This is a genomic window from Nostoc sp. UHCC 0252, from assembly GCF_034931145.1.
Lineage (GTDB): Bacteria > Cyanobacteriota > Cyanobacteriia > Cyanobacteriales > Nostocaceae > Nostoc.
This window is the reverse complement of sequence record NZ_JAYGHE010000026.1, coordinates 1-57671: the sequence shown is the minus strand read 5'-3', so window position 1 is coordinate 57671 and position 57671 is coordinate 1. Positions and strand designations below refer to the sequence as shown.

42 protein-coding genes and 1 tRNA gene are annotated in these 57671 nt (G+C 41.6%); 26 read left to right on the top strand and 17 right to left on the bottom strand.

Going from position 1 to position 57671, the window contains the following annotated elements; all coding sequences use genetic code 11:
• Positions 1–33 precede the first annotated feature (33 nt).
• Entirely contained in the window at positions 34–1104 is a 1071-nt protein-coding gene (locus tag VB732_RS16425) for an LOG family protein (protein ID WP_323231933.1), read from the top strand.
• A gap of 248 nt (positions 1105–1352) precedes the next feature.
• Here VB732_RS16425 and VB732_RS16420 read toward each other — a convergent pair whose 3' ends face one another.
• Together VB732_RS16420 and VB732_RS16415 are read right to left on the bottom strand one after the other, a co-directional pair.
• Positions 1353–2441, bottom strand: coding sequence for a DNA polymerase beta superfamily protein (locus tag VB732_RS16420; protein ID WP_323231932.1), 1089 nt, complete (start codon positions 2439–2441; stop codon positions 1353–1355).
• Positions 2442–2596: 155 nt separating this feature from the next.
• On the bottom strand, positions 2597–2830 hold the full coding sequence (locus tag VB732_RS16415) for a Nif11-like leader peptide family natural product precursor (protein WP_323231931.1): 234 nt from the start codon (positions 2828–2830) through the stop codon (positions 2597–2599).
• A gap of 429 nt (positions 2831–3259) precedes the next feature.
• Here VB732_RS16415 and rplU point away from each other — a divergent pair, with 429 nt between their 5' ends.
• The 4 genes from rplU to VB732_RS16395 all read left to right on the top strand — a co-directional run bounded on the left by rplU (position 3260) and on the right by VB732_RS16395 (position 6405).
• Entirely contained in the window at positions 3260–3667 is a 408-nt protein-coding gene (gene rplU / locus VB732_RS16410) for a 50S ribosomal protein L21 (protein ID WP_323231930.1), read from the top strand.
• Positions 3668–3692: 25 nt separating this feature from the next.
• Positions 3693–3989 carry a 50S ribosomal protein L27 gene (rpmA, locus tag VB732_RS16405; RefSeq protein WP_323231929.1) on the top strand — a complete coding sequence of 99 codons (297 nt, stop codon included), beginning with the start codon at positions 3693–3695 and terminating at the stop codon, positions 3987–3989.
• Positions 3990–4201: 212 nt separating this feature from the next.
• Positions 4202–4918, top strand: a complete 717-nt coding sequence (locus VB732_RS16400; RefSeq protein ID WP_323231928.1) for a molybdopterin-dependent oxidoreductase — start codon at positions 4202–4204, stop codon at positions 4916–4918.
• Positions 4919–5211: 293 nt separating this feature from the next.
• Positions 5212–6405 (top strand): NADH:flavin oxidoreductase/NADH oxidase, encoded by a 1194-nt coding sequence (locus tag VB732_RS16395; protein WP_323231927.1) that lies wholly within the window; start codon positions 5212–5214, stop codon positions 6403–6405.
• Between the two features lie 15 nt (positions 6406–6420).
• Here the strand turns inward: VB732_RS16395 and VB732_RS16390 are convergent, their stop codons facing one another.
• The gene (locus VB732_RS16390; protein WP_323231926.1) at positions 6421–6552 is read right to left on the bottom strand and encodes a hypothetical protein; all 132 of its coding nucleotides are present in this window, start codon (positions 6550–6552) and stop codon (positions 6421–6423) included.
• 296 nt (positions 6553–6848) lie between these two features.
• Positions 6849–7958, bottom strand: a complete 1110-nt coding sequence (locus tag VB732_RS16385; protein ID WP_323231925.1) for an S-(hydroxymethyl)glutathione dehydrogenase/class III alcohol dehydrogenase — start codon at positions 7956–7958, stop codon at positions 6849–6851.
• 325 nt (positions 7959–8283) lie between these two features.
• Here VB732_RS16385 and VB732_RS16380 point away from each other — a divergent pair, with 325 nt between their 5' ends.
• The 3 genes from VB732_RS16380 (at position 8284) to VB732_RS16370 (ending at position 10863) form a co-directional block, all read left to right on the top strand.
• Complete coding sequence (locus VB732_RS16380) at positions 8284–9567, top strand: valine--pyruvate transaminase (RefSeq protein WP_323231924.1); 1284 nt, start codon at positions 8284–8286, stop codon at positions 9565–9567.
• Positions 9568–9580: 13 nt separating this feature from the next.
• Positions 9581–10306, top strand: a complete 726-nt coding sequence (gene rimM, locus VB732_RS16375) for a ribosome maturation factor RimM (RefSeq protein WP_323231923.1) — start codon at positions 9581–9583, stop codon at positions 10304–10306.
• A gap of 314 nt (positions 10307–10620) precedes the next feature.
• Complete coding sequence (locus VB732_RS16370; RefSeq protein ID WP_323231922.1) at positions 10621–10863, top strand: hypothetical protein; 243 nt, start codon at positions 10621–10623, stop codon at positions 10861–10863.
• A 365-nt stretch (positions 10864–11228) separates the two neighbouring features.
• On the opposite strand, the gene VB732_RS16365 is transcribed toward VB732_RS16370, so the two are convergent.
• Complete coding sequence (locus tag VB732_RS16365; RefSeq protein ID WP_323231921.1) at positions 11229–11906, bottom strand: class I SAM-dependent methyltransferase; 678 nt, start codon at positions 11904–11906, stop codon at positions 11229–11231.
• Between the two features lie 420 nt (positions 11907–12326).
• Between VB732_RS16365 and VB732_RS16360 the strand changes: the two genes are divergently transcribed.
• On the top strand, positions 12327–14708 hold the full coding sequence (locus tag VB732_RS16360) for a phosphoketolase family protein (RefSeq protein ID WP_323231920.1): 2382 nt from the start codon (positions 12327–12329) through the stop codon (positions 14706–14708).
• 469 nt (positions 14709–15177) lie between these two features.
• Positions 15178–15711, top strand: coding sequence for a translation initiation factor IF-3 (gene infC, locus VB732_RS16355; RefSeq protein ID WP_323231919.1), 534 nt, complete (start codon positions 15178–15180; stop codon positions 15709–15711).
• Between the two features lie 381 nt (positions 15712–16092).
• Here the strand turns inward: infC and VB732_RS16350 are convergent, their stop codons facing one another.
• On the bottom strand, positions 16093–16569 hold the full coding sequence (locus VB732_RS16350) for a hypothetical protein (protein WP_323231918.1): 477 nt from the start codon (positions 16567–16569) through the stop codon (positions 16093–16095).
• A gap of 191 nt (positions 16570–16760) precedes the next feature.
• Between VB732_RS16350 and rpiA the strand changes: the two genes are divergently transcribed.
• Positions 16761–17468, top strand: coding sequence for a ribose-5-phosphate isomerase RpiA (rpiA, locus tag VB732_RS16345; RefSeq protein ID WP_323231917.1), 708 nt, complete (start codon positions 16761–16763; stop codon positions 17466–17468).
• Between the two features lie 140 nt (positions 17469–17608).
• Here the strand turns inward: rpiA and VB732_RS16340 are convergent, their stop codons facing one another.
• Entirely contained in the window at positions 17609–21826 is a 4218-nt protein-coding gene (locus VB732_RS16340) for a DUF4347 domain-containing protein (RefSeq protein WP_323231916.1), read from the bottom strand.
• A gap of 467 nt (positions 21827–22293) precedes the next feature.
• On the opposite strand from VB732_RS16340, the gene VB732_RS16335 reads away from it, so the two are divergent.
• The 4 genes from VB732_RS16335 (at position 22294) to rtcA (ending at position 29556) form a co-directional block, all read left to right on the top strand.
• Positions 22294–24522, top strand: coding sequence for a hypothetical protein (locus VB732_RS16335; RefSeq protein ID WP_323231915.1), 2229 nt, complete (start codon positions 22294–22296; stop codon positions 24520–24522).
• 13 nt (positions 24523–24535) lie between these two features.
• Positions 24536–26812, top strand: a complete 2277-nt coding sequence (locus VB732_RS16330; RefSeq protein ID WP_323231914.1) for a hypothetical protein — start codon at positions 24536–24538, stop codon at positions 26810–26812.
• Positions 26813–26830: 18 nt separating this feature from the next.
• On the top strand, positions 26831–28177 hold the full coding sequence (locus VB732_RS16325; protein ID WP_323231913.1) for an FAD-binding oxidoreductase: 1347 nt from the start codon (positions 26831–26833) through the stop codon (positions 28175–28177).
• Positions 28178–28506: 329 nt separating this feature from the next.
• Positions 28507–29556 carry an RNA 3'-terminal phosphate cyclase gene (gene rtcA / locus VB732_RS16320; protein ID WP_323231912.1) on the top strand — a complete coding sequence of 350 codons (1050 nt, stop codon included), beginning with the start codon at positions 28507–28509 and terminating at the stop codon, positions 29554–29556.
• A 367-nt stretch (positions 29557–29923) separates the two neighbouring features.
• On the opposite strand, the gene VB732_RS16315 is transcribed toward rtcA, so the two are convergent.
• The 3 genes from VB732_RS16315 to VB732_RS16305 form a co-directional block, all read right to left on the bottom strand.
• Entirely contained in the window at positions 29924–30808 is an 885-nt protein-coding gene (locus VB732_RS16315) for a hypothetical protein (protein ID WP_323231911.1), read from the bottom strand.
• Positions 30809–30881: 73 nt separating this feature from the next.
• A complete protein-coding gene (locus VB732_RS16310) occupies positions 30882–31475 on the bottom strand; it encodes a DUF1517 domain-containing protein (RefSeq protein ID WP_323231910.1) in 594 nt (197 codons plus the stop codon).
• Between the two features lie 70 nt (positions 31476–31545).
• Positions 31546–33123 (bottom strand): pentapeptide repeat-containing protein, encoded by a 1578-nt coding sequence (locus VB732_RS16305; protein WP_323231963.1) that lies wholly within the window; start codon positions 33121–33123, stop codon positions 31546–31548.
• Between the two features lie 67 nt (positions 33124–33190).
• Between VB732_RS16305 and VB732_RS16300 the strand changes: the two genes are divergently transcribed.
• Together VB732_RS16300 and VB732_RS16295 are read left to right on the top strand one after the other, a co-directional pair.
• Positions 33191–34030 carry a prephenate/arogenate dehydrogenase gene (locus tag VB732_RS16300; protein WP_323231962.1) on the top strand — a complete coding sequence of 280 codons (840 nt, stop codon included), beginning with the start codon at positions 33191–33193 and terminating at the stop codon, positions 34028–34030.
• A gap of 280 nt (positions 34031–34310) precedes the next feature.
• Complete coding sequence (locus VB732_RS16295) at positions 34311–34607, top strand: hypothetical protein (RefSeq protein ID WP_323231909.1); 297 nt, start codon at positions 34311–34313, stop codon at positions 34605–34607.
• A 282-nt stretch (positions 34608–34889) separates the two neighbouring features.
• Here the strand turns inward: VB732_RS16295 and VB732_RS16290 are convergent, their stop codons facing one another.
• From VB732_RS16290 to VB732_RS16280, 3 genes are all read right to left on the bottom strand, one after another.
• The gene (locus tag VB732_RS16290; RefSeq protein WP_323231908.1) at positions 34890–35402 is read right to left on the bottom strand and encodes a DUF3122 domain-containing protein; all 513 of its coding nucleotides are present in this window, start codon (positions 35400–35402) and stop codon (positions 34890–34892) included.
• Between the two features lie 215 nt (positions 35403–35617).
• Positions 35618–35800 (bottom strand): hypothetical protein, encoded by a 183-nt coding sequence (locus VB732_RS16285; protein WP_323231907.1) that lies wholly within the window; start codon positions 35798–35800, stop codon positions 35618–35620.
• A gap of 9 nt (positions 35801–35809) precedes the next feature.
• Complete coding sequence (locus VB732_RS16280) at positions 35810–41173, bottom strand: translocation/assembly module TamB domain-containing protein (RefSeq protein ID WP_323231906.1); 5364 nt, start codon at positions 41171–41173, stop codon at positions 35810–35812.
• A 746-nt stretch (positions 41174–41919) separates the two neighbouring features.
• On the opposite strand from VB732_RS16280, the gene VB732_RS16275 reads away from it, so the two are divergent.
• Positions 41920–43698 carry an asparagine synthetase B family protein gene (locus tag VB732_RS16275; RefSeq protein ID WP_323231905.1) on the top strand — a complete coding sequence of 593 codons (1779 nt, stop codon included), beginning with the start codon at positions 41920–41922 and terminating at the stop codon, positions 43696–43698.
• 682 nt (positions 43699–44380) lie between these two features.
• Entirely contained in the window at positions 44381–46168 is a 1788-nt protein-coding gene (locus tag VB732_RS16270; RefSeq protein ID WP_323231904.1) for a DVUA0089 family protein, read from the top strand.
• A 464-nt stretch (positions 46169–46632) separates the two neighbouring features.
• Here the strand turns inward: VB732_RS16270 and VB732_RS16265 are convergent, their stop codons facing one another.
• A complete protein-coding gene (locus VB732_RS16265) occupies positions 46633–48231 on the bottom strand; it encodes an iron uptake porin (RefSeq protein WP_323231903.1) in 1599 nt (532 codons plus the stop codon).
• A gap of 312 nt (positions 48232–48543) precedes the next feature.
• Between VB732_RS16265 and VB732_RS16260 the strand changes: the two genes are divergently transcribed.
• The 4 genes from VB732_RS16260 to VB732_RS16245 all read left to right on the top strand — a co-directional run bounded on the left by VB732_RS16260 (position 48544) and on the right by VB732_RS16245 (position 51435).
• The gene (locus VB732_RS16260) at positions 48544–49551 is read left to right on the top strand and encodes a metal ABC transporter substrate-binding protein (protein ID WP_323231961.1); all 1008 of its coding nucleotides are present in this window, start codon (positions 48544–48546) and stop codon (positions 49549–49551) included.
• Between the two features lie 78 nt (positions 49552–49629).
• Positions 49630–50406: a metal ABC transporter ATP-binding protein gene (locus VB732_RS16255; protein WP_323231902.1), complete on the top strand. Its 777-nt coding sequence runs from the start codon at positions 49630–49632 to the stop codon at positions 50404–50406.
• Between the two features lie 11 nt (positions 50407–50417).
• Positions 50418–51287: a metal ABC transporter permease gene (locus VB732_RS16250; protein ID WP_323231960.1), complete on the top strand. Its 870-nt coding sequence runs from the start codon at positions 50418–50420 to the stop codon at positions 51285–51287.
• Positions 51288–51362: 75 nt separating this feature from the next.
• Positions 51363–51435, top strand: a tRNA-Phe gene (locus tag VB732_RS16245).
• Positions 51436–51702: 267 nt separating this feature from the next.
• On the opposite strand, the gene VB732_RS16240 is transcribed toward VB732_RS16245, so the two are convergent.
• Entirely contained in the window at positions 51703–52164 is a 462-nt protein-coding gene (locus VB732_RS16240; RefSeq protein ID WP_323231901.1) for a GNAT family N-acetyltransferase, read from the bottom strand.
• 262 nt (positions 52165–52426) lie between these two features.
• Between VB732_RS16240 and VB732_RS16235 the strand changes: the two genes are divergently transcribed.
• Together VB732_RS16235 and VB732_RS16230 are read left to right on the top strand one after the other, a co-directional pair.
• Positions 52427–52933 (top strand): hypothetical protein, encoded by a 507-nt coding sequence (locus VB732_RS16235; protein WP_323231900.1) that lies wholly within the window; start codon positions 52427–52429, stop codon positions 52931–52933.
• Between the two features lie 223 nt (positions 52934–53156).
• On the top strand, positions 53157–53483 hold the full coding sequence (locus VB732_RS16230) for a DUF6464 family protein (RefSeq protein WP_323231899.1): 327 nt from the start codon (positions 53157–53159) through the stop codon (positions 53481–53483).
• Positions 53484–53727: 244 nt separating this feature from the next.
• Here the strand turns inward: VB732_RS16230 and VB732_RS16225 are convergent, their stop codons facing one another.
• Positions 53728–55401 (bottom strand): mechanosensitive ion channel family protein, encoded by a 1674-nt coding sequence (locus VB732_RS16225; RefSeq protein ID WP_323231898.1) that lies wholly within the window; start codon positions 55399–55401, stop codon positions 53728–53730.
• Positions 55402–56104: 703 nt separating this feature from the next.
• Here VB732_RS16225 and VB732_RS16220 point away from each other — a divergent pair.
• On the top strand, positions 56105–56692 hold the full coding sequence (locus VB732_RS16220) for a PEP-CTERM sorting domain-containing protein (RefSeq protein WP_323231897.1): 588 nt from the start codon (positions 56105–56107) through the stop codon (positions 56690–56692).
• Positions 56693–56920: 228 nt separating this feature from the next.
• Here the strand turns inward: VB732_RS16220 and VB732_RS16215 are convergent, their stop codons facing one another.
• On the bottom strand, positions 56921–57250 hold the full coding sequence (locus tag VB732_RS16215) for a hypothetical protein (protein ID WP_323231896.1): 330 nt from the start codon (positions 57248–57250) through the stop codon (positions 56921–56923).
• Positions 57251–57671: the final 421 nt, after the last annotated feature.

Sequence of the window (57671 nt, the reverse complement as noted above, 5' to 3'; positions counted from 1 at the left end):
GTAGAATATAATGCCATTGTTGCAGCAGTTCTCATGACTTCATCTGCGTCATTTGACACATTAGAGTCTTTACAGGCGGATATCGCTGAATTAATCGCTCGTTTACCGACATTAAAAAATCGGCAATTTATTCAGCAAGCACTTGCCACCATTGTTCGTCTATCTGATTCCGAGATTGAGCGTCTTGACTGGAAAATCTTGTCGGCTGCATTAGCAGATATGGAACGAGGTTTCCAGTTATTTTATGATTACCGACACGTTCGCAAAGTCACCATCTTCGGTTCTGCCCGTCTAGCACCAGATAGACCAGAGTACCAAATGGCCCTTGATTTTGCTCGTAATATTTCTCAATTAGGATTTATGGTGATGACCGGCGGCGGCGGTGGAATCATGCAGGCGGGTAACGAAGGCGCTGGGCGAGAAAATTCCTTTGGATTAAACATTCAGTTACCCTTTGAGCAGGAAGCAAACCCTTTTATAGAGGGCGATCCTAAGCTAATACATTTTAAATATTTCTTTACCCGCAAGCTATTTCTCCTCAAAGAGAGTGACGCTATAGCCTTATTTCCGGGAGGCTTTGGTACTCAAGATGAAGCTTTTGAATGTATGACATTAAGCCAGACTGGTAAATTTGGCCCAGTACCTCTAGTTTTAATTGATCACCCTGGTGGTACTTACTGGCGTTCTTGGAGCGAATATATTGATAAGGAATTAGTGCAAAATGGTCTTGTCAATCCTGAAGATCCTAGTCTTTACACAGTGACAGACAACCTGGATGTCGCTTGTGATGCAATCACCCGTTTTTACCAGGTTTATCATTCCTGTCGATATGTAAGTGGTCAATTAGTCATTCGCCTGAAGACAGATATATCAGACGCTCTTGTAAAGCAACTCAATGCTAATTTTAGTGACATTCTTGTTAAAGGACAGATTGAAAAAAGTCAGGCGTTACCTCAAGAAGCACAAGATGAAACTGCTGAACTACCTCGCCTCATTTTGTACTTCAATCAACGTGACTTGGGGCGCTTGTATCAGATGATTGCCACAATTAATCAGATGGGTAATCCTTCACCAGAAGATGTAGCGCATCCAGAAAGGAAGTAGCTCAAGACTTAGACAAAACTTTAGTCGAAACCTTAATTTTCAGGTAGGGGCAATTCATGAATTGCCCCTACCTGAACCAAGCGTATCTTCATACTTAAATTTAGAGTACTCCAAGTAAAAAAAGGCTCAATTGTCATTGCGAGCAAAGCGAAGCAATCGCAAGGGCTAGGATTGCTTCGCTTCTCTACGAGACGCTCCGCGAACACTCGCAATGACGGGTTTTGGATCATTTATTTTTTGGAACACTCTTACCAATTTTGCATTTCTACTAATTCCATACATAACTCATTAATTTGCTCCAAATCAGGTTTGTGAGGTAGTGCAGAATGATCATAAACAGTTTCCATCTCAGAAACCAAATCTTCTGCCATTTTCATCACCTGCTCATAAGAATATTCACCCTTTAAAATAGCTTTTAAATCCTCAACATCACCAGCTATTCTTCTATCTACAATGACTTCACCTTGCTGCAATATTTCTACTCCACTGCGTAACAATCTAATGCAGTGCATCCCATGTTTGAGGTCAAAACCCGACTTTTTTTCCATTTCTGCCCTAGCCGGATTTCTATTTTCCTGCCAAGATAAGTAAGCCTTCCATTCTCTTAAAGCTATTTGGTAACTTTGGCTTTTTTGAAGCAAACGGATAAAATCTTTACGGCTATTAGTTAAGTTTTGGGTATATTCTAAAGTTTCATCGGGTAAAGTATATTGTTTTAACACTCCTTTAAAATCAATATCTGCTGTTAGTAATTGGTATAATTGCTCCGCTTCTTCCAAAAACTCAATCCGTCCTCTGATTAAGTTATAAAGATACTCCAGAAAAGCATTTAGCTCATCTTTGCCCAGGGGCGCTTCGTTTTCTATGGCGAAGTCAGATGGTACTGGTTTTTTTTGCGGTGGTTTTAATAACCATTTACGATGAGTTTCCATTTTTTTGATTTGAGCAAAGGCATAACCAGTGTAAGTATGTTTTACCTTCTTGCTCAAAAATAGCTGCTTATAATTAATTAAATGTTGTCCAACTGTGCTGAGAAAAGGATAATTATTTAACCAGAGCAATTCTAAAACATTGGGATTCGCACCTGCTAATAACTGGAGGATTTTTCTTAATTCATATATAACTGTGTCTTTATTGCCATCAATGAATGGAAATATTCCTGGTTCATCCCAACCAGTATCTTTTTGTTCTATGCGATCAAATCCCAAGTAGTATCTTTTAGGTGCAATAAATACTCCCCGATAATCAAAGTCTGAATCAGGACGATTTAAACCATAGCCGTGGCTACCAGCCAAACCAATTAAAATAGTTCTTTGCTCAACTTCTATTCTTTCCATATCACCTGATTAAAATATAGTCATCCTAACTCATGAGTTAAGCAGGTGAGAAGATAGGAAGCAGAGTTATTTAGTTTAATAAAAATTGCTCCTCAAGGAGATGATGCAACGGTATCCCCTTAAAGAGCAAAACTTTCAGTTTCTTAGAAGAGGAATTATCTAGGATTAAGGTGTCGTCTAGTTCCCCATCCTGGATTGACGATCGCAGCTAAATCTTCTTCAGATAAGTTGTTGATTTCATTTTCTAGTTCATCAACTGTGAAATCATAGCCACGCTCTTTAGCAATCTTAATAAAGGCTTCTGGATCAGCTGTTGCTTTGAGTCTTTGCTGTAATGCTTGATCTTGTTTTACGGCTTGAAAAAGTCGGGTAGCATTTTGCTGTGTCATGACAATCCATCTCCTGTTTTAAATATCAGGTTTGAATGTAGAAATTTGATTGCGGATTTCCTAAATTCTGTAAAGAACTATTAGATTAAACGTGTGAATTTAATTTTAAAACAAAGCAGAAAAATATGTAGATATTGACAAGAAACTATAAGTTTGAGTCTAAATTATTTCTAATAAGTTATAAAATTCATCCCTACGATAGAAGCAGTACTTAATTAATAAGCATCGATTCTGAGTTTTGGGTAAGCGATCGCCATCACGAACTTTGGTAAAATAAAAGCTTGACTTCCCCCTTATGAATAAAATACAATATTAGATTGTCTGTCTAATTCCTGCTCGGATCAGGTAGACATATTACAAAAGCTGGCAAAAGCCTCTCTACAGGAGATAAAAACCAGCTACCTGTACGGCAACCTCAAGGACAATTTAATGACCTACGCAATTATCGAAACTGGCGGCAAACAAATACGAGTAGAGCCAGGGCGGTTTTATGATATTGAACTGCTTCCCACCGAACCCGATGAAAAAGTTACAATAGACTCCGTATTACTCGTGCAGCACGATGGCGAAGTCAGCATTGGACAGCCACTAGTGACAGGTGCGACTGTAGAAGGGACTGTAATGCGACATTACAGAGGTCGTAAAGTCTTGGTATACAAGATGAAGCCGAAAAAGAAAACCCGCAAAAAGCGGGGGCATCGTCAAGAAATTACCAGACTTATGATTGACTCCATCACCCTCAACGGTGAAGTGTTTGTTGCCCAAGGAGAAGCGGAGAAGGAAACCCCCGTTTTAGATGAGACTCCTGCTGAAGAAGTTGAAGTTGCTGCTGAATAATAAAAGAAGTAGATAAAGAGGAAATATGGCTCACAAGAAAGGAACAGGTAGTACACGTAACGGTCGTGATTCTAACGCCCAACGTCTGGGTGTCAAGCGTTATGGCGGTCAAGTTGTGCGTGCAGGAAACATTCTCGTGCGTCAGCGCGGTACTAAATTTCACCCTGGTAACAACGTCGGTATTGGTAGCGATGACACTCTGTTTGCCTTAATCGACGGTGTTGTAATGTTTGAAAGAAAGGGCAAAACCCGTAAAAAGGTTAGCGTTTATTTACCCCTAACTGCTGCTCAGGCAGCTCCTGCTGAAGCAGTAGCAAGTTAGAGTCTTAGGGTGGGTAACAGTGCCCACCCTAATTGCTAGTTAGCGCTGGTATGGTTTTCAGATTGCCTAAATAAAAGTCGCTTTGCTCCTCTGTTGCCCATAGATTAGTATCAAAAGCATCAAAGCGCAGATATTCTTCACTAACAAAATATTACTTACCCTGAAGATAGGAAGTATCCGTCTAGTTAAATCTATGTTCCTGTAGAGGTAATATGAGTCTGATTCTTCCCAAACGCACACTATCCCGTCGTCGGTTATTGCAAGTATCTGGACTTTCAGGGGTAGGCTTTCTTTTAGGTGGCTGTGGGACAAATTTGTTCTCAGATAATCTGCGGCAAATATCTGAGCCGCTAAACCAAAGTCTGGAAACACTGCTGTTAAGTCAGAAACCAGTTCCAGAATTTCCTGTCAGTGCCATAGAACCAGATAAGTTGCTGGTTAATACTTTTGATTTCACCCCACAAATTGATCCGGCGCAGTTTCGCCTGAATATTGATGGTGAAGTTAGTAACCCGATGCAATTGAGCATGGCAGATATTGAAAAACTTCCCTTGACTTCAATGATAATTCGCCATGTCTGTGTTGAAGGCTGGGCTGCGATCGCTCAATGGGGAGGTGTGCGATTGCGAGACTTGGTAGCGCTAGTACAGCCTAAGTCTAATGTCCGCTATGTCTACTTTAAATCTGCTGATGGTTACTATGAAAGCTGGGATATTGCTTCTGCTGTACATCCCCAAACCCTGATGGCTTATGAAAAGAATGGACAACCATTATCAGTTGATCATGGTGCGCCCATACGCCTAGCATCCCCAATTAAACTGGGCTACAAGCAAAGTAAGTGGGTAACTCAAATTACATTTGTCAGCAATTTGTTACCTCGTAAAGGCTATTGGGAGGATCAGGGCTATGAATGGTTTGCAGGGTTATAAGAGTATTCCAAAAAATAAATGATCCAAAACCCGTCATTGCGAGCGAAGCGAAGCAATCCCAGCCCTTGCGATTGCTTCGCTTCGCTCGCAATGACAACTTGAGCATTTTTTTACTTGGAGTACTCTAAGGGAGCAGGGGAGGCAGGGGGAGAAAATCTTACATTGTGCCTTCTGCGATAGTATGTTTTTTAGTTGGAAGTTCCTTATATCTCCACTCTATGGAGGGATGGGGAATTATGGGGATTAGTTAAAATTCGTTTGTGTTAGTCCACAAAGCACGGAAAAGTAACAGCATGACTACAGAGAAGCTAACAACTTCGCCATCATCCCCAGCCAAGACTGAATTAGAATCCATAGATTCGCCCGGTTGTCAATCAACGAGTCTGCACGATTCAGATGTACCGGAAGTAGACTTGTTTAGTCCACTGAAAATTCGAGATATCACTCTGCCCGATCGCATAGCAATGTCACCAATGTGTCAATACTCGGCAGAGGATGGATTCGCAAATGATTGGCACTTTGTCCATTTGGGGAGTCGGGCTGCTGGAGGTACTGGGCTGGTTATAGTAGAAGCTACAGCCGTGACAGCCCAAGGGCGAATTACCCCCGGCGATCTTGGTCTTTGGGACGATATGCACATTGAGCCACTAGCTCGGATTGTCCGCTTTCTTCGTCAACAGGGAGCGATCGCAGGGATTCAATTAGCCCATGCTGGCCGGAAGGCAAGTTGCAATCTTCCCTGGCTGGGTGGCGCACCGCTAACACCTGAAGAAGGCGGTTGGCCGGTAATCGGATCAAGCCCAATTCCGTTTCAAGAGGGCGGCCCCGTTCCTATAGCCCTGGATGAGGCTGGTATTGAAGAGGTGATTGAAGCCTTCGTTGCCACAACCCAGCGTGCCCTACAAGCGGGTTTTGAGATTATCGAAATCCACGCGGCTCATGGATATCTACTGCATTCTTTTCTTTCGCCGCTAAGTAATCAACGAACAGATCGTTACGGGGGTTCTTTGGAGAACCGAATGCGTTTGTTACTTGAGGTGACAAGACGAGTACGTGAGGTTTTGCCAAGCGGGATGCCGCTTTTTGTGCGCCTCTCTGCTACCGATTGGGTAGAGGGAGGTTGGGATATTAAGCAGTCAGTGATATTATCCCGTGAACTAAAGGAATTAGGCGTTGATTTAATCGATGTTTCCACAGGAGGCTTAGTCCCTCATGCCAGGATTCCTGTACAGACAGGTTATCAAGTGCCTTTTGCTGCCAAAATCCGAGAAGAAGCTGGGATTAGGACAGGGGCTGTGGGGATGATCAAGGAGGCTGACTATGCCAACCAAGTAATTACTCGTGGATGTGCGGATTTGGTTCTCGTCGGTCGAGAAATGCTCCGCGATCCATATTGGTCGATTCGGGCCCGTGGCCACTTGGATGAGGAACCGAACTGGCCTTTACCTTACGGCTATGCAGTTAAACCGCGAAGACAGGGGAAATAAATCTAAACGAGTTTGCTAGGGTGCGATCGCAATTGATTTGGGTTTAATGGCAAATGATATGATTGCGATCGCTCTTTTTTCACCAAAAAAGGCTACATACAGCTTTTGTCTTAGAGTACTCCAAGTAAAAAAATGCTCAATTGTCATTGCGAGTGAAGCGAAGCAATCGCAAAGGTTTGGGATTGCCGCGCAACGCTTGCAATGACATAAGTATTAAGTCGAACATGATATTATTGGGGTACAAGGTAGGAGATCATAACTATGATCCCCTACAAATTTTTGTACCTCATCTGATTGTGAACCGCTATCAAGATTTAAACCTTATTTAAAACAAGACTATCTGCATAGCATTAAGTAGAAGGTCTTTTTAATTACGAATTACGTACAGCCCTTTGGGCATGAAAACCGCGTAGCGTGCCGGAGGCTCTATTACGAATTACGAATTAAAAAGTCACTACACTCCGAATAGATTCACCTTTATGCATCAATTCAAAAGCATCATTAATTTGCTCAATGGGCATCACATGAGTAATTAAATCATCAATATTTATCTTACCTTCCATATACCAATCAACAATTTTCGGCACATCTGTACGTCCTCTAGCACCACCGAAAGCTGAACCTTTCCAAACGCGCCCAGTTACTAGTTGAAAAGGACGAGTGCTGATTTCTTGTCCAGCGCCGGCAACACCAATAATCACGCTGACACCCCAACCTTTGTGGCAGCATTCTAATGCTTGACGCATAACTTTGACATTACCAATACATTCAAAACTGTAATCAGCACCGCCTTTTGTTAAATCAACCAGATAGGGAACTAAATCACCCTCTACTTCTTGAGGATTAACAAAGTGCGTCATCCCAAACTTTTCCGCCAAGGCGCGTTTGTTGGGATTAAGATCAACCCCGACAATCATATTTGCCCCTACCATCCGCGCTCCTTGGATGACATTTAAACCAATACCACCCAAGCCGAAAACCACGACATTTGCACCAGGTTCCACCTTGGCAGTATTAATGACTGCACCAACACCAGTAGTCACACCACAGCCAATGTAACAAACCTTATCAAATGGCGCGTCTTCCCGAATTTTTGCCAGGGCGATTTCCGGCAGCACCGTATAGTTGGCAAAAGTGGATGTACCCATATAATGATGAATCATTTGCCCATCGATACTAAAGCGGCTAGTGCCATTGGGCATGACACCGCGTCCTTGAGTTAAGCGAATGGCTTGACAAAGATTAGTTTTGAAGCTCAAACAATATTCGCACTGGCGGCATTCGGGAGTGTATAGGGGAATTACATGATCCCCTGGTTTAAGACTGGTGACACCAGCGCCTACTTCCACTACCACACCAGCGCCTTCATGTCCCAAAATTGCCGGAAACAAACCTTCAGGATCGTCACCAGATAGGGTAAAGGCATCGGTATGACAAATCCCGCTTGCTTTCACCTCAACTAACACTTCGCCGGCTTGTGGCCCCGACAGTTGAACGGTTTCAATCGTCAACGGCTTACCTGCGCTGTAAGCTACTGCTGCTTTAACTTGCAATGTCAGCGCTCCTGTATAGTTTTGTCATTTGTCATTTGTCATTGGGATTAGGTGAGAGGTGATAGGGAATAATCTGTACCCTATTCTTTACTCCCCAGTTTCCTCACAGGCATTGAACGCATGATACACTTTTGTATCACTTCATCGTATTTACTAAGCGCGATCGCCTTTATAACGATAAATATTACTTTGTCAAAAAATATCGTTCTCTAGCTAGATTGGTTGAAGGCGGCAACAGCTGTTTTGACAACGATGTAAACTGGATATCAGCAGCAATCCCCAAATAATTTGTCCACTTCTCGATTAATAAATTTTGTCACAGCTTATGAACCCTGCCCTAACTCAAATTGGCGCTCAAATGTCCAACCTGACTGGCGTAAGAGCAATTATGAAGGATATTATCGAGACTTTGCGAGGGGGTACAGGGCAGCAGTTTATTAATTTGAGTGCTGGTAATCCGTTGATTTTGCCAGAAGTAGAACAATTATGGCGAGATTGTACTGCACAGCTTTTAGCTAGCCCCGAATATGGTGAGGTAGTTTGTCGATATGGCTCAAGTCAGGGCTATGCACCATTAGTTGAAGCGATCGCCAACGACTTTAACAAACGTTACGGGTTAAACTTAAGCGATCGCAATATCCTGATCACTCCCGGCAGTCAAACCCTCTACTTCTACGCTGTGAATAGCTTCGGTGGCTACACCCCTAGCGGCGAATTAAAACAAGTCGTTTTGCCCCTTAGCCCTGACTACACAGGTTACGGCGGACTCTCCTTAGTTCCAAAAGCCTTAACTGCCTACAAACCCACTCTCGATATTGATGAAGCCGCCCACCGATTTAAATATCGCCCCGACTTCAGCCAACTGTCGATTACAGAAAATACGGGTTGTATCCTCTTTTCTCGCCCCTGTAATCCCACTGGTAATGTCCTCACTGAAGATGAGGTGAAAAAGATCGCTGCTTTAGCTGCGCCTTACAATCTACCCGTGTTAATTGACTCAGCTTATGCGCCTCCCTTCCCGGCATTGAACTTTACCGAAATGACACCAGTGTTTGGTGATAACATCTTACACTGCATGAGTTTATCGAAAGCGGGATTACCAGGAGAAAGGGTTGGTATTGCCATTGGGGATGAAAAGTGGATTGAAGTGCTGGAGTGTTTCCAAGCAAATATTAGTCTTCACTCTTCACGTTACGGCCAAGCGATCGCAGCTTTTGCAATTAATTCTGGCGCATTAGTAGAAATTTCTCACACCGTCATCCGTCCCTTTTACCAGAATAAGTTTGCCGTTTTAGAAACTAGCTTAGAAGAAGCTATGCCCAAGGATTTACCTTGGTTCCTCCATCGTGGTGAAGGAGCAATTTTTGCTTGGTTATGGTTACAGGATTTACCCATCAGTGACTGGGAATTTTACCAGCAATTAAAGCAAGTAGGTGTGATTATTGTCCCTGGAAGTAGCTTCTTTCCGGGTTTAGAGGAAGAATGGGCGCACAAGCACCAATGTTTCCGCATCAGCCTTACAGGTACAGATGAAGAGATAGCCATTGCTATGCAACGTTTAGCAAAAGCTGCTCAAGAAGTTTATAAAAGTGCGGCGGTGACTGCGTAGTAGGGAAAATAGAATGAAACACGAAGAAGCTAATAAAGAGATAGGGAGTAAAGGAGTAGAGGCGCACAGGAGTAGAGGAGGAAGAAAATCAAAAAAATCTAATCCCCAATCCCCAATCCCCAATCCCCAACCCCCAATCCCCAATCCCCAATCCCCAGCCCCTAATCTCGACAATTGGCTAGAAATTGGTAAGGTTGTTTCCCCTCAAGGATTGTCTGGAGAATTAAAAGTTTATCCAGTATCAGACTTCCCCGAAAGATTTGAGGTGGCGGGAAAACGTTGGTTGTTGCGTTCAGATGACACAGAACCGCAACCAATAGAATTATTGACAGGACGTTATATCAGTAACAAAAACTTGTATGTGATTAAATTAGCTGGTGTGGAAAATTGCGATCAGGCCGAGGCGTTGCGCGGTTGTAAGTTAATGGTTCCAGCAAGCGATCGCCCCCAATTAGGCGAAGATGAATATCATGTCCTCGATTTGATTGGCTTGGAAGTCTTCATGCAAGCATCTGGCGAACTCGTTGGTACGGTGGTAGACATCATCCCGGCTGGCAATGATTTGTTAGAAGTAAAATTACACCCATCTTTTACCACTGACAAAGGACAAACGACAAGTGACAAAAAGCAAAAGACTGTTTTGATTCCATTTGTGGAAGCGATCGCACCAGTCGTAGACTTGAAATCTAATCGTATTGAAATTACGCCACCGCCTGGATTATTAGAAATTAATAATTAGGCTATTACTCGCTCTACCTTGAGTTAGTCATGAACATATTTAATTTTGAATTATTAACCAAAATTTGAGAAACTCGAAAATGACTTAAGAGGATGTTTGAAAAGTTTTTCGCTGTGATTTTAGGCACTTTTAGATCCCCCCTACCTGAAAAATGGGGAAGAATCAAAGTCTCCCTTTTTAAGGGAGATTTAGAGGGATCTAAAACTTTTGATACCGAAAACAGGACTTTTCAAACATCCTCTAAACTTTACCAAAAATCGTAACTCTCGAATAATTTCTCAAGTGCAACCTAGAGAATGAAGGCTCTTATACTTATGTCAGAAATTGAAGATTTAGAAGTGACTGTAGAAGAATATTTGGATGGATTGGCAGTAGGTATCGACGTTTTGGAATTGAAACGTTTAGAAGCAAAAGGAATTCCAACAAACCTAGCTCTGGAAGTTATGGCGATCGCACCAAAAATAATCAATGGCACAGCTACCCCTGAAGAAATTGTTAGAGGGGTAATGATTCTAACACCATCGCTTAGGGAACAAATTAAATCAGTGGACAGTTAAGATTGACATCCTCACCGCAGTGAACGCACTCTTAAGAAGGGGTAATGAGTAACAAGTAATGAGTAATGAGTAATGAGTAATGAGTAATGAGTAATGAGTAAATACCCATTTTTCATCCACTCATTAATAAGTAATGAGTAAGAAGTAAAAAGTAATGAGTAAGAAGCAAGAAGGAAGAAGTAAATATTCATAACTCATAACTCATTACTCATAACTCATTACTTACTCCTAACTCATTACTTTAAAGCCGTGCTGGAAACACGGGGTTTTAAACCCATTTTTCTGATAAAAGGTCAGAAACTGGCTTATGATTTTAATGGGGATTTTACCCTGACATAAAATGTGGTGTCTACAGAGTCGAGTAATTATTGTCTTTGGTATTCAATCCGTAGCTGCTTAACGTCAATTTGTTCAGACTCGGAAAACACAAATTTCTCTACTTGGTATAATCCTAAATTTTCAAACTGCTCAAGTTCTGAGTTTGATAATGGCCAAGGTGGGCCACTGGGTTCAACTTCTGTGTCCCGAACACGAGTAATCAGTAACAGTGTTCCACCTAAAGCGATAACAGAGGTAACTGAAGAAATAACTGAAGAACGCACATTCAAGGGCAAAGCTTGAATGTTACGACATTCAAAAACAAAGTCGAAGGCTTGATGCCATTGTGAGGGAATTGCCAACAAATCTGCAACTACATAGTTGACAGTCGAATCGGGAAATCGCTGCTGACACCAGGAAATCGCTGTCGGAGAAATATCAAAAGCGGTTACTTCAAATCCCACATTTGCTAAAGCTTCGGCATCATCTCCTAAGCCACAACCAATTACTAATGCCTTTTGCTGTAAGGCGAATGGTTCATGATTCGTTAACCAATTTTGCAGATAAGGATGAGGAGCTAACTTGGCCCAAGGAATTTGTGCTGCGTCCCCTTTAGCTTTCGCGTATAAAACTTCAAACCATGCAGATGGTTCTGATTTGTGTAAAGCTTCTGCGGCTAACTGTTTAACATAAGACTGTAAACTTTCTGGTTGTTGTTCTAACATAAAGGATGATTTATTTTTTGGAAGTCCCTTAAGCGATCGCTAAAGCTTTTTTAGATATTTTAAAATAGCGGTTACTGATTTGTAAAAAAATTAACCGCAGAGACGCAGAGAACGCAGAGAGAGGAATCAGAGATTTTCACGATAATTTAAGATTGTTAGAGTAGGTGTAACTCGTTATCAGAAAAATGGGTATTTACTCATTACTCATTACTTATTACTCATTACTCCTTCTTAAGAGTGCGTTCACGGCGGTGAGCATGTCAAAGCGATCGCTTGATCGCTTTCCATTCTGTACTGAGAAAGAGGAATTTAGTCACAAAGGTTGAAAAATTCATTATGGATAGATGGACATCATCTGGAAAAAAAGTATAATTGCTTACTGATGAGTTCGCCAAAATCCTTTTGTAATGGAGTGTCGAAATGACATTAGCAACAACTCCACAAACAAAGCCTTTAACAGACGAAGAATTACGTAAGATAAACGCCTACTGGCGTGCAGCTAACTATCTTTCGGTTGGGCAGATATATCTACTTGACAATCCACTATTGAAAGAACCGTTAAAGCTGGAACACGTCAAACCCAGGCTCTTGGGTCACTGGGGAACAACGCCAGGGCTAAACTTGATCTATGCTCACCTAAATCGGGTCATCAAAAAATATGACCTGAACACAATCTACATTGCTGGCCCCGGTCATGGAGGCCCTGGACTGGTAGCCAACACCTACCTAGAAGGCACTTACACCGAGTACTATCACAACATCTCCCAGGATGCAGAAGGAATCCAGAAACTCTTCAAACAATTCTCTTTCCCTGGTGGTATTCCTAGCCATGTTGCACCGGAAACTCCTGGTTCGATCCACGAAGGGGGGGAACTAGGTTACGCCCTCGTCCACGCTTTCGGTGCTGCCTTTGATAATCCTGACTTGATCGTTGCTGCTGTTGTCGGTGACGGCGAAGCTGAAACAGGTGCTTTAGCAACTAGCTGGCATTCCAACAAGTTTCTTAACCCGGTGCATGATGGGGCTGTACTGCCGATTCTGCACCTAAATGGGTATAAAATTGCCAATCCAACAGTACTGGCACGCATCAGCCACGAGGAATTAGAAAGCTTATTTGTAGGTTATGGCTACAAACCATACTTTGTCGAAGGTGACGATCCCGCAGATGTCCACCAGCAGATGGCGGCGACTTTAGATATAGCGATCGCTGAAATTCAAAGCATCCAAAGAGAAGCCCGTGTACATGGTTTCACTGAACGTCCTCAGTGGCCGATGATTGTCTTAAAAACCCCCAAAGGTTGGACAGGGCCCAAGGAAGTTGATGGCAAAAAAACCGAAGGTTATTGGCGATCGCACCAAGTTCCCTTGAGCAATATCGCTAAACAGCCAGAACACCTGAAACTCCTAGAAGACTGGATGAAGAGTTACAAACCAGAAGAACTCTTCGACAGCAACGGCACGCTGATTCCCGAATTAGCAGAACTAGCTCCCAAAGGTCATCGACGCATGGGTGACAATCCCCACGCTAACGGCGGCATTTTGCTGCGCGACCTGAAGATGCCAGACTTTCAAGACTATGCTGTAGATGTTCTCAAACCAGGACAAGCGATCGCAGAAGCTACCCAAGTTGCCGGAAAATTTCTCCGGGATATCATGCAACTTAACCAAGAAACCCGCAACTTCCGCATCGTCGGCCCCGATGAAACGGTATCAAATCGCTTAGGCGCTGTACTAGAAGTTACAGATCGGGATTGGGTAGCCCAGATCCTCCCGGAAGATGACCACCTTTCCGCCGACGGTCGGGTAATGGAAATTCTCAGCGAAACTAATTGTCAAGGATGGTTAGAAGGCTATCTCCTCACAGGACGGCACGGGTTCTTCTCCTGCTACGAGGCGTTTATCCACATTATTGACTCAATGTTCAATCAGCACGCCAAATGGTTGAAAACAACCAGAGATATTCCCTGGCGTAGACCGATTGCTTCCCTCAATTATCTACTCACCTCCCACGTTTGGCGACAAGACCATAACGGCTTCTCTCACCAAGACCCCGGTTTTATCGACCATGTAATTAACAAGAAAGCAGAGATCGTTCGTGTATATTTGCCCCCCGATGCGAATACTCTGCTATCAGTAACTGACCATTGTTTAAGAAGCCGCAACTATGTCAACGTCATCGTTGCCGGAAAGCAACCAGCATTGCAATATCTTGATATGGATGCTGCTATCAAGCACTGTACAAAAGGCATCGGCATTTGGGAATGGGCAAGCAACGACCAAGGCGGCGAACCAGATGTAGTACTGGGTTGTGCTGGGGATATTCCCACCTTGGAAACCTTAGCGGCTGTGGATATTCTGCGTCAGCACTTCCCTGAGTTAAAGGTGCGGGTAGTGAACGTAGTCGATTTGATGACACTACAGCCAAAAAGCGAACATCCCCACGGTTTGAGTGAAAAAGACTTTGACACAATTTTCACCACAGACAAACCGATTATCTTTGCTTTTCATGGCTATCCTTGGCTGATTCATCGCCTAACTTATCGCCAAACCAACCATCATAACTTGCATGTGCGTGGCTATAAGGAAGAAGGAACCACCACTACCCCCTTTGATATGGTTGTGCTTAACGATCTCGATCGCTTTCACCTAGTAATGGATGTAATTGCTCGTGTACCAAAACTAGGATATAGAGCAGCTTATGTCAAACAGGAAATGCAAGATAAGCTCATCGAACACAAGCACTACATCCAGAAGTACGGCGATGATATGCCGGAAATTCGTGACTGGAAGTGGTCTTATTAAGAGGATATAGGTGAAAGAAGCAGAGGGGATATTCTCTCTGCTTCTCCCTTTTTAAAGTGGATTTATCAGCGCTGGTGGACTATAAATACTACTAAGCTTACTGAATGTAAGATAATATACTACATTGATTTTGCTAGATGTGCTGCATCTGCAAGCTTAATATTTTGGAGACATGATGTTGCTTTATGCGATCGCCTAAAATGGGCGGTTACGCCATCGCAAAAAATATTGCTAAATTGTAATAATATTTAACATGAGTCTAGGTTGTGTAATTTAGATTAACTATTGCAGAGAAATTCTCTCAGAGTTAGTAAAATGACAAATACTAAGGACGCAACTATTTTATGGATTAGTTACTCTAGAACTGTAGACTATGTTTTCAGTCCTGAGTTATTTCCGTATCTTGCTTCTGAAGGCATATCAATCAAGACCACACCAAATCCTTCATTAAGAGCTCCTACAAATCATAATGCCTGTGATTGAGAAGAAAAGAACTCGCGATCTGCCCCAAATTAACGAAAGAATTCGCTTCCCGAAAATTCGGGTCATTGATACTGATGGTGCCCAGATGGGAATTATGCCCCCACAGGAAGCACTACAACTAGCAGAAGAAAAAGAGTTAGATTTGGTGCTTATAAGTGACAAAGCTGACCCGCCAGTTTGTCGGATTATGGACTACGGGAAATACAAGTTTGAGCAGGAGAAAAAGGCGCGGGAAGCCCGGAAAAAGCAGCACACGGCTGATGTCAAAGAAGTTAAGATGCGTTACAAAATAGAAGAACACGACTACAATGTGCGTGTTAAGCAAGCAGAGCGCTTTTTGAAAGATGGCGATAAAGTCAAAGCGACTGTGATGTTCCGGGGTCGAGAAATTCAACACAGCGACCTAGCAGAAGATTTGCTCAAGCGAATGGCAACCGATTTGGAGCCTTATGGTGAGCTTCAACAAGCGCCTAAAAAAGAAGGGCGAAACATGATGATGCTCATCTCACCCAAAAAATAATCCTCTAACTGTTTAATAGACGAAGTTGAAAAACCCCTGGCTAGAAGTCAGGGTTTTTTTCGTTTTTCCTTTGGAAATTGCAGGACAGAGGAGAAGGTATAATATCAGGTTCGGTTAAACACTTAATATGTGTAGGTTGGGTTTCGTTCCTCAACCCAACATTTTATCCTTGCTCATGTTGGGTAACACTAAGAGTACTCCAAGTAAAAAAATGCTCAATTGTCATTGCGAGCGAAGCGAAGCAATCCCAGCCCTTGCGATTGCTTCGCTTCGCTCGCAATGACGGGTTTTGGATCATTTATTTTTTGGAACACTCTAAAGTTCAACCCAACCGACATTGATGGATTTTATTACAAGTAATCACCCGAACTTGATATAGCTTTAAAAATTAGGACTGTGTTCAGAATCCCAGCATTTCTCATCACGCCAGATTCTACCAGTGTGTTCACATTCTGATTTATCGTAAATCCAAGGAATTGAAGTAGGGTAATTGCTAGATAGAGGAGTAAGTGAAGACAATACAAAAGAAAAAATAGTATAGCCGGAAATCGATAGAACGCTTAAAAACCCCATGATAAATAAAATATTTACAGGAGTCCAAAAAGGATATAAACCTCTTTCGGAGCTTAAACGCACTTTAGAACGACGTTCTGAACCTGCCAGCAACACCAGATAAAACCTTAATCCGGGAATTGGCACTGAAACTCTTATGTCTAAAGAATGACGAGTCCAAGCACGAGAGGTAAAACCCCTTTTTATGGCTTCTAATTGCTCCACTGTGAAAGTATTTGCTACTTTTGGGTCAATATCAGCGAGAAGTTTCTCAAAGGTAAGATCGGTGTGTTGGGGCTTCTTCATAACACAAGTATATTAATATACAAACTTTTTACATAAGTTATCTCCTCTCTCCCGGACAATAGGGTGTTTTATTTTTTAAAGTTTCTAATCAAGGAAGTAGAAATTAGCAAAAACTTGTTTTTTACCTTTCATCTTTTGAGGTTATCTGCCCACTACTATGGACTATAGTCAGTTTTTCAGGAGTTTTGGGAATGACAGCAACAGATCCCGTAAAGTTGATGAAGCAAGAAGTTGGCAAAGCCGCCGCCGCCCTAGTAAAGTCGGGTTCCATCGTTGGGTTAGGTACGGGGTCAACTACAGCATATACAATTCAGTTTTTAGGCGATCGCCTCAAGTCTGGTGAACTCAAAGATATCATTGGTATACCTACCTCCTTTCAGTCAGAAGTACTGGCGAAGCAGTACGGTGTCCCTCTCGCCACCTTAGATGCTATTGACCACATCGATATTGCCATTGATGGGGCAGATGAAGTTGATCCGCAAAAGAATTTGATTAAAGGCGGTGGTGCAGCACATACCCGCGAAAAAGTCGTAGATTACCTAGCAGAACAGTTTATCGTCGTTGTAGATAGTGGTAAATTAGTAGACCGCTTGGGTTCTAGTTTCGCTGTGCCGGTGGAAGTAATTCCAATGGCAATTACTCCTGTAACCAATGCCATCAAAAAACTTGGTGGTAAACCAGAACTCCGCATGGGTGTAAAAAAAGCTGGCCCAGTGATTACTGACCAAGGTAACTTTGTCTTAGATGTCAGATTTGACTCTATTGAAGATCCAGTCAATCTAGAAAAGACATTGAATAACATTCCCGGCGTTCTGGAAAATGGGATTTTTGTTAACTGTGTTGACTTAGTTTTGATTGGTGAAGTCAAAGATGGTCAGCCATTAGTGCGCCAACTGTAAAAGTTATAGATTTTGGATTTTAGATGTTTCTGAAATCTAAGATCCAAAAATTACAGCTATTTATCTGAAAATAGCTGTAAGCATTTCTTTCTTCTCTTCCTTTGCGTTCTTTGCGCCTTTGCGGTTCGTTAAACTGAACCCTACACAATAACGTTAGTACCAACTACCAGATTAGTTGCGGTGAAATTATCTAAAGTCGCAAAGGTATAAAAAGCTCCACCAATACCAGAGTAGTCAAACTGAACTTGTGTAGAAGTATCCGATTGTACAAACCGCAGATAACCATCTGAGATGGGGTTACTGCTACTGTAGCCCCGGCTCTTAAACAAGTCAGTAAGGATTAACTTATCCTCGCTGTGATTAAAGTCAGTGATTGTATCACGATTCAAGCCTTGGCAAACGAACTGATCATGACCGCTACCACCAGTTAAGGTATTAATATTACCGCCACCAATTAGGATGTCATCACCAGCACCACCGATAAGGCTATCGTTACCATCACCACCGATGAGGCTATCGTTACCAGCACCACCAATGAGGCTATCGTCACCAGCACCACCGATAAGGCTATCGTTACCAGCGCCACCGATGAGGCTATCGTTACCAGCACCACCGATGAGGCTATCGTTACCACTTTTACCATCTATGCGGTCATCACCTTCCAGACCATAAATAATATCTGCTGAATTGTCAAAACCCTCGACATTGTTGTTGAGATCATTGAGAAAGGTAAATGTATTTTTGTTGAAGATGGTACTTTGAGTAGAATCGGCATCGAAAATATCAAAGCTGTCACTAATTGTGGTCTGCCCATCAAAAATAATATTACCGATACTCCAGAGGTTATCTAGGTTTTCTAGAGCAAAGTCTTGTAGGATAACTTTGTTATTAGCCACACCTTCAAAGGTAATTTCTAGATCGTTACCATTCTGGGTGAGTAATAGATTTTGGGCTGTCAATCCAGCACCTTGAAATTTGAGGATATCTATTTCGGCTATGGTTTCTGCTGAAGGATTTGAGCCTTTACCTAACCCGCCGAAATCGCTAATAGTATCAACACCATCACCTAAGTTGTAAACAAATTTATCATTGCCGCCGCCACCGGTTAGGATATCATTCCCTTGATTACCTGTGATAATATCATTCCCGCCTTGACCGTTAATTATATCAGCGTAATTTGTGCCCACTAGGTTATCAGCGCCATTGGTTCCGTTAATACCGTTGAATTCTAAAGCACCAATATCAACTGTACCCTCAGATATTCTGTCAAATCCAACACCACGCTGGTCATTTTCGACACCAGCAGGAATCAAGGAATTTGCGCCAGCGTCAATAGCGGGACTATCTGCAAGTAAAGCGTGAGTTAAGGTTGTACCACCGTTATTTTGCAGTGGGCTAAGTTTGGGATCAATGGGGTTAACGCTTGTGCCTACTAGTGTACTAGTATTAAAGCCTGTGCTACCGGTGCGATCGCCAATTAGATTGTTCCCTGAGTCAATGAAGTTGCCCCAAACATCATTGGAGTAGAAACCCTCTTCGCCATAGGTGTCGGGTTTGTCGAAGTTGCCTGCAATGATAGTGTTCTCAACAATGACAGTACCATCTGATAAATTGACGATACCTCCACCATCCGCATCACCTATATAAAAATCAGATGCAGTGTTATTAGTAATAGTACTGGTAGTGACAGTGAGGGAGCCTGAGTTATAAATGCCGCCACCAGTAGAGTAAGCCCTATTTCCAGAGACAGTGCTATTGTTCAGGCTGAAAGTGCCACTGTTATAAATGCCACCACCAGTTTGCGCGACACTATTGGAGACAGTGCTATTGGTCAGGCTAACGCTGCCAGAGTTATAGATTCCGCCCCCGTAAGTAGGGTAAGGGTTAGGGCCACCGCGCTCTAAGCCACTGGCATACAAACTATTATTAGAGACGGTGCTGTTAGTTAGGCTAAGAGTACCTGTGTTAAATATACCGCCACCGTAGGCAGAGGAGTATTTAATCGTCGCATAATTGCCAGAGACGGTGCTGTTAGTTAGGCTGAGGTTGCCTGTGTTAAATATGCCTCCGCCTAACGACGACCCACCATTGCCAGAGACAGTGCTGTTTGTCAGGCTGAGAGTACCTCTGTTCAATATGCCGCCCACTGCTCCTTTATTGTTAGAAACTGTGCTATTCGTTAGGCTGAGGCTGGCATTACTATTGAGCAAAATACTGCCATATACTACATCATTAGCATTAGTAACCTGCAAGCTATCAATGCTCACATCTGTCCCTGTGCCCGATATCTCGAATACACCCGAAGTATTGTTCCCATTTATGGTCAGCTTAGATGCCCCAGTCCCTAAAATGGTTACATCATCGGTAATGCTTAGTGATCCAGATGTGAGGGTGATGATATCTGGGATAGCGTCGGTGAACACGCCCGCAAAGGTAATTGTATCCGCCCCAGCAGTGGCATTAGCATTGATAATAGCCTGCCGCAACGAGCCTACCCCTGAATCGTTAGTATTAGTTACTACTGTGTCAGTATTAACAGGTAGTGGGCTAGTGGACTGGACTTCATAAGCACCAATATCCACTGTAGCGCCGGATATCCGCTCAAATTCAGCGCCCCTTTGGTCAGTGGTAGCACTAACTAGGCTATTATTTCCAGTATCAATGGCGGGACTATCTGCAAGTAAGGCATGAGTTAAAGTTACACCGCCATTATTTTGCAGCAGACTGAGTTTTGGATCAATGGGGCTGGCACTAGTTCCTACTAGGGTGCTGGTGGTGAAACCAGTGCTACCAGTGCTATTACCAATGAGGTTATTGCCGGAGTCAGTGAAACTGCCACTCACATCGGGATTAATGATATCGGAGGTAGATTTGTCGGAGTTGCCTGCAATGATGCTGTTCCCAACGACAAATTTTCGACCAGTATTGAAAATACCTCCACCATCACCAGTACCATTGCTATCCAAATCTGACGTATTGTTTGTAACAGTAGAACTTATAAGGGTGAGAACGTTTCCGTTATTGTAGCTCCCACCATTATAGATACCACCGCCATCTTCTAGTGACTTATTGCCAGAGATGGTGCTGTTAGTCACGGTAGCTGAACCGAAAGAATAAAAAGAACTTGGGTTAGCGATGCCGCCGCCGAATGATGCCTGATTGTCAGAGACAGTGCTATTATTCAGGTTGAGGATATTGCTATTAGAGATACCACCACCACTCCCGGATGCTGTGTTGCCAGAGACGCTGCTATTGTTCAGGCTGAGAATACCTGAGTCAGAGTTAACGATTCCACCACCATTCTGAGACGTTGTATTGTTAGAGACTGTGCTGTTAGTTAGATTGAGAACGCCTGAGTTAACGATTCCACCACCATTCTGAGACGTTGTATTGTTAGAGACTGTGCTGTTCGTTAGGCTGAGGATGGTAGTCTCATTGATCAAAAGACCGCCGTCATTACCATTAGAAATAGTCAAGCCATCAACGATCGCGTCTGTACCTACTCCCGATATCTCGAAAACTCTGGAGGCATTATTTCCACTGACTGTAAGCTGAGATGCCCCAGTCCCCAAGATGGTGACGTTATCGTTAATCGTCAGTTGCCCAGAGGTAAGGGTGATTACGTCTGGAGTTGTATTATTAAACACTCCACCAAAAGTAATTGTATCTTGCCCCTTAGTAGCATTGGCTAAATTAATTGCCTCTCGGAGTGTGGTGATCCCGTTGTTCGGATCGCCATCATCGACATCTCCGGTATCATTGACGGTAAACGTCGCCAATATCCCTGCATAAGCCTGTCGCGTCGCTTCTGAAAAGGCTAAACTAACCTCCATTTCAGTGGTGCGGACTTCTAACTCCCAATTACCACCTAATTCTGCATTCCCAATCCGTTGACGGGAAGCGGCAATATTTGCTCCTGTGAGTTGGTGCAATTTGGCGACAAATTCCTCGCCTGCATCACCCGCAGCCACATTGCAACCATAGATAAATAAATTGTAGGGGCGATCGCTGTTGGCAGAGGCTAAAAATATCTGCTGCCATTGTTGAAGTTGTTGGCTGTACTTGTCGAGGTTATCAAGTCCTAAATTAGTGTTGCCCAATTGTAAGCAGCCTGGTGTACCGTGGCACACAATATGAATATTAATCAAATTTGAGCGATCGCAACTCGTCAGAATATCCGTAATTTGTTCAACACCGTTCTGTGTCGATTCCAGAGTGAACACTTGGGTATTCTCAAGCACACCATTGACTAAATTACTATAGTCTTCAACCGCCATGTCAATGAAGACCAAATTATGGTTATGGGAAGTGCAAGTTGCGGGATTCACTTGGAAGCGTGAGGTATGTAGCGTTACCATTTTTTTACCTCGAACTAAGGTTATGAGGGAAACTCAAACCGACTTCAGCCTTGTCATTACAGGATTTTCACATAACTCTTGAGAGTTAAAAAACTATATATTTACTAATTATTTTTCCTTTCGTTGCTATCATCTAGCAAGTTGACGCTTTTGTAAAGTCATAAAACTATGTAATTTTACCATGAGGATCAAAAATTAGGTTTTATAGTGGTTCATCCCGAAAAGTTGATTTTTTACCCATATACCTGGCTGGTGAAGTGTTGATGGGATTGTGCCAGATATTCAATTGAAAGATTGGGATTGGAATATATAGCTAGCTTTTCTGAAAATGACTTTTATAAATTGACAAATTTATTACACAATATTATTGAATAATCAAACCAAAAGACCTATTGCCAACTTTTCGCAGATATTAATTTTTTAATAGTGTTAGTTATGCAAAATAATAAAATAGTATAAATAATAGCATGGAAAAAAGTGTTATTAATGCCAGTCTTTCTACTCAGAACCTAACCTTTCGTCCGGGTGATACTCCTGTATCATTTGAGGTAACTGTCAATAATGACAGCGATCGCTTTGTCAATTTTCAGGTAGAAATTACCGCCGCCGGAGAAACCCGGAACACTGGATACCGATGGTATCGACTCGAACCAGAGGTGGCAGCAGCTAAACCACCAGGCAGCAGCACCATCTTCCAAGTCTTCATATTCAATACACCCATTCCGGGATTTGTCGGTACTGTCAACTTGATGGTGAATATTTTTTCACCGCAATTAGCACAACAGTGCAGACTTGTGCTGCGTCTGAAAATCGAGCGAGACAACAGACCAACACATCTAAGTGTAGAATTGCCTGTGCGAGAGTTCCAAGTTTATCCCCGTAATTCCATAGATATACCAGTACGGGTACGGAACTTGGGGCAACAACCAACTGAAGTGGTACTACGTTTTATCGGCGTTGATTCGTCTTGGCTGACAAGTAGTGCAGAACGCCGATTATCTCTTGAAGCAGGAGGGTTAGCAGAAGCCACATTTCAATGTCAACCTCCTTCTGTAGTGCAAGCGCCCAGTCAAAATTACCCTTTTACGATTGAAGCTGTTAGCAATAATGGTTATCCAACCAGTGCTGAAGGCAACATCGAAGTCTTACCAGTGGGTTTTATAGACTTTACCACTACCCAAAAACACCTAAAAATCCCTAGCAAATCGGCATGGTTGCCTGACTGGAAATCTGATACAGCTTCCTTTGAATTACTGTTTAAAAATGCTAGTAACGTCAACCAGGAAATTAATGTCCAGGTACAGGGGAGAGACTGGCGAAAATGTAGCTTCAAAAAGCTTCCTGAAAATGCCAATCTTCATCTAGGAGAGACAAGTAAAGTAATCCTCGATGTGAAAACAAAACGCCCTTGGGTAGGAATGGGTAAAACTCTATTATTAGAGGCGAAATCAGAATTATCCGACCAACGTTTAGGGAGTACAGACCCAGCCACGCAGACATTAGAAGTAGAGACTCTGCCAATTATACCTCTATGGTTACAGCTAGCTGCGATCGCACTTTTAGCCGCACTCCTAGCATTAATCCTGCAACCAAGAGATGTAATGCATACACGTTCTGTCAACTCAGTCCGTTTTAGTGGCATTGGTTTATCAGTGGTTAGTGGCTCAGATGATTGCACACTAAGGCTTTGGAGAATTAATTCTGATAACTTAGACCCCGATAATAGCGCAACTTATGCTGGGCAACCAGTTGCTTGCGAACAACGACAACAGCCTAAAGGTTTGATGACGATTACCAATGACGCTGTAGAAGTCTTACGCTTCATGCCATTACAAAACGATCGCATGGCTGTTGGTTTAGATAATGGTGTAATTGAACTTAGAGATGTACCATCGGGGCAAAAAATTAACGAACTTCAAGACCTTAAAGATCCTAAAGCAAAAGGCGATCGCGTTTTTGACTTAGCTTTTACTCCAAACTCACTTAACCTATTCAGTGGTTATGGCAGTGGTAAAGTTAGATTATGGTCAAGACCAGCGCCTAACAGCGATTTTCTGCCAGAACCGCAAGTTATCGATGTCCAAAGTACATTGAAACTATCAGGTTTCCAAGTCCGGGCATTAAATCTCAGCCCAGATGCAACAACTCTAGTAATTGCCGGAAACTTTAAGCGTTTCATCTTGTGGCAGTGGAATCGGGCCCAATCTGATAAACAATTCCCAAATTTATCAGTGCAAAATCTAGAAAAACTAGATCCTTTAGTTGGGCGTGAAGATTATATTTGGGGATTGGCTTTTGTTCCTAACTCGGCAGCAAAAATCCTAGCAACCTCCGATTCTGCGGGATTCATTACCATTTGGAATTTGAATCAGTGCCAAACAAATCCGAATCCACTCGAAAAAGTAAATGAACTCAATTGTTTGCCAATAGACCGTTGGCGAGCATCAAAAACATCTGTGCGTAGTCTCGCATTTAGTGATGATGGTGGTTTGCTAGTAAGTGGTGGCGATGATGGACGAGTAGTAGTTTGGTATTTAACTCCCGAACATAAACTCGATAAAACAAAAGCAGCAGAAGGTAAAACAATTTACCAAAGTTCTAAAAAAATCAATAGTATCGACTTGAAAACTAATCAAGGAACCATGATTGTGAGTGGTGGTGAAGATTTTCAAGTCAAACTACACCGCATCAAATAAGAGAGTCAATGACATGCAAGCTAAATTCAATCCACTGCAAGTTATTATCAATCCACCTGGAATTCAATTTGGGATGCCAGGAGATACCATTGAACTCTATATTGTTGTGATCAATCAGGGAGATCAAAGTGCGGTTATTGACTTATACTTTGTTTTTGATGAAGTATTTCAAAATTTAACCGGCTGGTCTACTTCTCCGAGAGAAAGTTTAGCATTAGCTCCAGGGCAGAATAGTGACGAAGTAAAATTTGAGTTTCAAATTTCCGCAAATGCTCTCCCCGGAACATACGACTATACATTAGTTGTAGACTCCCCTCTTCATTATCCCCAAAATACACCCGTAACCTTCCCCAACCAAATTAAGGTTCTTCTGCAAGAACAAACTGCAATTCGGATAAACGACCCGACATTTTCTATTAAACCGAATACTAATCCCAACAAACCGCTAATTTTTAAACCTAGTGAGCCTTTGCAAGTGGAGGTAGTAGTTGACAATCGCTCTTATCTTGTAGATAGGTTCCGCTTGAGTTGCCCAGATTTAGACGAAGACTGGTTCACAATCAATTATCCGGCTACTGGATTTGAGGGGCCAGGATTGATTTCTGATGTGACTGCACTAGAATTAAACCCTGGTAATCAGGGTCAAATATTTTTGAGATTTCACCCGCCTGCGGATACCCTTGCAGGGAGTTATTCTCCGACAATCCGCTTGTATTCAGAAAACTCTCCCGACTTAGTACTACTAGATTTGGTATATATCCAAGTTCCGACAAATTATCATTTAAATATAGAATTCAATACCATTTTAGGACAAGTTAGCCGGAGTCTGGGCAAGTATGAATTATCAATAACAAACCAAGGTAATATTGTCCGAGAACTGATATTAAGCTTAAAAAATCGAGACGAAGAAGAACTATATATTTACAAATTTGATCCTAGCGAAGTCAGATTATTACCAAATAAAACTGCTATCAGCAATTTGACGGTAAAACCTAAACCTTGGTGGCGACAACCTTGGTTTGGTGCTGGGTTAGTAGTCAACTTTCAAGTTGATATTAAAGATCCACAAAATTTTCCTCTACCTAACACATTTCCTCAAGGGAGTTTGGTATGGAAACCGCGCCCTTGGTGGCAATTTATTTTGTTGATTTTGGCAATTTTGGGATTATTAGGAGGGATAGGATTTATCATTTGGCGAATCTTAAACCCCGAACCTTTGAGATTAGAAAATTTTAGCGCGAATAACTCTCAAATTACTGAAGGTGATGAGGTTGCTTTGAACTGGGAAATTTCCCAGTATAAGCAGTTGCAAAAGTTGGTTGTTACGGCCAAAGGTTCCCAACCCATTGAGCCGATTACCTATGACTTTAGCGGTGGTATTCCTGAATCACTGAATCAGGCAAATACACCTCTTTGTCAGGTGCAAGAAAAACAAGATTTAATTTGTAGCAACATTAGAACTGGAGCGACAACAAAAGGTGATTACACTTTTAAATTACAAGCTTTTTATCGTAATGGCATCCAAATGTTGTCTCCAAAAACCCAATCTGTCGAGAAAGAAATTCCAGTAAAAATAGCTGAAAAAGAAATTGCAGAAATAATAAATTTTCAAGCAGATAAACGACAGTATATAAAAGGGCAAAATATTCTTTTAAGTTGGGCAATCGCCCGTCCATTATTGTTAGCACAAACTCAAATTACTGGTATTGGAGATGATGGAACATCTTATGGTGAACCAATAAATTATAAATTTGCTCAAGGTAATATCACCGATCCAAAACTCCAAAAACTGTGTATACAAACCAATCAACAACTGCAATGTAAAAATATTCCTTTAGCAGCAAATAGAGCCGGAAACTTTGCTTTTGAAATTAAAGCTGTTTCTAACAATGGAAGTAGCAAATTAAGTTCTAAAAAGACTGAATCTAAAATAGAAATATTACCGAAGCCATTTAAAATTATTTCTTTCACAATCAACGGGCTTCAACAACCAAATCTAGAACTTAATGAAGGAACAACTGCCACTTTGAGTTGGAGAGTAGAAGGGGAAAATATTCAGGTTAAACTCCAGCCATTCGGAGATGTTCCACTAATTGGCTCACGAAGTCTGCCAGTCAATCTAGCTTTTCCAGATAAAATTACGCTGCAAGTTAATGATATATCTAATAAGCAACAACCCCAGGAAAGAGGATTTGCAATCAGAGTAATTCCAAAAGTAGTGCCTACTCCAGTACCCAGCATTAACCCCGTTCCACCTAGTAGTAATCCATTTAAGGCTCCCTTACCTTAGAGGCAAGGTTTTTAAACGATGACAACAAAATTAGATGCCCTGATTAATTCTCTAGAAGGCATAGAAACCATCACAGATTCCGTTCAAGTAGCAAAATTATCTCAGGATTATCACACCTTTAGCCCGGTGCTAGTGCCAAAACTAGAAGGAAAAGTTGGGGATATCGTTGTACGTCCCGTTAATGAAACAGAGGTTTTAAAAGTTGCGGCCGCCTGTGCTAAACATCGCGTACCCGTGACAGTGCGGGGTGCGGGTACGGGGAATTATGGGCAATGTGTACCCTTGCATGGTGGCGTAATTTTAGATATGACACGGATGCAGGAGATTCTTTGGGTAAAACCTGGTGTAGCGCGGGTGGAAGCTGGGGTGAAATTGGCAACTTTAGATAAAAAAACCAGAGAGATTGGCTGGGAAATCCGCATGGCTCCCTCAACATACCGTACAGCTACAATTGGCGGGTTTATTGCAGGGGGAAGTGGGGGTATTGGCTCTATCCAATATGGGTTACTTGGCGATCGCGGTAATATCTTAGCATTGCGTGTGATAACTGTAGAAGATGAACCCCGTGCGATCGAATTACGCGGCGATGATGTCCAAAAAGTTAATCATGCTTGGGGAATTAACGGCATCATTACCGAAATCGAAATCCCTTTGGGGCCTGCCTATCCTTGGGCAGAAGTCATTGTGACATTTGACGAGTTTATGACAGCAGCAAAATTTGGTCAGGCTCTTGGTAATGCTGATGGCATGATTAAAAAGTTGATTTCTGTCTTTGCATCCCCAATTCCCCAATACTTTCACGCCCTACAAGAGTACATTTCTGAAGGGACTCACTCAGTATTTTTGATAATTGCCGAATCGAGTTTAGAATTTTTACCGGGTTTGGTGCAGAAATATGGCGGAGAAATTACTTATGAAAAACCAGCAGAAGAAGCGGGAAAAGGGATACATTTAGCAGAATTTAGCTGGAATCATACAACCTTACTTGCCCGGAGCGTAGATACTGGAATTACATATTTACAAAGTATGTTTCCTCGCAATGGCAATTTGCAACTGTTAGAGGAGATGTATCATCACTTTGGCGATGAAGTAATGATGCATTTGGAATTCTTTCGGGTGAATGGTGTCGTAGTTCCTGGTGCTTTGCAACTTGTGCGCTACACCACAGAAGAACGCCTCAATGAGATTATCCGCTATCACGAAGAACAGGGTGTGAGTATTGCCAATCCTCACACTTATATTATTGAAGACGGAGGCAGAAAAGTTATTGATCCTGAACAGTTAAAATTTAAAGAAATAGTTGATCCCTATCGGTTGATGAATCCCGGCAAAAGCAAGGTTATTCAATTGCAAATTCAAAATTAGCAAACTATAAAAAACACATATCAGAAGTTTTTCTGTATATTTGTGTAACTCCCTCTAAAAATTTGGCTGTTAGAAGTTTATAATTTGTGGTTTGATTTTAAGAGCCGTGGGGTTGAAGAAGAATTCAGAAGTCAGAATTCAGGAATCAGAATAAGAAATTGGGGGATAAGCGCGGAAAGTCGAAGCGGCCGCTTCCGCAAGAAAGATCAGCTTGTGATGTTTTATCATTTATTCATTCCTCAGTCGGACTCTAATTCAATTCTGAATTCTGACACCTGACTCCTGAATTCTTTTCGGATAACCCAAAATCCACCATTCCAAAATCGCCCATGATTGAAATTGACGGTTCCTATGGAGAGGGAGGCGGACAAGTTCTTCGTACTTCCTTAAGTCTAGCGGCCATCACTGGCGAACCCATACGAATTGCAGGCATTCGCGCTGGACGCAAAAAGCCAGGATTAGCAGCACAACACTTAACAGCAGTTTGGGCTGCGGCGAGAATTTGTAATGCCCAACTACAGGGTGATGCTTTGGGTTCAACGCTGCTAGAATTCATCCCAGGTAGTGCTGTACAAGCTGGAAACTATACCTTTGATGTTAGTAAAGCACAAGTTGGTGGTTCTGCGGGTGCGATCGCTCTAGTTTTACAGACAATTCTCTTGCCTTTATCACTAGCATCTGGAAATTCTCAGGTAACACTAAAGGGTGGAACTCATGTTAACTTTAGCCCGACAGTGACGTACATAGAGCAAGTTTATCTGCCGATATTGCAACGCATGGGTGTAGAGGCAAAAGTTAAATTAGGCGCTTGGGGATGGTTTCCCCAAGGCGGGGGAGAAGTAGAATTGCAGATAAATGGCAGTGGTAAACTCGGTGGCATCAACTTGCTGGAAAGGGGAGAGTTACAACAGGTGCGGGGACTAGCTGTAGTGACAGAATTACCTTCCCATATTCCCCAACGAATGGCGAATCGTGCCGAAAATTTTTTACGAAAAGCCCATCTGAAAGTTACTGTAAAGACTTTGCGAGAAAGAGGTGTGGCTCCTGGGGCGGGTATTTTTTTAACTGCTGAATACGAAAACAGTTTGACAGGCTTTGGTGGATTCGGGCGTTTGCGGTTGTCGGCGGAAACAGTTGCAGAGATTGCTTGTCAGCAACTACTTGAGTTTCATCACACTGGCGCAGCCGTGGATGAACACTTAGCAGATCAGTTATTATTGCCGGCTGCTTTAGCTTCACAGGAAAGTCATTACCGGGTGGCTGAAGTGAGTAGACATTTGACGACAAATGCAGCAGTAATTGAACAGTTTGGGCTGGCACAAATTAAGATAAATGAAGCTGAAAAAGTTGTGTCAGTAAAAAGTATAAATGACCTCTAAGTTTAATCTTTCTCGATCAACTATTCCGCATTTAACTTTTATATACTGGGCCGGGTAATATGCAACCCCAGAAGAATAATTTCTTAATTCAATAACGCTCTTTTTCCTATAGCGGTTCCCATTCAGATGCGGTACAAGATTATATTGCGAGGGTAGGGGCACGGCAGTGCCGTGACCTTACTGGTGTACTCACGTAAACGAGAACCACTATAGTTATTTCTGGAGAGATGTCATCATATATTTCTATAACGACATCTCTCAACAATCGACTAACAAAAAGCATTCAACCCGTTAATTAGCTTTAGTTTCTTCCTATCTTAGAACCTTCCCTATTCAATAATTCTTCATTGTTCAGCAACAAAATTTCTTAACGCCGTCTGCTGCCAAAACCACTTGAACGACGGGGTGCTGTACTACGTCCGCTACCAAAACCACTCCCAGAATTGCGTCTGGTAGTGCTGGAATTACCAGAGGGTCGCAAGCTACTACCACCAAAACCAGAGCCAGAAGGACGGTTATTACCTGTAGTGCTACGCGGTACGTTGCGTACATTTGAATTTCCAGGATATGACCTTCTAATTGTCCCTGTATTGCGGAACGCAGTGCGATTCCTCACGGCTGCTGGTTGCGTGTTGTACCGACTTTGGTAGCTTTGAACTGCTTGGCCATAGCTTCCACCATATCCACCAAAACCACTCAATCCTTGGCCTGATTGATAGACAGGGGGTACATAATATTGAGGTCTAAACAACATACTACCAATTGCCTGACCCGCCAAGCTACCAGCCACAGACCCAGCAAAGGGTGTCCAGAAGCTATTTTCTCGACGGACTACAACCGTCTCTTGTTGTCCGGTTTGGGGATTGGTTTTATTCTCGGTAACGTTGTGGACGTACTCAATTTTAAAGTTTTCCGTTAGATATAAAATTGGTTGTCCTTTATCTACCTTCAGATAGGTTTTTTTGCCCTGCTTGATTTCATCATCAGTTAACCGTGCCATTTGCAAATTTTCGGTTGCAAAGGTTGGGGGATTATTATTAAGTAAAAACAGGCTATACTCGCCGGTTGCATCGTCATAAGTAGCTTGTTGAATTTGATACTCGCCGTCACTCAACTTAGTGTTAGCAGAGGTTTGGCTAACGTTCTTAGCCGGAGGATTAGTTTCGTTTCCCCCACCACAAGCGACAGTTGTGACACACAAACTCAGAGCTAAAAAAACGGCTGTAAATTTACGTACTATGGTCATGATCATTGGATTATTGTCCTATCTCTGAGCTTAACAATTTCTCGGTGTAAGTAGTAAGTACGGACTACCCAACATACTATTATAAAGGAATCAATTCTGGATAATATTGCAACAGTTGATCGCTAGTGAGTTCATCACCTAACTGTGCTGGTGAAAAATGCACTTGGATTGCTTTTAATCTATTTTTGTAATGCAAGTTTATCAATGCTTTCAATCCTTCTTTGAGTGCCTGAACATTAGAAAGATCGGTTTCTAACTCTGGGACTTCTCCTTCATAAGCTACCGTAATCATCACAATGACGTTGCGGGTTACAGGTATAGATAAAGGTTCATTCAATCCAGAGTCAGAACTATAATCTGGTTCGCTGAGATATCTTTCGGCAGAGTCGGTAAATAATTCGTTTACGTAATCTCCCGCCTCACCTTCAGCCCAGAATACATCTCCTTCGTTGGCAGCAGAAAGCCAATATTCATCATATTGCAGTAGGGTTTGGCTAATTTCGACCAATCCTTCTCCCAAAACTTCTAAGTCGCCATCAGCATCGATCGCATCTCGCCCAACACTATTTAATACTCCCAAAATTGGCGCTACTTCACCTCCCCCTAAGTGCAGAAATAGGCGAAAGACTACATAGCGAGTTCGACCGATCATTTTATTAAAGATATTGCTCATTTTTGTCCTCCATAATTTTGCGTTTTGTCATTTGTCATTTGTCTAATAACTTAGACCCAACTCCCAATTTCTAATGACTAATATAGTGAAATCCTTTAATAAAATCTATAACCATATTTAAGGAAGGCAATATATTATATTTTATTGACTCATTAGATATATCATCATAAGCCGAAGCATTGAGAGGAGAGCGATTAATAAATCTTTTCCCAAAGTTGGGATGCTCATGGACAATCAAGGTGTGGGCACTAGAATTTGTTAAAACTATTTGAGTTGGGGCTTTACAAAAATTTAACTTTGCAGCTACTTCGATATTTTTCTTCATCTGTTTAATTGTTGTAGCCTGACTCGTGGCTTGCTCTAGAAGAATATTTAATTGTTTCACTATCAAAGGTGATTTTAGTGATTGCAAATTTTGGTTTGCCACAATTTCATTGTTAATCATTTCCACCACATTGGAAATATTATTTTGAGCAGATGCTGCATCTAGAAAGGGCAGAATCACAATGTAAGCAGTGGAAAATAAGGCTTCGTCGCTATCTACATAAAATGTGAAAACAGTTCGACGACGACCACTATCGATACTTGGGGGTTGTTTCAGTCCCCGGTATTCCTGAGCAATTTGATAATAAGCGCCTGCGATCGCAAAATTGGCTTCGTGTTCTAAGGCGGAATCAACAATAATGCGGATTGTGGGCGGTGTTTCGTTAAAAAAGTCTCGTGAGTCTTGGGAATGGAAGTTTTGGATAATGGAGCGATCGCCGGCTGGACTAAGATCGACCCATTCACAAATCATCCCTTCGGTTTTTAAGCCAAACCTGGAGGTGGCATAAAGCTTGGCCCCAGTTAATGTTGCTCCTGTTAAGTCAGCACCAATCCATTCCGCCCTCATTAGTTTTGCCTGGCTTAAATCGGCATGGATAAAAATTGTATTCGTTAAATTAGCATTGGTTAAATCTGCGCCAATTAAAGTAGCACCGCTCAATTTTGCACCGCTCAAATCTGCCCACCGGAGGTTCGCACCGCTCAAATCTGCCCATCGGAGATTCGCACCGCTCAAATCTGCTCCGCTCAAGTTAGCGTGGCTGAGATTCGCTTGTCTGAGTTCGGTATCTCGCAAATTTGCACTACTCAGGTCACAACGGCTGAGGTCACTGGCGTTTAAGTTAGCCATTTCTAAGTTGGCTCCCGTCAAAGAAGCACCTCTTAAGACAGTCTCGCTCAAGTTGGCGTGGCGGAGATTCACTTGGCGCAGTGTCGCCTCTCGCAAATCAGCACCGGTGAGATCGGCTTCCGATAGGTCGGCGCGGCTGAGGTCGGCGCGAATTAACTCGGCGCGAATCAATAAGGCTCCTTTAAGTTGAGCGCGACTGAGATCGGCTCGAATCAAATTAGCGACGTTGAGACTGGCTTTGTTCAAGATAGTGCCGCATAGATTCGCACCACTTAACCTAGCTACATTTAGCTTGGCATTGCTCAAGTTAGCTTCGCTCAGATTTGCGCCACTGAGGTTAACTATACTCAAATTAGCATCGCTCAGATTTACGCCACTGAGTTTGACCCCGCTCAGATTAGCTTCTGCAAGGTCAATACCACTAAAGTTTAAGACTCCTGCTGCGTATTGTTCCAGTAATTCCTCTACAGTCATTGATGCTACCCCTTGGATGCCAACTTTAATAGTTGGTATCATAAAAAACGGAATGTCAAAATCAAAAATGAATATTGGTATTTTAGGACTGGGACTGATCGGCGGATCTTTGGGTTTTGATTTGCGATCGCAAGGACATCATATCTTAGGAGTCAGCCGCCGTGAATCTACCTGTCAGAAGGCAGTTGCTATCGGCAGTGTTGATAAAGCATCAGTCGATCTGAGTCTCTTAGCCGCCGCAGAGGTTGTATTTATTTGTACACCTCTAGCGCTTATTGTGCCCCAATTGGAGGAGATGATCGCTTATTTGCCTGCTGCTACCATCGTGACTGACGTGGGTTCGGCGAAAGCACAGATAGTCAAGGCAATTTCTCCCCTTTGGGATAATTTTATCGGCGGTCATCCAATGGCGGGAAGAACAGACAGTGGGATAGAAGCTGCACAACGGAATTTATTTGTTGATAAGCCTTATGTATTAACACCCCTAGCTACAACGCCAACCAGCGCAATTACGGTTGTAGAAGAAATTGTGCGATCGCTCGGAGCTAATATCTATTATTGTCAGCCAGAGCAACATGACCGCGCAGTTAGTTGGATTTCCCATTTACCTGTAATGGTTAGTTCCTCATTGATTGCTGCTTGTTTAAGTGAAACTGACCCCGATGTTTTAGAATTAGCCCAAAACTTAGCTAGTTCAGGTTTTCGGGATACCAGCCGTGTAGGTGGTGGTAATCCAGAGTTGGGCGTGATGATGGCGCGATATAATCGTCAGGCATTGCTGCGATCGCTCCAACAGTATCGTCATCATCTTGATGAGTTGACTAACTTAATTGAGCAAGAAAACTGGGAAGTTTTAGAGCAAAAACTGAAATCAACAAGTAAAGCACGACCTGATTTTGTTGATTAGAATTCAGATATCAGGAGTCAGAATTTAAAATCAATTCTGAGCAACAAAGCAGATAAACGAATTTGTTTAATACCTCCACTAAATATGCATATTTAGTGGTTACAGAAAAAGTAGAAAGTTTTTTCTTGATTTTGACTCCTGAATTCTGACTTTTGCATTCTAACTCCTGAATTCTGACTTTTTAATCTAGCTATAAAATCTTTCTTTCAAAAAATGCTATTTGACAGTTTGATAGTCACCAAACCGATGTAATATACAGATAAATTTACAAAAAGCAACAATGGTAGAACGTCCAATCAAAAAATCGGAACGTCAGTCCCAAGCAAATACTGACAACAATTCCGAAAACACGGATTCTGTAACACCTATTGAATCCAACCCCAAAAGCTCAAAACCAAGCCCAAGCCGTAATCGCTCATCTGGCACTGATAAAAAAGCATCCTACGGGAATGAAAGCAGGCAGCAAGGGAATCCTGCCCTAGCGCGTGGCCCAAAACCAGTTAAACCTCCAGTCAAAGTTGAAACAGAAGAACTTGAAACCGAATCGGAAGCTGTTTCTGAGGAGTCTCAAGACTAATATTACTCCTACGTGTGATGTGGGAGGCTTTAACTCGTCTTATTAAGTATATAAAGACAGGATTTTTGCCTCCGCAGGCATTAATGATGCTCCCCATCACCATTAGGTTATTCTGATTTGAATGCTTTTAGAGTACTCCAAGTAAAAAAATGCTCAATTGTCATTGCGAGCGTTCGCGGAGCGTCTCGTAGAGAAGCGAAGCAATCGCAAGGGCTGGGATTGCCGCGCAACGCTTGCAATGACGGGTTTTGGATCATTTATTTTTTGGAACACTCTTATTAACTAATCAATTTCTGTAACTAGCCATTGCCACTCAGTTACTACAGCATTGGATATGTTGAGAAGCACTTGCTGTCCACTAGAGAGAGGCGCATAAAGTTTGAGCGCATCAGTTGTTGGCAATTTCGGTAAGATATCAGTCAAATTATATTCTCCCACATTGGGGGCGGGTGCAGTTAAAGGGTATGCATCCGATGCACTCAGCAATTTTCCGGCTGCTGTCTCAATCAACAATGGTTGGGGATGAGCAATTTCAACGACACCCGGAAAAGCAACTAAGCGCAACCGTAAGTCTTTTACTGCACTAGTATAATTCTGTTTGAATAGCAGCACTTGCCAGGCATATCCTTTTTCATCTTTAATCGATACTTGTGAGTGGTAGCGTAAGATACCCGGAGAATCATGATGTTGACGCAACAGTGCTTGCGCTGACTCCATACCCCATCCACATCCAGTTAATGTTAAAAATATTACTAGGGCACAAGTCCAAAAATATTGTTGGAATTTTCGCTTCATCTGAGATATCTTACAACAGAATACTCCTTTTAGCTTTAGCTGGGATGTTTCAAGACTACAAGTATTAAGTCGAACATGATATGATGTGTCATTGCGAGTGCAACGAAGTGGAATGTTCGCGTAGCGTCTCGTAGAGATAGCGATCGCAAGGCTTTTGGGATTACTTCTCTTCGTACCCTGCGGGAACCCCAAGGGCGGTACGCAATGACAATTATTTAACCGGACATGATATTAAAGGCGAAAAATAAAACTAACGTAGGTAAAATAGCCATTGTGTTGGCTGACAATGCCATTGTGTCGGTTAACAATGCCATTGCATTAGCTAACAATGCCATTGTGTCGGTTAACAATGCCACTGCATTAGCTAACAATGCCATTGCATCAGCTAACAATACCATTGCAATAATCTAAAATCGAGTTTCATACTGAACTTGGAATAGATTTTCATCCCCTAAATTAGTTGAGCCTCGCATCAAAATTTCATCATTGAGTCGATAAAGTACGTTATAACGGAAAGACTCATCGCTAGAAAGAGGGCGTGATAAAGAAGCAGAGAAATTTCTATTGATGTTAAACACGCCTTCTGCTGATAAATTCAGAACTGAAGCTGTCGTTTTTTCATCACTAGTGGTAGGGGTGGGAAATATCCGAAATTCGCTGAAACCAATAGCCTGCCCGATCGCAGTAATAGTTCCTTGCAAACCACCTAAAATGGTAGAACTAGCGAAATTAGTCAGCCCTTGTCCTGCATCTGCTTGACCGAAAGAACCAAGAATCGAGCCACCCAGTAAAGCAACTATTTCTCCCTCACTACGGCTAGGTTCACTCGTCAGTTCCAGATTTTCGCCCAATTCACTCGCTGGCCCATCCACTCTTGCTTGAACGCGAACGGTACGCAAAGTCCCAAAATTAGTAGCAGAAACATCGCTGATTTCAGCAGACAATGGTGATTCCAAAATTCTATTGTTGATTGCCGATGCTTCAGGTACAATTGCGAGCAGTCGGACATCCAAAGTAGGATCTAATCCTTGACTTGGAATAAACCGTGCGGTTTGTTCGTAGCCTCGCGCCAAGGTAAACTCAGTAGAAAATAAACTTACTCGTCCTCCTGTTAAACGAATGACTCCTTCAGGACGCGGTTTGGCTAATGTGCCATTAATGGTCAAGTCGCCTTCTGCTTCAAAGCTCAATAGGGGTTGGCTAAAGACGGCTGCTCCTGGTATTGAGTCGAGAAAGGATTGACTAGTAACACGAACATCGTCGTCTAGAATTAACCTTAAATCTGCAAACTCTATAGGTAAATTGGGTGGAGTTGCTGTGCTAGTGCTACTTTCTGGTGTAATCGCTGGGCTAGGATTACTCTCTGCTGTAGGTGTGACATTAATGTTAAACTCTTCCCTATTTATGACGTTAGCGTTAGCTGCTGCTGTAGCTGCTGATTTTTTCTCAGCAGTAGCCGAGTTTCCAATAATCACCTGACCATCACTCAGTTCAATCTCTCCACCAATTACAGGTTTTAGTGCTGTTCCGCGAAATACGATATCGCCGCCGACACCGCCTTCATACAGTCCTGCAATTTCAAAGTTGAGTTTGTCTGCTATTGATACCGTGAGAGGATTTGCTACGGCTTGCTGAGGCTGAAGAATCGGGAGGATACCTGATGCACTTACTTGCCCTTCATTGTAAGTGCCTTGGATACCTTGGACATTCACTGTATTACCATTAAACTGCGCTGTCCCTGTGACATTCGTTAGGGGTTCAGATAAGGCTTTAGCGCTAAAAGTTGCATCATTAAGTGTGACATTGCCGTTAATAATTGGTTCGTTTAAAGTACCTTGAACATTTAAATCTACTTGTCCTTGACCATTTACCCAAGCAACTTGATTGTTAGTAAATAGGTTTAACAGTGCCAATCCTTCATTGTTCACATTGGCGTTGATGCTGATTTGATTGCTATCCGGTTGCACTTCAGCAAATGGTAACGGAGCAGGTACGCTACCTGTAATGGTAACTGGCTGTGTTCCTGTTACTAGTAAGCTACTGTCGAAATTCAGACGGGCATTGTTGTAGTCAAAGTTCACTTGTCCTGTTTGTACAGGTTGCTTGTTGAGAGTTGCATTCGCCAGCGCTACTTCCCCTTCAACTCTGGGGTCTTGTAAACTACCTCCCAATGTGGCATTAGCATTTACATTACCAGTAATATCTATGGGATATTGTTCGATAAAAGGCTGTAAAAGTGATAAAGGTAAACTTGCTACATTCAAGTTGCCAGATAGTTGCTCAGTTCCTAACTGTCCGGTAAAAGCTACCAGTCCTTGATTGATTCCCACACTCAACGGCGAAAGTGTGACAACACCATCGGCAAAATTGCCTTGAGCAACGACTTGATTAATGGAGTAATCTCCCCATTGCCAATTCGCACCTTGGAAATTAAAGCCGACATTTAATCCAGATTCTAATGAGCCATTAGCTGTAATTCCTCCGCTCAAAGTACCCGTTAATTCTGCAAGGCTAGGTAAAGATGCAGTTTCATTTCTCTCTTCTCGCTGTTGTTGTGCTACCAATCTTCTAATTTTTGAGAAATATGCAAGCTGTGTGAGCAAATCTGCATTGGGCAAACTGACAGGGTTGGTATCAAGTACCTCTGCTCCAGCTAAATTTGGTAGCTCCAACCCGGTACCAAAGTCTTGAAAGTCGAAGATATTAAACGTTTGTAAAAGTCTCTGGATTCTGGCTTGGTCAAAATTAGCTTGAAATTGAAATTGCGGGTTATCCCCTGGTTGCAGATTGCCACTGAGGGCGATATTGCTATCTCCAATTTGCAATTGACCATTAGATAAGCTAGCAGTACCATCGGCATAATTAATAGTGCCACGAAATTCATCTGCTGTAATTCTGCCGATCCGAGGCTGGGCGATCGCAACGTCTCCCACAACTGCATAATTATTAAGATTGACAACTAAGCTTCCCGATAGTTGTCCCCCCAGAGGTTTCAACTGATTGTTGGGTAAAAAGCCGCCAATCAGAGCGATGGGAAAGTTTTGGGCGTTGATGAGTAAGTTATCTCCCTCGGTTCTACCTGTGGTGATTGCGCCATCCCGATTGACTAAAAATGAAGTTGGACGATAATTTGCATCCAAGTTCAGCGCAATAATATCTTGCTTCCCAGCCAATTGCAGACTTGCTCCCTGTCCCCCTTGAAAATTCACGTTTCCGGTTAAAAGTGGGTCAAATGCCAAGTCACTAACCTGGAAATTCCGCAGGCGGATGTTGCCGTTAGCTTGGGGAACATCTGGAGTACCTGTAACTCTTCCGTTAAAATCAAGTAGCCCTGCTACTGCTACGTCTCCCGGAATTTCAAAACCAGTATTTTTTAAGTTGAAATTCCGCGCCAGTACGTTTAAATCAAATCCGGCAATTTGGGGTGAGCCTGTTGGTGGAGTTTGAATTGCGATCGCACCATTAGCACTCAATCCTTGGGTACTTGCGTTTTCAACTATAATCTGCTGTCCATTCCACTGAAATTGAGCGGTGAGCGGTTGTGTCAGCAATGATACCCCTTGAGAAAGGCGGATTTGTCCGGCGGCGCGAATATCTGCAAGCTGGAAAGATTCTGTTGTCCCTGATAACTGAAGATTGCTATTGAGCCGTCCTCGCAGTTCTGGTGAAAAACGGTTGAGTTGGATTTGAGAAGTGTTGACATCTGCTTGCCAGCGTTGTTGTGCAAGTTGACCACTAGCTCTGATTGTCCCACCTGCCACGTTCACGACAGCATTTGGAAAGACGATATTCTCTCCTTGTTGATCAACAACAACTCGTCCGGTAGCGGGATAGGTGGCGTTAGGCGCTTGCACCCGCGCTACTGCTTGCAGATTGCTCAGAGTGCCGGAAATATCGGCATTTGCCGATACATTCCCAATAGTAATACCGGGTGAGGATTCGTATGCTTGTGCGATCGCATCTCCTGGTAAATTTTGGGCTTGGACATTCAATGCTACCCTACCTTGGGGTGCTAGCTGAAGTTGACCGCTAGCTGTGACTTGCCCTCCCACCTCTGGATTTGCTTGAACGCGAGCAATATTGACATTTAAGGGTTTACCCAGAGAACCGGAAACTCTAGCGTTTGCAGAGATATCACCAAGATTCAGGGGAGTTGAAATATTGTAACCTTGAGCGATCGCATTTCCTGGGATACCTTGAGCTTGAATATTTAGACCTACCTGACCTTGGGGAGCCAGTTCAATTTGACCATTGGCTGTAATTTGCCCCCCGGCTGGCGGCGTTACTTGAATACTAGTAATATCAAGGTTCAGTGGTTGTTGGCCAAGTGATCCAGTAATTTGTGCTTTTGCTGAAACATTCCCAACTGCGATCGGTAGATTAACGCCGTAGCTGCGTGCTAGCGTATCCCCTGACACACCATTAACTTGAGCATTAAATATTACGCCGTCTTTGGCTCCCAAATTAGCTTGACCGCTACCTGTGATTTGACCACCTGCTGCGGGGACTAAATTCAGATTAGAGATGGTAAGTTGAGATGCAGTTTCAGATACATTCAAGCGGAAATTAGTATTAACGGTTTTAAATTGAAGGCGATCAACTTGAATAGGTTTTGTGTTGCTTACCGTACCGCTAACTACTGGTTGCTGAAGTGCGCCGCCTACCTTAATATTTGCTTGAACTTCGCCACTAGCTGGAACTGGCGAATTTACATTCAACGTATCTAAGATATTTTTCGCACTAATAGGTTTTATTTGAGCAGAGACATTAAAACCTGTTTGACTACTAATTGTTCCCTTAGCAAAAATTGGAACTTTACCTATATTCGTATTCAGATTTTCTAAAGCAACTGTTTGACCCTGAAATATAAATCTGCCATTAAAATTAGAAACTTGCTGAGGAATATTTGGAATTTTGGCAGTAACTTGATTAGCTGTAGCCGTTCCCGTAACGGCTATTTCTGAGAGCTTGGGTGGAATTTGAACCTCTAAATCAGCATCTAAACGCCCTGCTTGCAAAGCAATTGGCAACTCAACTAATCTACTAATATTAGAAGCTGATAAATTTTGTGCTTGCAGCTTGAGGTTAGTTTGTTGAGCTTTTGTTTGTGTCTCACCGGAGATTTTAACAGCGCCTCCCCTAGTGAGTTGACCATTGAGGTCATAAGCAATTCGTTGATTTTGATCAAAAAATCGCGCAATACCACCAACTTGATTTAATATTACTGAGCCTTTCGGTCTAGTTGGTGCGGAGGCTGGCGATAACTCTACATTCCCATCTTGAATTTGAAGTGTCTCCAAGTCGGTTTGAATAAAGCCCTGTCCCTCCCCAGCCTTAACTTGTGCTGTAACCCAGCGCCCATCCTGATCCTGTTGGACGTAGACATTGGGTTGAATTAACGTCGCATTTAATACTAGTCTTCGGCTAAAGATAACTTGCCAGGGCGAGAACTGCACCTCTAAAGCTTTTGCTACCACTTGGTCTGCATCGGTGGGAGTTGCTGGTATTGATAGAGAGCTAAATCTCAGACTAGAGAGCGAAAAACGTTCAACGTTGCCTACTTTTACTGGTCGCCCAAGCAATTGTTCAAGATTTTGCTGCACTAATGGAGCTAAATCTTTATATATATAGCTTCTAGCCCACCAAGCACCGACTGCAATTCCAATTAGTAAAACAGCACCGAGAGCCAAACTGATACGTCCTAAGAGGAGGAGCCATAAACGAGGATTAGATGGTTCCTGATTATTTTCTGGATTTGGAGAGCGCGTCATTATTGTTAGCAGTACTTTGAACTGAAATGAGCCGATAGACAGGCTAGTAGCAGTTGGATCAGCCAGTCACAAGTTGTAGCTTTAAAATATTAGATTTTGCTTCATCTTTTAAAATTCTATAGTTATGCAAATACTTTTTTGACAAATTTTGCTTAATTATTGGCAAAGTAGATGATTGGGATGTCTTGTTTCACAATAGATATATCTTCAGCAACTATCTTTTGTCTAAAAATTTGATATCTTTAGATAGATTGTATTTGTTTAAATATTGTGCATTAAATCTTAGGGAACAAACAATCTTAATATTAAACTACTCCATGAGAACTGCTGTATATACAACGCTGGTTAGATAATTCAATCCTGTAAAATCTTACCTAATAGTGATGACTTGATTTTACCAACTAGACCAAAAAGGATTACTCTATATAGGGCACATTATAGAATCCGGTTTAATTTCTGAAAATATAGGTAGGATGTGTTAGCGATAGCGTAACGCATCCTACCCGTGATAATAGTGCGTTACTCTACAATGCCTAATTTCATTCAAAAATCAAATAGTAATCCTATAAAAGGAATTTATTTTGTGTTATTGCAACTCTAAGATCAAGTTGCCATTATTACAAGTGCTAGAAAAAGTTGTTGGAGGTACAACTATGGAGATAAACCTAACTCCTTAATCTCCTTTTCAAAACCTCAAAAGAAGAAAGACTTATGTGAAAATACTGTTTATGCGTTGAAAATCTCCCATGCTATTTGATGCGTTTAAAAACCGTAAATCTCCTAAAATCGAATCCATCAAGACTAACCCAACCTGGCGCGTAGCTTGGGGAACAGTTGATACAAATTATGAAAATATTGCTTGGCGAGATGAAAAAATTTCTGTAATCTTACCACACACAGATTCTGAATTGCTGACGGAAAAATTAGCAATCAGTTCTGGAGGAAGATTTGTTGTTGTTGGTGATGTTTGGTTAACTAACCGAGTGCAATTGCTGCAAAAGTTGGGAATTGAACCAGATAGCTTTCAAGGAAGTTCTTTGCAACTAATTGCTCATCTTTGGGAACGATGGGGTAATGAATGTCTTAGCCAACTTGTGGGAATGTTTGCGCTAGTGGTTTGGGATCGAGAAAAACAAGTGTTGAGGTTAGTTCGCGATCGCATTGGTGTTCGTACCCTCTATTACACTACCACTGGTTCGGTTCGTTGGATTGCGCCCCAATTGAGAACTTTATCACCTCATCGTTCATCCGATTTAGATTTGGTGGCGTTGCGCGATTATCTTTGTTGTGCCTTTGTTCCAGGTGAACGAACCCTTTGGGAACAGGTGCGCGAACTCCGCCCTGGAACGGTTTTAGAATTTCCCGACCACAAAGTTACAGCTTATTGGCAGCTTCAAGAACAGATTACGGCCATAGATCAACCTTTATCATGGCATGGCGATCGCTTGCGAGAACTCCTAGACCAAGTTGTTCAAGAATATTTACCACCGGCAAATGAACCCGTCGGTGTTTTTCTTTCTGGTGGTTTGGACTCTAGCTGTATCACTGCTTTAGTAGCGAAATTTCACAAAGCACCAGTTCACACCTACTCGATTCATTTCGGTTCCGAATGTCCCAATGAGTTAGAATTTTCCAGTCTCGTCGCATCCCATTGTCAGACGCAGCACCACATTTTAGAAATTACTTTTAAGGATATGTGGTCACGTCTGCCGGAAACAATGGCGTATTTAGATGACCCCATTGGCGACCCACTAACTGTTCCCAACCTCTTACTAGGACGATTGGCGAGAGAAAGCGTAGAAGTTATTTTAAATGGTGAAGGTGGCGACCCCTGTTTTGGTGGGCCAAAAAATCAGCCAATGCTAATTAATAGTTTATATGGTTCTGTCACCAATCAGGATGCATTGCAAGCTTATTTAATTTCCTTCCAAAAGTGTGCTGTTGACTTACCGCAACTTTTAAAACCAGAAGTTTGGCAAGCAGTACAAACAGCACCTTGGGTTTTTGCAGAAGATTTATATTCCGAAGCCAGCTATCTCAACCGTTTGATGGCAATGAACATCAAATTTAAAGGCGCTGACCAAATTCTGACTAAAGTTAGTAACTTGACTCAAGCAGCCCTTTTACAAGGTCGTTCTCCTCTATTTGACCAGCGAGTAGTAGACTTAAGCATGGAAATTCCTCCAGAGTATAAGCTTTCTGGAGTGGAAGAAAAAGCAGTTTTAAAGCAAGCGATTAATTCTGGTGCATCTTTGGCGATCGCAAATATTCTACCAGATGCGATTATTCATCGTCCCAAAAGCGGCATGATGGTTCCCGTGCAATTAGGATTTCGGAAATATTGGCAGCAAGAAGCCAGAGATTTATTGCTAAATCAGAATGCAGCTATCACCCCTTACTTGAACCAGTTACCAATTCGTAATTGGTTAAATTATCAAGGAGATACTTGGAGTCGTTATGGCGTAAAACTTTGGTTGCTTGTGAGTTTAGAAATGTGGTTACAGGTAAATCGAAAAGCGTACTAAAGGAATTATATAAAATTTATGTAAAGTTCAGTCTTATAAAGCACCAAATTTATCTGGACTAATACATAAGTTTAACTTATATATATTAAAAAATATTTCTTTAATACAAAAGTATTTTTTTTACCTAGAGATAATATTTTTTTACTAAAAAATCTCATACTGAAAGCTAACTTAAAGGCTAATAGTGTCTTAAGCTGAAAATGACCGCAACATGGGCTAAAAAATAAGTTGTTTTACAAAAATTATTTAATTACTCCTTACAAAATAATTCAATGTATTATAAATCGTATTTTTTTAGATTTTAAAGATTTGGTAAACAAGTATAGATAACCTTTCCTTCATGGTAATTAAATATTTACAGCTAGGTTCAAAAATTTAGATGAAAAACAAAATATTTTGGCCTAGTTACTTATCACTTGATGAATCCATTCAAAAATTTTAAGTAAATAGATTATCTAGTTTTGTAAAGTAGGTATATTGCCTGTCCGTAACCACAGCAGGACTTTTCAACCTAGCCTAAAAAAAGTTAGATACTTTTTATTTGAAATTTCATAAGTCAATTAATAATTAATGGATTTGTAAAGAAGATTACTCAAATGATAAGTAATCTACATCGAACTGATGAATAGTTCTTTGGCTAAGGCTGAACTTACATATTAATGAGAAATTCAAGAGAAATAAAATGGCATTTATTTTCGGCAGTACAAGTCCTGATAATCTCTCTGGAACTTCAGGAAGTGACACAATAGTTGGTTGGGCTTTTGGTGGTAATGCCACTACTACATCTGGTAATGACACCTTGGATGGTGCAGGTGGTAATGATTCTATCGCTGGTGGGAGAGGAAACGACAGTCTAATCGGTGGAGATGGCAATGACACACTTGATGGAGGCATAGAAAACGACACCTTAAAAGGTGGTCAAGGTAACGACAGTCTAATAGGTGGAGATGGCTTTGATACCGCAAACTATAGCCAATTAAGTCAAGCTATTACCTTGTCAAGTGTTGGAAAGGTTCAAAAAGCTGGCGGTTTGGGGCAAGATAGGCTCTTTAGAATGGAAAGGATTATTGCTAATGCCAATGTTGCTAACAACACTATAGATTCATCCGATTCTTCGTCTGGAGTATCTATCAGTGTTAATCTGCAAACCCAAAGTTTGGCTGTCAATAACGTTCCTAATTTGGGAACATTGACATTTACTGTAGTCAATTTTGATAATGTCAAAGGCACAAATGCAAATGACATTATTATTGGTGACGACCAAAATAACCAATTGTTTGGTAATAATGGCAACGATAGTCTAAACGGTGGAAATGGCAGTGATACACTTGATGGAGGTACAGGTACTGATACATTGAATGGGGCCGCAGGCAACGACACTTACATTATTAGTAGTGCTGGTGATACTATTATCGAGGCTGCTAATTCGGGCACAGATATCGTTCGGTCTTCTATCAGCTACACACTCGCTACCAATGTAGAGAACCTAACACTGACGGGAAGTAGCGCCATCGGTGGAACAGGTAATACTCTTAACAACTTCCTCTTTGCTAATACTGCTAACAACACTTTGAATGGCTTAGAAGGTAATGACACCCTAGATGGTAATTTAGGCAATGATATCCTCAATGGTGGCGACGGCAATGATAGTCTACAGGGTGGGCCAGACAATGACGTACTCAATGGGGGGGCTGGAGACGATATTCTCGTCGGTGTTTTCCCTAATAGTCTGCTTCCACCTGGATTAGGGGAAACCGATACCCTCACTGGTGGGACTGGGGCAGATAGATTTATCTTAGGAGACTTTGTAAATATTTTCTATGACGATAACAATAGTGTGAATCCTGGTTTGGGGGACTACAGTACTATTACTGATTTTGACTCTAGCCAAGATATAATTCGACTCAAAGGAGCGACACAAGACTATCGCCTACAAGTTGTTGGCAGCAATACACGAATATTCGTAGACAAACCGGGAACAGAGCCAGATGAACTCATAGGTATTCTACAGGGAAAAACCAATCTCAGACTTGATAGTGATGACTTTCTTTTCACTGAGTTTGAAAATGCTGGAGAAGTTATAAATAATACACTGGGCACAGCAGAAGGGTTGGGTTCTTTGTCATCAGGCTCAAACATTAATCTTGAAGCCCAGTTAGCAACAGTTCAAGCGGGGAATAATGAAGATTTTGACTTTTTTAAATTTACCCTAACAAATTCAGGAACTGTCAATATTAGGACAGTGACATCGGGAGATACAGTTCTCGGACTCTTTAACAGTGCTGGGAATTTAGTGACTAGTAACGACAATGGTGGCGGTGGCAATTCGTCATTAATCAGCACTTTCCTAAGTGCCGGTACATACTCAATTTCAGTGAGTGACTTTCCTGCCTTTCCTCAAGATGGCGGAACTTTCTCTAGTGGTAGCTTCAATCCTATTTCTTATACGCTACAAGTCAGTTTTACTTAAGGAGGTTGTTAAAAAAGAATTCAGAAGTCAGAATTCAGGAGTCAGAATTAATGAGTGGGGGAGCAAAAACGCCGTTTATTCATCCGCGACTCGCTTAACCTTCTTCTGAATTCTGGCGACTGACGCATGTATTCTGTTCGTTAACTTCAGAAAGTATTGACATTAAAAGGGAGATTGAAGGGCACTTTTACTGCTAAGGAAGGGGACACGGTGACGTATCCCCTTAATGCTTGCTGAATTTCAATTTTTGGATCACACACAAAAGAAAAGACGCAAATTTATCTTTTATATCATGTTCGACTTAATACTTATGTCATTGGAAGCGTTGCGCGGCAATCCCAAACCTTTGCGATTGCTATCTCTACGAGACGCTACGCGAACATTCCACTTCGTTGCATTCGCAATGACATATTATAAGTGATTTGCCGAACATGGTATTACGTCTTTTCTGAAGATTCTGAAACTTAGAAACTGAATGTAGTTCTCAATGCGCCAATCACAACATCATCGTTATCATTATTATGATCTGGAGATGTTAACCAAATTACTCCTGGGGTAATGGTGATATTGTCAGTCAATTTGTACTGGTAAAACGCCTCAATATGATAGGATGTATCCTGATCTCTATCCAATCCTGCGATATTAGAACTGGTTAATCTAGGCTCCACACCTGCAATAATACCCGCTAAGTTACCTTCTTTCCCAAGGTCGGGAAAGCCAAGGGTGACGGCATAGTTCCAAATGTCCGCTTCTCCGCGATTCCCATTTAATGTCCGGCTGTTGGTGTATCCAGCCCAACCACCCAAGACAATATTATTAGTGATGCCAATGGATGCTTGAACACCATAAGAATTACTGGAAAAGTTGGAATCTAGCGTACCATCGTCATCTAAATCTAAGGCCGCAAGAGTGGCTGCATTGCTACCTGTGAGTAGTGATTGGTTGTAAGAATTGATATAAGTGAAAGCAATAGTAATGCGATCGCTTGGTTTAACTGTCAACTGTGCCAACGCACCGTAAGATCCATTAAACAAACCATTATTAGGCGTAGGGTCATTAGCTGTACCACTCAAATACCCTAAGCTGAGTGCCAATTTATCATTAAACTCGTGCGTTATTCCCAATCCCGCACCGCCTATTTGGTAGTAAATTGGGTTGCGTGTACCAAAGGTGGACAAAGCACCAAACGCACCATCACCATCAAAGATATTAACAGTACTGGTAATATCATCTGCTGCACCTGCATTAGCGATCGCAATAACCTCTGTTTTTTCACCCAACGGAAATCTGTAGAACAGTGCATCTACAAAAGCTTCAGTGGTACCGTCACCAGCAAAAAATAAATTGCCCTCTGGTGTACCAATATCAGGCGTAAGAATATTATTAGCTTGGATTCTGGTAAACAGCGTATCTTTTCCGGTGAAGCTAGTAACAAGTTCTATTCGCGCCCTTGCCCCGAAAGTTGTATTTTCATCTGTAATTTCTGCACCGTTAACTGCACTTCCTGACAAAACATCGCTAACGACAGCAACAACTTGTCCCTGGAGTTTGGTTGTGGTTGAGAACTGATTCGCCTCCAATTCAGCAGTGCGTGCTTCTACTGTATCTACACGACCTCGGAGTGTCGCCAGTTCTACGGAAAAATCTTCTTGCAGCTTTTGTAATGTGGCTAAATCTTGTTTGTTAACTAAATCGCCTGTGGCTGTAGCAATCAATTCGTTGACGCGATCAAGACAAGCATTTAAACCAGCAGCAAACTCATATCGTGTTAATGCCCGATTACCGCGATAAGTACTATTTGGGTATCCTGCAATACAGCCATAGCGCTCAACCAATGACTGCAATGCTTGGAATGCCCAGTCAGTAGGTTGTACATCAGAGAATTGAGACACAGAAGTAACTTGCCCCATTATCTGAGTTTCTGTGTCTGGACTAGCTAAAACCTGCGGTTGATTTATTTCAGATATCGGGGATGTTTCACCTGCATAAGCAGCAGTATTTACAAATAGCATTGCACAGCAGACTGCTGGACTAGCTAGCAGATATTTACAGAATTTTTGCATTTTTCTCCTCACACTAATCTCAAATTCACACCCAAAGCACGTTTTTTTACGTGTATTTTATGCAAATATTTGTCAGTAATATTATCAGAATTAGGCAACCTTTTTAACGAAAAAAGTCAAGAAATCCTAATTATTTAGGGAAAACTAAATTGCAGAGGACTTTACTATCTAACAAAGTTCTGTTGTTATTTATTACACATATCATTGAGAGTAATATTATGTGGATTGAATGAGAATGAGAATTATTATAGTCTAAAATTTAGAATAAGTCTCATAGACTTACATCTATTTTGAGGAGAAAACACCGTGGTGATGAATTACAGAAGGCTGATAACAGGCAGACAAAGAAGCGGCATCTTGTCCATGATTACTTTGCTAATGTTGTCAATGACTGCTGGCTGTAGCCAATCGAATCCGAATCAGGGGACAACACCTGAACAGTCGCCGCAAGCACAGGGGACTGTATCCACCCCAGTAGCGCAGTTAGGAAAAACTAAAGTTGTGACGACATTTTTACCGATATATTTGTTTACTAAGGCAGTAGCTGGGAATGTAGCAGATGTAGAAATTCTAGTTCCACCGGGTACGGAGGTACATGAATACCAAGCGACACCAGAGAATGTCAAAGCGATCGCAACTGCGAATGTGTTAGTAAAAAATGGTTTAGGTTTGGAGGAATTTCTGGAAAATACTGTTAAAAATGCCCAAAATACCAAACTAGCTGAAATTGATGCTAGTCAAGGTATTAAACCTTTAAATGAAATTTCACCTGTTGTAAAAACAGGGAAAGAGGAAGAAGACCACAACCATGCCCAAGGTAATCCTCATGTTTGGTTAGATCCAGTTTTGGCAAAACAGCAGGTAACTAATATTCGGGATGGATTAATTGCTGCTGACCCAGCGAATAAAGCTACTTATGAAGTCAATGCTGCGGCTTATATTAAAGAATTAGAAAGTTTAAACAGCGAATTTCAACAGACTTTGCAAAAAACTCCTAGTTGTACCTTTATTACCTTTCATGATGCGTTTCCATATTTAGCTCAACGCTATAACCTCAAGCAAGTTGCTGTGGTACAAATTCCCGAAGATCAACTTTCACCAACAGATGTGCAAAATGCAGTAAATGCGGTGAAAAAGTACAAAGTTAAAGCTTTATTTAGTGAACCAGGAGTAGATAACAAACTCCTAACTAGCTTATCCAAAGATTTAAATTTAACTTTGCAGACGCTGGATTCATTGGAAACTGGTGAAACAGATCCACAGCATTATTTCAAGGCGATGAAAGCTAACTTACAAACTCTGGAAACAGCGTGTAAATAGGTTTGTCATTAGTCATTTGTCCTTTGCAAATGACCAATGACCAATGACTAATAACCAATGACCAATGACCAATGACCAATGACTAATGACATTGCTATTTTGAAAGTAGAAGGATTAACTGTCTATCAAGGTAGTTATCTAGCTGTTCGAGATGTTTCCTTTGAATTATTGCCAGGAACAGATACAGCCATAGTTGGCCCCAATGGTGCTGGTAAAAGTACTTTGGTAAAAGCAGTTTTAGATTTGATCCCTCGAAGTGCTGGTACGATTGAAATTTTAGGTCGCCCAATTGCAAGGTTGGGGTGTTTACGTCACTTTTTGGGCTATATGCCGCAAAATTTCATCTTTGACCGAGGCTTTCCCATTTCCGTTAGCGAATTGGTGGGACTGGGATGGACTAAGGAAACGAGAAAAGGCGATTTATTTTTCTCTAACCTATGGAGACAAGACAGAGAAAAATCGGCAGCAGTAGTAGAAGCTTTACGGCGAACTGATGCTTATCATTTACAGCATCAAGCTATTGGTACTCTAAGCGGTGGTCAACTTAAGCGGGTGTTGTTGGCTTATTGTTTGGTAATGCCTCGGAAACTGTTGGTACTTGATGAAGCCTTTGCTGGAGTTGATGTACAAGGTTCAGCAGATTTTTACGCTTTGCTAAATGAATTAAAGCGAGAGGAAGGTTGGACAGTATTGCAAGTTTCTCATGATATTGATATGGTAAATCGCCATTGCGATCGCGTGCTTTGCCTCAACCAAAGCATTGTTTGTACTGGTAAGCCAGAAATTGCTCTTTCACCGCAAAACCTGTTAGCAACCTACGGCCCAGGTTTTAGTCGCTACCAGCACCAACATTAATGCCCATAACTATGAATTTCTTCAATGATTGTCAGATAGCAGGGCTTGCGATCGCCAATACTAATGACTTGATAGAATTGTTAACATTCCCTTTTATGCAGCGTGCGATCGTTGGTGCTGTATTAATGGGGATACTTGGCGGAATGTTGGGTACTTTTGTCACCCTGCGCCAGTTGTCCTTTTTTAGCCACGCGGTTGGTCATGCAGCATTAGTAGGTGTGGCGTTAGGTGTGCTGCTACAAATAAATCCTACTTGGATGCTGTTACCTTTTACCTTGGTTTTCGGGGTTATTGTCCTCTACTTCATCGACAAAACCGATTTAGGTAGCGATAGCGTCCTTAGCATAGTCCTATCTGGGGCATTAGCGATCGGCGTGATTCTCACGAGTCTAATTAAAGGATATCGTGGCAGCTTGATGGCTGTACTGTTCGGCGATATTCTAGCGATCGACACCACAGATTTGATTTTGACACTGCTAGTACTTGTGGGAGGTAGCATATTTTTACTATCAACTCTGCGGCAGCAAATTTTATTGACCCTTAACCCCGATGTAGCGCAAGTTCAAGGTGTTCCCGTCCAGTTGTACCGCTACGTCTTTGTGGTCTTGCTTTCACTCGCCGTTGCTGTCGCAATTAAGGCTGTCGGCGTTTTACTGGTAAACGCCTTTTTGGTTATTCCCGCTTCCACCGCCAAACTGATGAGTCATCACTTTAGCCGCTTTCTAACCATGTCCGTAATAGTTGGTTCCATGAGTAGCATTGCTGGCATTATTGTCTCAGGTATTTTCAACTTTGCTTCTGGCCCAAGTATCGTTCTTGTCCAATTCCTGCTATTTATAGCTGTTTTCATCTGGTTTAAGCTGAATTTGAAAGCTGCATAAATCTTTTTTCTCAAAGGGCTTGCTATATTTTGGGATGTTTGCTACATTTATTAATCGTGGCTCACAAAAGCCCCAGCCGGGATAGCTCAGTTGGTAGAGCAGAGGACTGAAAATCCTCGTGTCACCGGTTCAAGTCCGGTTCCTGGCATACTTTACAGCGTTGCAAGCAAAAAGCCAATGGGCTTTTTGCTTTGGTAGCATCCAATCGAAATAAGGTATCTGACATAAACTTGACATAGGCTGGCTGATGGCTGATACCACAAAAGTCTGTATGGATTGGTTTTGATATCATCTGCCTTATCCATAAAGTTATTCAGTAATTCCAATGAGCAAATGTAGATTTTTAAGCGATCGCTAACTCTTCAAAATCGTTTCAAAATAATCATTTGTGAGAGACTAATTTGGTAGGTAATGATTAAATTGATTTTTCCATGATAAAGTTTGTCAGTTTTTGACCTTTACGTTCTACCTCCTGCTGTTTCAGAACAGTAAAATTCTGGCGTTCAAAAAAAGGTTTAGCGGTAATACTAGCTTCTGTAAATAACTTTTCAATTCCTAAAGTTTTTGCTTTTGATTCAAGCTGTTCTAAGATTTTTTTACCAACCCCTTTTCTTTGAAAATCTTTATGACAGTAAAAACGGTCAATATGTCCATTAGCCTCTAATTCCCCAAAACCAATAATTTTACCCTGCTCCTCTGCTACATAAGTAAACTTACTTCCTAAGCTTTTTATCCAAACATCAATATCCATATTTGCTGGTGCCCAAGCATCTACTTGTTCTTTTGTGTAATCATGAATATTCACTTCATGAATAGTATCGTAGAACAATTTCATAATTTCTTCGGTATCAGCTATTTCGTATATTCTTAATCTCATTTTTTTAAAACTAAATATGAATCCTATAGAAATATTATCAGCACTAGCGAGTCTTTTGCCCTTATACAGCAGCAGTTACGCAAATAATGCAGGTAGAAACAATACCGTTTTGGTTCTACGTAAATTACTTCAGAGCATGTAAAGTTTTACGTAAGTCGCCAGCATAATTCCTCAAATGAAACCTCATATTCAACTTATAGTACAAATATACTAATTTGCTGTTAAAATGCCTTAAAAGTCGGCTAGCCTTACTTGAGGTAGTATGAAAAAAATCCTAGATACGGACAAAAAGCCCATTTTGCTGAAAGTTTCGCTATTGCAGCCTGCACCTGTAACTACTGCAATAGTGCCACTGCAACCCCAACAGGAAAAAATCATCAGTGAACGGGAGCGTTTGATAACACTAGTTGAGCGCATTAATCAGATGGCGCGAGAGTTAGAAGCAGCAATATTGGAGTTGAAAGCGATCGCTAACACACTGAATAGTCAAAAACGTTACCCACTCTTAAACAAAGAGCTAGGTAAACATATTTGTCAGTATTTCGCAGTTAGTGTCCCTTGGGTGAAGCGAAAGCCTGACGAATCATTTATTTTGACAACGCGAAAAGTTGATTTATTCCGAGCTGAAAGGGAAGCCGCATTGCTAGCACAGCAACTTCGTCAGCAAACCAAAAAAAGATTAGCATCGCAGCGACACAAAAAAAATAAGAGTGGGGCGGAGGCTGACACAAGACACTTGTGTAAAAAGGCATTAGTCAACAAATCTTAAAATTATCAACATTCAACGGCAGTTCACGCCTGGGGTTGTAACAGTTATGCTGATTGAAGTGGCAGAAGGAACTTCTTCGTTAAAATTGCTAGATAATATACTGCCATTGCTAATAGCTCCCAACTATGGTTGCAATTAGACAAAACTGCCCTAATATTCGCACTTCCGTAAACCAGAGGGCAATATCAGGGACAATCAATCAGCGCACAGAAGAGGTAAGAAGGTGTTAAAGACACTTTTAGTAATCGCCGTTGGTTTTTTACCGTCCCTGATTTCTCTGTGGGCGATCCGCAAAACCCATGCGCGATCGCGCTTAAGGATGAGGCAAGCAGCCATGAATTTTTCAGTGGTGCAGGGACGGCAAAACCTTAGACCAGTTGAGAGCGATCGCTATTATCTAGAAGGGGTGGGTTATTTAATTGGTGATATCAGCTGCAAATTTAATGCTCGCTCTGGCTATATGCGTTGTGCTGTCAATCCCGACGGCCCATGTAACGGTTGCCGTCACTACGAACCAAAAGAATTAACTGGCAATGAAAATAGGCTTTAAGGCTCTTTATATTACTCTCATCGATTATTGTGGATTGAAAAAACCCCAAAATATGGTTGCAATGGCGAGAAGCTCTCGCTTAAGCGCGACACAGAAAACAAGATTACTTTCCTTTGCCACTCACAAAATACAAATACGGTGGTTCATAGTATCGGACTGGCTCTAACCTTTGACAAGCCGCGTATTGTCTGTAGTTGTTCTTTAAAAAGTTTCATCTGTTAATTTAGCGACGACAGATTAAATGTTAATCTGAACCCATTTTTTTACTTTGGTTTTTTAAATTTGAATTGTTAGTGCCATTAACAGTATCTTTAGGTAACTCGCTTTTTAACAAAATAGTTAAACTGTCTAAAATTTGTGATAAATAATTTTTTAAATCTGGTGACAGTTCTAATGGTAAGCTACCAGTACGCAAATGTAGAGAACGTTGAGGGTAAGGAATATTGATATTTTTTTGTCTAAAAACTTCATCAATTTCAAAATATAAGTCACTCTTGATTTGAAATTGTTTGCGTGGTTTAGAAATCCAAACTAATAGCTGAAAATTTAAAAAATCTTCGCCATATCCTTGAAACCAAACATTAGGATATGGGGTTTTTAAAATATCACAATTTGCATTTGCAATATCTAATAATAGGGTGCGTATAGTATTGATACTTCCGTCATAAGCAACCCGCACGGGTAATACTATACGAGATGTTGAACCACGATGATTCCAATTGACTACTTCTGTATCTAGTAAACGAGAGTTTGGTACAATTACTACTATGTCATCTAAAGTGCGGAGATGGGTACTGCGAGCATTCAAACGCTCGACTGTTCCTTTAAATTCGCCAATCTCCACAAAGTCGCCAATTTCAATAGAACGTTCAAAGGTAATGACAAAACCACTGACTAATTCTTTAGCAACTCCTTGTAAGCCAAAGCCGATCGCTACACCAAAAACACTGGCTACTATTGCTAAAGAACTGATGTCTAAACCCCAAATTTGTAGTAATAGAACTATGCCAATAAAAATCAGACTGTAATTAATAGCAATGGCGATTGATTCTTGTACACCACGACTAACATTTGTCATGCGTAATACGCGCGATCGCAGCAGATTAGTCAGAGTCCCAGCAATAGCTAATACCCCAAAAAATAAACTGATTAAAATGATTATACTAATGACTGAATAAGAACTTTCACCAATTGTAATTACTGGTGAAGTTAAGCTCATCCAAAGAATATTGGTAATGCTTCTACTCCACTCTCGCGTTAAGGGAAATAAGTCGGGAACATAAATAGCTATTCCTATCCATAAAAGCGATCGCACTATAAACAGTGTCAATTTTAAAAATAGCTCAGTTCCTTGGGGTTGCGCTCCTATTTCGGGGTGATGTGCTTGGGTTGGAACCATCCGCCGTAACCAATAACGCCACACCCAACCCGACAGAAAATGTAAAGCGATCGCGCCTAATATAGATAAAATTATCAGTAATATTGCCCGCCAAAAATAGTTTAAACTGCGTTCTACTTGCCCTAGTTCAACTGCTTCTCTAATGCGTTGCGCCCAGATTTGTGCTTGTTCCTGTTTTGTTCTCCCAGTGAAAGTATCTTCTTGCGTGACTGTTAATAAGTGACGATTATTTACCAGAATTACGGGTAATTGATTAGTTTCTACAATCTCGACCTTTATATCCTCTGGAGAACGAACTGCTTGTTTTAAAATTAGGTTAGCATCAGCAGCACGGCTTTCTGCACTAAATTGTCCTGTTTGTGATACTTCAAATAACTGGCGACCATCTACGGTAATATCAGCAGTTTGTATAGATTGAGCTTGCACCAACATTTCAGTATTTAAAAGCCATCCTATACTGATGCTGAATATAACTACCAGGATAACGATTGCTTTCAGAAAGCGATGAAAGCTATTCATAACGCCATATTGAATGATAAATTTTTATTTAGGTAAACCAAACTAAAATCGTTACACAATTTTAATAATTTTACATCTACCAATAGTTTTGCTATTATTTACGCCAAAAGTAGGAAAATTTTATTTTCTGAGGATTATTAATTAATAGGACTTACGCATTGACAGAAAAGCCAAAATAGCAGCTATAGTTTTCAAGGCTTATAGCAAAATTTTTCAATGATATTTTAGCGATCGCACCCAATCAAGGGAGATTGATAAAAGCCTGAAACAACGTATTTACGTTGATACACAAGATAATTATTTTGTACAGTGCGTAAGTCCTAATTAATTAAAAAATTACTTAAACTTACTTTCTGATCATATTTGCTTGCCAAACTCAAGAGCCAAAAAAGCACCTCATCACTACTGAAGTCAGCCAATCTTCGCTTTACCAACAAATACAGAACATTCCTGGTTTAAATCACTTACCTCATCAATTAACAGAAAAGCTGGCTCATGTGTCTTAAAGCTTGACTCAATAGAAGTTTCAGAATTAAGCTTCGATTATTGTTTTCTGAGAGTGACATAACAGGGATAAGCCGTAATTCATAATTTTGAACCCCATAAATAAATTTAGGGGCTTGAGAAAAGGACACCTTTTCCTCTCTACGAGACAAGGATGTGATAGCATACCTTCAACAAATTTAAGTAACATACCCAATCCATGAATCAAGTTCGACTCCCTAAACTTAGCATCGCCGTGATTGGTTTGGTAGTTGCAAGCGTATTTCATGCTACTCCCGTGCTGGGAGCTATTCTAACTAGACAAGAATTTTCAGGTGATTTTACCTTAGTCGATGCTACTACCCCATTCCTTACGAACTCTTTGCCATTCAAGAGCGAATATTCTGGATTTGTGGTTTACTCAGATTCCGGGACTTTGAGCGATTGGGAGCTATCCGTCAACAATCTAGACCTGAATTTTAATCCAGGATCTACTAATGGGGGTAACTTAACCCCAGATGTTGATTTTGAGCTTGATTCTAGGTCGAATTGGAATTTAGTAGTTGATTTTGGCATTGCTTTTGATGCTCCTAGATATACTTTAGAAAGAACTTCAAGCTCTGAAATTACCTTGACAGGTGAGGTGGGACGAGCAGGAACATACATCTATCAAGATTCTGCTGCCAATATTACCCTAAGTTATTCATCTACATCAGTACCTGAACCTACTCCCCTACTAGGTTTATTGTTTGGAGTTGGTGCAATTGCTGTCTCTAAAAAAGCTGGCAAGACGAAATCTGAAGCATGAATTAACTCAACTCTTTACCAAAGTTTTCTCGGTCTACACAGCAAAAAGCCAATTGCACACCACAGACGTACACCGTCTAAGAAAGTTAACCCAAAGGAGCCACTGCCCCAGGTATGCGTTCCAGTAAGGCTCATCATCGGGTGGAATTTCCACAACCGCAGACGGTGCAACAGACTTTTGCTCTTGGAATACTTCTAATAGACATCTCCGATGGTGCCAGTATGACCTTTAGTCACTCCCGTCCCAAGTCCAGGCAGGATTGCCATTCTTGAAACTGTCGTTTAGCACGATTAGAGGATAATTATTCAGATCGGAGCCACCAGCCAAATCTAAGATGAAGTAAACCTTACCCTTAACGAAGTGCATACGTAAATAATTAAGGTGTTCAGAGTAGGCTTGTCCATCAACCTTAGTCATTCCAGCAGAAGCAAAGCATTTAGCATATCTCGGCTTGAGTGTACCAACCCATGTAACGCTAAAGCTATTACTGGCTTGAACAGAGATGTTACTGGCGTAGGCACGAAAAACTGCCTTCTTGATAAGGATGAGGTTTTTCACCTGACTTTTCACTTTGTCTGGACAGCTTTATTTTTGCTCGTTTTCACTATAAACTTTTAGCTCAATGTTTTGTAATTGATTTTGTGCAAGGACTCGCCAGTTGGACAACAGAGGCAGTAAACCAATACTTATACCTATAATCAATATCATTGGTCTAAACGAAATTGTACTCATAACCTAACAAATATTAAATCTGATGTAGTATCAGATTTTACTAATTAATCGGCGAAATTCAAGCCAGTGCAATTACTGAGAAAGAGAAAAGGGAAATGTTGAAGAAAAAACTTTTCCCCACAATGCCAAGAAGTCAATAAATCTATTTTTTACTAACCCAAGCAAGATCGGAAATTCTCGAAAAAATTGCGTTATATATTGCTCTGATTAAGGCTGACCAAGAAAGTCTCCTTTACCAAGTTCTACA

Coding starts and splice junctions, on each gene's coding strand:
- VB732_RS16425 (WP_323231933.1), top strand. CDS start 34: ATGACTTCATCTGCGTCATTTGACACATTAGAGTCTTTACAGGCGGAT.
- VB732_RS16420 (WP_323231932.1), bottom strand. CDS start 2,441: ATGGAAAGAATAGAAGTTGAGCAAAGAACTATTTTAATTGGTTTGGCT.
- VB732_RS16415 (WP_323231931.1), bottom strand. CDS start 2,830: ATGACACAGCAAAATGCTACCCGACTTTTTCAAGCCGTAAAACAAGAT.
- rplU (WP_323231930.1), top strand. CDS start 3,260: ATGACCTACGCAATTATCGAAACTGGCGGCAAACAAATACGAGTAGAG.
- rpmA (WP_323231929.1), top strand. CDS start 3,693: ATGGCTCACAAGAAAGGAACAGGTAGTACACGTAACGGTCGTGATTCT.
- VB732_RS16400 (WP_323231928.1), top strand. CDS start 4,202: ATGAGTCTGATTCTTCCCAAACGCACACTATCCCGTCGTCGGTTATTG.
- VB732_RS16395 (WP_323231927.1), top strand. CDS start 5,212: ATGACTACAGAGAAGCTAACAACTTCGCCATCATCCCCAGCCAAGACT.
- VB732_RS16390 (WP_323231926.1), bottom strand. CDS start 6,552: ATGACAATTGAGCATTTTTTTACTTGGAGTACTCTAAGACAAAAGCTG.
- VB732_RS16380 (WP_323231924.1), top strand. CDS start 8,284: ATGAACCCTGCCCTAACTCAAATTGGCGCTCAAATGTCCAACCTGACT.
- rimM (WP_323231923.1), top strand. CDS start 9,581: ATGAAACACGAAGAAGCTAATAAAGAGATAGGGAGTAAAGGAGTAGAG.
- VB732_RS16370 (WP_323231922.1), top strand. CDS start 10,621: ATGTCAGAAATTGAAGATTTAGAAGTGACTGTAGAAGAATATTTGGAT.
- VB732_RS16365 (WP_323231921.1), bottom strand. CDS start 11,906: ATGTTAGAACAACAACCAGAAAGTTTACAGTCTTATGTTAAACAGTTA.
- VB732_RS16360 (WP_323231920.1), top strand. CDS start 12,327: ATGACATTAGCAACAACTCCACAAACAAAGCCTTTAACAGACGAAGAA.
- infC (WP_323231919.1), top strand. CDS start 15,178: ATGCCTGTGATTGAGAAGAAAAGAACTCGCGATCTGCCCCAAATTAAC.
- VB732_RS16350 (WP_323231918.1), bottom strand. CDS start 16,569: ATGAAGAAGCCCCAACACACCGATCTTACCTTTGAGAAACTTCTCGCT.
- rpiA (WP_323231917.1), top strand. CDS start 16,761: ATGACAGCAACAGATCCCGTAAAGTTGATGAAGCAAGAAGTTGGCAAA.
- VB732_RS16340 (WP_323231916.1), bottom strand. CDS start 21,826: ATGGTAACGCTACATACCTCACGCTTCCAAGTGAATCCCGCAACTTGC.
- VB732_RS16335 (WP_323231915.1), top strand. CDS start 22,294: ATGGAAAAAAGTGTTATTAATGCCAGTCTTTCTACTCAGAACCTAACC.
- VB732_RS16330 (WP_323231914.1), top strand. CDS start 24,536: ATGCAAGCTAAATTCAATCCACTGCAAGTTATTATCAATCCACCTGGA.
- VB732_RS16325 (WP_323231913.1), top strand. CDS start 26,831: ATGACAACAAAATTAGATGCCCTGATTAATTCTCTAGAAGGCATAGAA.
- rtcA (WP_323231912.1), top strand. CDS start 28,507: ATGATTGAAATTGACGGTTCCTATGGAGAGGGAGGCGGACAAGTTCTT.
- VB732_RS16315 (WP_323231911.1), bottom strand. CDS start 30,808: ATGATCATGACCATAGTACGTAAATTTACAGCCGTTTTTTTAGCTCTG.
- VB732_RS16310 (WP_323231910.1), bottom strand. CDS start 31,475: ATGAGCAATATCTTTAATAAAATGATCGGTCGAACTCGCTATGTAGTC.
- VB732_RS16305 (WP_323231963.1), bottom strand. CDS start 33,123: ATGACTGTAGAGGAATTACTGGAACAATACGCAGCAGGAGTCTTAAAC.
- VB732_RS16300 (WP_323231962.1), top strand. CDS start 33,191: ATGAATATTGGTATTTTAGGACTGGGACTGATCGGCGGATCTTTGGGT.
- VB732_RS16295 (WP_323231909.1), top strand. CDS start 34,311: ATGGTAGAACGTCCAATCAAAAAATCGGAACGTCAGTCCCAAGCAAAT.
- VB732_RS16290 (WP_323231908.1), bottom strand. CDS start 35,402: ATGAAGCGAAAATTCCAACAATATTTTTGGACTTGTGCCCTAGTAATA.
- VB732_RS16285 (WP_323231907.1), bottom strand. CDS start 35,800: ATGGTATTGTTAGCTGATGCAATGGCATTGTTAGCTAATGCAGTGGCA.
- VB732_RS16280 (WP_323231906.1), bottom strand. CDS start 41,173: ATGACGCGCTCTCCAAATCCAGAAAATAATCAGGAACCATCTAATCCT.
- VB732_RS16275 (WP_323231905.1), top strand. CDS start 41,920: ATGCTATTTGATGCGTTTAAAAACCGTAAATCTCCTAAAATCGAATCC.
- VB732_RS16270 (WP_323231904.1), top strand. CDS start 44,381: ATGGCATTTATTTTCGGCAGTACAAGTCCTGATAATCTCTCTGGAACT.
- VB732_RS16265 (WP_323231903.1), bottom strand. CDS start 48,231: ATGCAAAAATTCTGTAAATATCTGCTAGCTAGTCCAGCAGTCTGCTGT.
- VB732_RS16260 (WP_323231961.1), top strand. CDS start 48,544: ATGAATTACAGAAGGCTGATAACAGGCAGACAAAGAAGCGGCATCTTG.
- VB732_RS16255 (WP_323231902.1), top strand. CDS start 49,630: ATGACTAATGACATTGCTATTTTGAAAGTAGAAGGATTAACTGTCTAT.
- VB732_RS16250 (WP_323231960.1), top strand. CDS start 50,418: ATGAATTTCTTCAATGATTGTCAGATAGCAGGGCTTGCGATCGCCAAT.
- VB732_RS16240 (WP_323231901.1), bottom strand. CDS start 52,164: ATGAGATTAAGAATATACGAAATAGCTGATACCGAAGAAATTATGAAA.
- VB732_RS16235 (WP_323231900.1), top strand. CDS start 52,427: ATGAAAAAAATCCTAGATACGGACAAAAAGCCCATTTTGCTGAAAGTT.
- VB732_RS16225 (WP_323231898.1), bottom strand. CDS start 55,401: ATGAATAGCTTTCATCGCTTTCTGAAAGCAATCGTTATCCTGGTAGTT.
- VB732_RS16220 (WP_323231897.1), top strand. CDS start 56,105: ATGAATCAAGTTCGACTCCCTAAACTTAGCATCGCCGTGATTGGTTTG.